51 protein-coding genes and 1 pseudogene (1 of these 52 cut by a window edge) are annotated in these 55,729 nt (G+C 68.4%); 32 read left to right on the top strand and 20 right to left on the bottom strand.

From position 1 onward, the window contains the following. A protein-coding gene (locus tag AC52GN_RS14900) for a carotenoid oxygenase family protein (protein ID WP_496527589.1) crosses the window boundary here: on the top strand, positions 1-1,259 show its 3' portion. The gene continues 217 nt to the left of window position 1, outside the view; only the last 1,259 of its 1,476 coding nucleotides appear in the window; its start codon lies beyond the left edge, outside the window; its stop codon occupies positions 1,257-1,259. 221 nt (positions 1,260-1,480) lie between these two features. Next, positions 1,481-2,461 (top strand): magnesium transporter CorA family protein, encoded by a 981-nt coding sequence (locus AC52GN_RS14895; protein WP_312219917.1) that lies wholly within the window; start codon positions 1,481-1,483, stop codon positions 2,459-2,461. Positions 2,462-2,465: 4 nt separating this feature from the next. Here the strand turns inward: AC52GN_RS14895 and AC52GN_RS14890 are convergent, their stop codons facing one another. Continuing rightward, positions 2,466-3,236: a LytTR family DNA-binding domain-containing protein gene (locus AC52GN_RS14890; RefSeq protein ID WP_496527588.1), complete on the bottom strand. Its 771-nt coding sequence runs from the start codon at positions 3,234-3,236 to the stop codon at positions 2,466-2,468. Beyond that, entirely contained in the window at positions 3,233-3,961 is a 729-nt protein-coding gene (locus tag AC52GN_RS14885) for a TetR/AcrR family transcriptional regulator (RefSeq protein ID WP_453988091.1), read from the bottom strand. The genes AC52GN_RS14890 and AC52GN_RS14885 overlap by 4 nt, the downstream gene beginning before the upstream one ends. Before the next feature lie 177 nt (positions 3,962-4,138). Here AC52GN_RS14885 and AC52GN_RS14880 point away from each other — a divergent pair, with 177 nt between their 5' ends. From AC52GN_RS14880 to AC52GN_RS14850, 7 genes are all read left to right on the top strand, one after another. After that, positions 4,139-6,355: a TonB-dependent receptor gene (locus AC52GN_RS14880; protein ID WP_496527587.1), complete on the top strand. Its 2,217-nt coding sequence runs from the start codon at positions 4,139-4,141 to the stop codon at positions 6,353-6,355. A gap of 133 nt (positions 6,356-6,488) precedes the next feature. After that, a complete protein-coding gene (locus AC52GN_RS14875; RefSeq protein ID WP_496527586.1) occupies positions 6,489-7,862 on the top strand; it encodes a spinster family MFS transporter in 1,374 nt (457 codons plus the stop codon). Between the two features lie 166 nt (positions 7,863-8,028). Continuing rightward, on the top strand, positions 8,029-9,219 hold the full coding sequence (gene sucC, locus AC52GN_RS14870) for an ADP-forming succinate--CoA ligase subunit beta (protein WP_338577352.1): 1,191 nt from the start codon (positions 8,029-8,031) through the stop codon (positions 9,217-9,219). Between the two features lie 46 nt (positions 9,220-9,265). Continuing rightward, entirely contained in the window at positions 9,266-10,168 is a 903-nt protein-coding gene (gene sucD / locus AC52GN_RS14865; RefSeq protein ID WP_291780771.1) for a succinate--CoA ligase subunit alpha, read from the top strand. 395 nt (positions 10,169-10,563) lie between these two features. Further along, the gene (locus AC52GN_RS14860; protein WP_496527585.1) at positions 10,564-13,584 is read left to right on the top strand and encodes a 2-oxoglutarate dehydrogenase E1 component; all 3,021 of its coding nucleotides are present in this window, start codon (positions 10,564-10,566) and stop codon (positions 13,582-13,584) included. A gap of 55 nt (positions 13,585-13,639) precedes the next feature. Then, positions 13,640-15,136 carry a 2-oxoglutarate dehydrogenase complex dihydrolipoyllysine-residue succinyltransferase gene (odhB, locus tag AC52GN_RS14855; protein ID WP_496527584.1) on the top strand — a complete coding sequence of 499 codons (1,497 nt, stop codon included), beginning with the start codon at positions 13,640-13,642 and terminating at the stop codon, positions 15,134-15,136. A gap of 90 nt (positions 15,137-15,226) precedes the next feature. Further along, positions 15,227-15,661: a putative signal transducing protein gene (locus AC52GN_RS14850; RefSeq protein WP_496527583.1), complete on the top strand. Its 435-nt coding sequence runs from the start codon at positions 15,227-15,229 to the stop codon at positions 15,659-15,661. Here AC52GN_RS14850 and AC52GN_RS14845 read toward each other — a convergent pair. Continuing rightward, on the bottom strand, positions 15,658-15,924 hold the full coding sequence (locus AC52GN_RS14845) for a DUF6356 family protein (RefSeq protein ID WP_496527582.1): 267 nt from the start codon (positions 15,922-15,924) through the stop codon (positions 15,658-15,660). The genes AC52GN_RS14850 and AC52GN_RS14845 overlap by 4 nt on opposite strands. Before the next feature lie 141 nt (positions 15,925-16,065). Between AC52GN_RS14845 and AC52GN_RS14840 the strand changes: the two genes are divergently transcribed. Together AC52GN_RS14840 and AC52GN_RS14835 are read left to right on the top strand one after the other, a co-directional pair. Further along, the gene (locus AC52GN_RS14840; protein WP_496527581.1) at positions 16,066-17,256 is read left to right on the top strand and encodes an acyl-CoA dehydrogenase; all 1,191 of its coding nucleotides are present in this window, start codon (positions 16,066-16,068) and stop codon (positions 17,254-17,256) included. A 128-nt stretch (positions 17,257-17,384) separates the two neighbouring features. Further along, entirely contained in the window at positions 17,385-18,716 is a 1,332-nt protein-coding gene (locus AC52GN_RS14835; protein WP_496527580.1) for a S1C family serine protease, read from the top strand. 329 nt (positions 18,717-19,045) lie between these two features. On the opposite strand, the gene fabB is transcribed toward AC52GN_RS14835, so the two are convergent. From fabB to AC52GN_RS14820, 3 genes are all read right to left on the bottom strand, one after another. Beyond that, the gene (fabB, locus tag AC52GN_RS14830; RefSeq protein ID WP_338577338.1) at positions 19,046-20,275 is read right to left on the bottom strand and encodes a beta-ketoacyl-ACP synthase I; all 1,230 of its coding nucleotides are present in this window, start codon (positions 20,273-20,275) and stop codon (positions 19,046-19,048) included. A gap of 64 nt (positions 20,276-20,339) precedes the next feature. Further along, complete coding sequence (fabA, locus tag AC52GN_RS14825; protein ID WP_291780798.1) at positions 20,340-20,879, bottom strand: 3-hydroxyacyl-[acyl-carrier-protein] dehydratase FabA; 540 nt, start codon at positions 20,877-20,879, stop codon at positions 20,340-20,342. 80 nt (positions 20,880-20,959) lie between these two features. Beyond that, positions 20,960-21,532 (bottom strand): SH3 domain-containing protein, encoded by a 573-nt coding sequence (locus AC52GN_RS14820; protein ID WP_338577336.1) that lies wholly within the window; start codon positions 21,530-21,532, stop codon positions 20,960-20,962. Positions 21,533-21,585: 53 nt separating this feature from the next. Between AC52GN_RS14820 and AC52GN_RS14815 the strand changes: the two genes are divergently transcribed. Then, a complete protein-coding gene (locus AC52GN_RS14815) occupies positions 21,586-22,572 on the top strand; it encodes a 2-hydroxyacid dehydrogenase (RefSeq protein WP_453988083.1) in 987 nt (328 codons plus the stop codon). Here AC52GN_RS14815 and AC52GN_RS14810 read toward each other — a convergent pair. Further along, positions 22,569-23,345 carry a HesA/MoeB/ThiF family protein gene (locus AC52GN_RS14810; RefSeq protein WP_496527579.1) on the bottom strand — a complete coding sequence of 259 codons (777 nt, stop codon included), beginning with the start codon at positions 23,343-23,345 and terminating at the stop codon, positions 22,569-22,571. The two genes, AC52GN_RS14815 and AC52GN_RS14810, sit on opposite strands and share 4 nt — an antisense overlap. Before the next feature lie 31 nt (positions 23,346-23,376). Beyond that, positions 23,377-23,787, bottom strand: a complete 411-nt coding sequence (locus tag AC52GN_RS14805; RefSeq protein ID WP_496527578.1) for a BLUF domain-containing protein — start codon at positions 23,785-23,787, stop codon at positions 23,377-23,379. 170 nt (positions 23,788-23,957) lie between these two features. On the opposite strand from AC52GN_RS14805, the gene hslV reads away from it, so the two are divergent. Further along, entirely contained in the window at positions 23,958-24,527 is a 570-nt protein-coding gene (gene hslV, locus AC52GN_RS14800; protein ID WP_496527577.1) for an ATP-dependent protease subunit HslV, read from the top strand. A gap of 69 nt (positions 24,528-24,596) precedes the next feature. Continuing rightward, entirely contained in the window at positions 24,597-25,901 is a 1,305-nt protein-coding gene (gene hslU, locus AC52GN_RS14795) for an ATP-dependent protease ATPase subunit HslU (protein ID WP_496527576.1), read from the top strand. 169 nt (positions 25,902-26,070) lie between these two features. Here hslU and AC52GN_RS14790 read toward each other — a convergent pair whose 3' ends face one another. Then, entirely contained in the window at positions 26,071-26,811 is a 741-nt protein-coding gene (locus AC52GN_RS14790; protein ID WP_496527575.1) for an alpha/beta fold hydrolase, read from the bottom strand. An 82-nt stretch (positions 26,812-26,893) separates the two neighbouring features. Between AC52GN_RS14790 and AC52GN_RS14785 the strand changes: the two genes are divergently transcribed. The 10 genes from AC52GN_RS14785 to AC52GN_RS14740 all read left to right on the top strand — a co-directional run bounded on the left by AC52GN_RS14785 (position 26,894) and on the right by AC52GN_RS14740 (position 35,947). Further along, positions 26,894-27,856 (top strand): glycosyltransferase family 9 protein, encoded by a 963-nt coding sequence (locus AC52GN_RS14785; protein ID WP_346485228.1) that lies wholly within the window; start codon positions 26,894-26,896, stop codon positions 27,854-27,856. A 145-nt stretch (positions 27,857-28,001) separates the two neighbouring features. Next, on the top strand, positions 28,002-28,523 hold the full coding sequence (infC, locus tag AC52GN_RS14780; protein ID WP_343830097.1) for a translation initiation factor IF-3: 522 nt from the start codon (positions 28,002-28,004) through the stop codon (positions 28,521-28,523). A gap of 81 nt (positions 28,524-28,604) precedes the next feature. Then, a complete protein-coding gene (locus AC52GN_RS14775; RefSeq protein ID WP_496527574.1) occupies positions 28,605-29,882 on the top strand; it encodes an MFS transporter in 1,278 nt (425 codons plus the stop codon). Between the two features lie 174 nt (positions 29,883-30,056). After that, complete coding sequence (rpmI, locus tag AC52GN_RS14770; RefSeq protein ID WP_003166435.1) at positions 30,057-30,254, top strand: 50S ribosomal protein L35; 198 nt, start codon at positions 30,057-30,059, stop codon at positions 30,252-30,254. Positions 30,255-30,363: 109 nt separating this feature from the next. Continuing rightward, entirely contained in the window at positions 30,364-30,717 is a 354-nt protein-coding gene (rplT, locus tag AC52GN_RS14765) for a 50S ribosomal protein L20 (RefSeq protein WP_003166434.1), read from the top strand. An 88-nt stretch (positions 30,718-30,805) separates the two neighbouring features. Then, positions 30,806-31,882, top strand: coding sequence for a phenylalanine--tRNA ligase subunit alpha (gene pheS, locus AC52GN_RS14760; protein ID WP_253111644.1), 1,077 nt, complete (start codon positions 30,806-30,808; stop codon positions 31,880-31,882). 14 nt (positions 31,883-31,896) lie between these two features. Then, a complete protein-coding gene (locus tag AC52GN_RS14755) occupies positions 31,897-32,325 on the top strand; it encodes a hypothetical protein (RefSeq protein ID WP_496527573.1) in 429 nt (142 codons plus the stop codon). A 61-nt stretch (positions 32,326-32,386) separates the two neighbouring features. Continuing rightward, the gene (locus AC52GN_RS14750; RefSeq protein WP_496527572.1) at positions 32,387-32,779 is read left to right on the top strand and encodes a hypothetical protein; all 393 of its coding nucleotides are present in this window, start codon (positions 32,387-32,389) and stop codon (positions 32,777-32,779) included. Further along, positions 32,776-35,169 (top strand): phenylalanine--tRNA ligase subunit beta, encoded by a 2,394-nt coding sequence (pheT, locus tag AC52GN_RS14745; RefSeq protein WP_496527571.1) that lies wholly within the window; start codon positions 32,776-32,778, stop codon positions 35,167-35,169. The genes AC52GN_RS14750 and pheT overlap by 4 nt, the downstream gene beginning before the upstream one ends. Positions 35,170-35,326: 157 nt before the next feature. Further along, on the top strand, positions 35,327-35,947 hold the full coding sequence (locus AC52GN_RS14740; protein WP_496527570.1) for a DUF1134 domain-containing protein: 621 nt from the start codon (positions 35,327-35,329) through the stop codon (positions 35,945-35,947). Between the two features lie 83 nt (positions 35,948-36,030). Here AC52GN_RS14740 and AC52GN_RS14735 read toward each other — a convergent pair whose 3' ends face one another. The 5 genes from AC52GN_RS14735 to glmS all read right to left on the bottom strand — a co-directional run bounded on the left by AC52GN_RS14735 (position 36,031) and on the right by glmS (position 41,644). Beyond that, positions 36,031-36,909: an NAD(P)-binding domain-containing protein gene (locus AC52GN_RS14735; protein ID WP_496527569.1), complete on the bottom strand. Its 879-nt coding sequence runs from the start codon at positions 36,907-36,909 to the stop codon at positions 36,031-36,033. A 14-nt stretch (positions 36,910-36,923) separates the two neighbouring features. Then, on the bottom strand, positions 36,924-38,153 hold the full coding sequence (locus tag AC52GN_RS14730) for an NAD-dependent epimerase/dehydratase family protein (protein WP_496527568.1): 1,230 nt from the start codon (positions 38,151-38,153) through the stop codon (positions 36,924-36,926). 277 nt (positions 38,154-38,430) lie between these two features. Next, on the bottom strand, positions 38,431-38,871 hold the full coding sequence (locus tag AC52GN_RS14725; RefSeq protein ID WP_346485216.1) for a GNAT family N-acetyltransferase: 441 nt from the start codon (positions 38,869-38,871) through the stop codon (positions 38,431-38,433). After that, entirely contained in the window at positions 38,868-39,746 is an 879-nt protein-coding gene (galU, locus tag AC52GN_RS14720; RefSeq protein ID WP_496527567.1) for a UTP--glucose-1-phosphate uridylyltransferase GalU, read from the bottom strand. Before galU ends, AC52GN_RS14725 begins: the two co-directional genes overlap by 4 nt. An 83-nt stretch (positions 39,747-39,829) precedes the next feature. Continuing rightward, a complete protein-coding gene (gene glmS / locus AC52GN_RS14715; protein ID WP_496527566.1) occupies positions 39,830-41,644 on the bottom strand; it encodes a glutamine--fructose-6-phosphate transaminase (isomerizing) in 1,815 nt (604 codons plus the stop codon). Positions 41,645-41,829: 185 nt separating this feature from the next. Between glmS and glmM the strand changes: the two genes are divergently transcribed. Further along, on the top strand, positions 41,830-43,179 hold the full coding sequence (gene glmM, locus AC52GN_RS14710) for a phosphoglucosamine mutase (RefSeq protein ID WP_496527565.1): 1,350 nt from the start codon (positions 41,830-41,832) through the stop codon (positions 43,177-43,179). 19 nt (positions 43,180-43,198) lie between these two features. On the opposite strand, the gene AC52GN_RS14705 is transcribed toward glmM, so the two are convergent. The 3 genes from AC52GN_RS14705 to AC52GN_RS14695 form a co-directional block, all read right to left on the bottom strand. Continuing rightward, positions 43,199-44,485: a cystathionine gamma-synthase family protein gene (locus AC52GN_RS14705; RefSeq protein ID WP_496527564.1), complete on the bottom strand. Its 1,287-nt coding sequence runs from the start codon at positions 44,483-44,485 to the stop codon at positions 43,199-43,201. 117 nt (positions 44,486-44,602) lie between these two features. Next, a complete protein-coding gene (locus AC52GN_RS14700) occupies positions 44,603-45,913 on the bottom strand; it encodes an FAD/NAD(P)-binding protein (protein ID WP_496527563.1) in 1,311 nt (436 codons plus the stop codon). A 43-nt stretch (positions 45,914-45,956) separates the two neighbouring features. Continuing rightward, complete coding sequence (locus AC52GN_RS14695; protein WP_496527562.1) at positions 45,957-47,456, bottom strand: phosphomannomutase/phosphoglucomutase; 1,500 nt, start codon at positions 47,454-47,456, stop codon at positions 45,957-45,959. Between the two features lie 198 nt (positions 47,457-47,654). On the opposite strand from AC52GN_RS14695, the gene gpmA reads away from it, so the two are divergent. The 3 genes from gpmA (at position 47,655) to AC52GN_RS14680 (ending at position 50,352) form a co-directional block, all read left to right on the top strand. Next, on the top strand, positions 47,655-48,368 hold the full coding sequence (gene gpmA, locus AC52GN_RS14690; protein ID WP_496527561.1) for a 2,3-diphosphoglycerate-dependent phosphoglycerate mutase: 714 nt from the start codon (positions 47,655-47,657) through the stop codon (positions 48,366-48,368). Beyond that, positions 48,365-48,994 (top strand): bifunctional diaminohydroxyphosphoribosylaminopyrimidine deaminase/5-amino-6-(5-phosphoribosylamino)uracil reductase RibD, encoded by a 630-nt coding sequence (locus AC52GN_RS14685; RefSeq protein ID WP_496527560.1) that lies wholly within the window; start codon positions 48,365-48,367, stop codon positions 48,992-48,994. The genes gpmA and AC52GN_RS14685 overlap by 4 nt, the downstream gene beginning before the upstream one ends. Positions 48,995-49,080: 86 nt before the next feature. Beyond that, positions 49,081-50,352: a pentapeptide repeat-containing protein gene (locus AC52GN_RS14680; RefSeq protein WP_496527559.1), complete on the top strand. Its 1,272-nt coding sequence runs from the start codon at positions 49,081-49,083 to the stop codon at positions 50,350-50,352. Between the two features lie 188 nt (positions 50,353-50,540). On the opposite strand, the gene AC52GN_RS14675 is transcribed toward AC52GN_RS14680, so the two are convergent. Beyond that, positions 50,541-51,020: an Hsp20 family protein gene (locus tag AC52GN_RS14675; RefSeq protein ID WP_338577309.1), complete on the bottom strand. Its 480-nt coding sequence runs from the start codon at positions 51,018-51,020 to the stop codon at positions 50,541-50,543. Between the two features lie 264 nt (positions 51,021-51,284). Here AC52GN_RS14675 and AC52GN_RS14670 point away from each other — a divergent pair, with 264 nt between their 5' ends. The 3 genes from AC52GN_RS14670 to AC52GN_RS14660 all read left to right on the top strand — a co-directional run bounded on the left by AC52GN_RS14670 (position 51,285) and on the right by AC52GN_RS14660 (position 54,123). Next, on the top strand, positions 51,285-52,085 hold the full coding sequence (locus tag AC52GN_RS14670; RefSeq protein WP_496527558.1) for a class I SAM-dependent methyltransferase: 801 nt from the start codon (positions 51,285-51,287) through the stop codon (positions 52,083-52,085). A 95-nt stretch (positions 52,086-52,180) separates the two neighbouring features. Beyond that, positions 52,181-53,092, top strand: coding sequence for a class I SAM-dependent methyltransferase (locus AC52GN_RS14665; protein ID WP_346485199.1), 912 nt, complete (start codon positions 52,181-52,183; stop codon positions 53,090-53,092). After that, a complete protein-coding gene (locus AC52GN_RS14660) occupies positions 53,089-54,123 on the top strand; it encodes an alpha/beta fold hydrolase (protein ID WP_496527557.1) in 1,035 nt (344 codons plus the stop codon). The genes AC52GN_RS14665 and AC52GN_RS14660 overlap by 4 nt, the downstream gene beginning before the upstream one ends. Before the next feature lie 4 nt (positions 54,124-54,127). On the opposite strand, the gene hisN is transcribed toward AC52GN_RS14660, so the two are convergent. Together hisN and AC52GN_RS14650 are read right to left on the bottom strand one after the other, a co-directional pair. Next, entirely contained in the window at positions 54,128-54,910 is a 783-nt protein-coding gene (gene hisN, locus AC52GN_RS14655) for a histidinol-phosphatase (RefSeq protein WP_496527556.1), read from the bottom strand. A gap of 111 nt (positions 54,911-55,021) precedes the next feature. Beyond that, positions 55,022-55,243 (bottom strand): annotated as a pseudogene (locus AC52GN_RS14650) (helix-turn-helix domain-containing protein); the annotation flags it as partial. 161 nt (positions 55,244-55,404) lie between these two features. Between AC52GN_RS14650 and AC52GN_RS14645 the strand changes: the two are divergent. Continuing rightward, on the top strand, positions 55,405-55,662 hold the full coding sequence (locus AC52GN_RS14645; protein ID WP_003168780.1) for a GlsB/YeaQ/YmgE family stress response membrane protein: 258 nt from the start codon (positions 55,405-55,407) through the stop codon (positions 55,660-55,662). Positions 55,663-55,729: the final 67 nt, after the last annotated feature.

Here is a 55,729-nt window from a genome sequence, read left to right as displayed (position 1 = left end):
TCTACCGCAACGGTCCGGCCAAGTTCCGGCGCCCAGGCGGCTCGTCCCAGCACTGGTTCGACGGCGACGGCCTGATCCGCCGCTGGCGTATTCAGGACGGTCAGGCGACCTTGGCCGCCCGCTTCGCCGACACCAGCAAGCGGCGCCAGGAGGCTGAGGTCGGGGCCATGCTGATGCCCGGCTTCGGCACTGTCGGCGATCCGCGCGCCCGCATCGGCTCGGCCGACGACGCCAGCCCGGCCAACACCTCGGTGCACAAGGTCGGCGGCAGGCTTTGGGCCCTGTGGGAGGCCGGCTCGCCGCTGGCCATGGATCCCGAGACTCTGGCGACAGAAGACTTCGTCACCCTGCGTCCCGACCTGAAGAACATGCCCTTCCTGGCCCATCCGCGCATCGAACCGGACGGCCGCATCTGGAATCTGGGCGTGAACGGCGAACAGGCCATGGTGTGGCGCCTGGCGGCGGACGGGTCGCTGGAGGACGCCGAGGTGATCGCCCTGCCGCGCGCCAGCTACATCCACGACTTCAGCGCCACGGCCCGTAATCTGGTCATCGTGCTGCAGCCCTGGGTCCATGTCCGCAACGTGGCGCCGATGTCGGCGGGCTTCGACTGGACGCCCGAGGCGGGAACCCAGGTGCTGGTGGTGGACAAGGCCGACCTGTCGCAGCGACGCCTGTACGACCTGCCGCCCTTCGGCTTCTTCCACGTCGGCGACGCCTGGGACGAGCCGGACGGCACGATCCGCTTCGACCTGTGCGCGCACAAGGACATGGATTTCGCCGCGCGCGGCGCCCAGGAGGTGCTGAACGGCGTGCCCCTGGGCGGAGAACCGGCTGAACTGGCCATGGTCGTGCTGTCGCCGAACGGGCGCGGGCGGCTGGAGCGGACCGGCGTCGTCGGCGAGTTCCCGCGCAGCGACCCGCGCCGGGCCGGTCTGGCGCGTCGCTTCAGCCTGCACACCACGGGCGAGCGCGCCGACCGGCCCCTGGCCTCGGCGGTCGCCGTCACCGACTGGTCGTCGGGGCGCACCCGGTCCTTCGACTTCGGCCCCGATCATGTGACGGACGAGATGGTCTATGTCCCCAAGCCCGGCGGGACGCACGAGGCCGACGCCTGGCTGGTCGGTCCGACCATCAATCTGAAGGCGGGGGTCAGCGAACTGCACGTCCTGAACCTGATGCACGTCGAGGACGGCCCGGTCGCCACCTGGCGCGCCGATGTGGCCCTGCCGGCGGCCTTCCACGGAAACTGGGCGTGAAAGCCACATCCCGCCTTGTCCTCATCGCCGTCCGTCGACGGGCGGTTGACCCCCGCCGTCGAACGGGCCAAGACCCCTGCGCCGCCCAGATGCCTATCGTGGGGCGGCGTCTTTTGGAAACCCTCAGATGAACCCCGAAGACCGAAGTCCGTCTTCAACTTCTTCGACGCTCTGAGGACGCTCCGCTTCCGCGCGAGGGTCCTCGCGAAAGGAAGCGACTTATGCTGAACGCCTATGACTGGCGCGCCGATCGGCTCGTGCGCCTGGATACGGCCGTGGAACACGGCCCCGCCTGCTGGATCGACCTCGTCTCCCCGACCGCCGAGGAGGCGGCCGCGCTGGAGACCCTGACCGGCATCGATCTTCCCAGCCGGGACGAGATGGACGACGTTGAACCGTCCGCCCGCCTTTACGCCGAGGACGGCGGCGTCTTCATGATCGCCGCCGTGGCCACGGATCTGGAGACCCATGATCCGGTCAAGACGCCGGTGAGCTTCATTCTCAAGGGCGGGCGACTGGTGACGGTGCGCTATGGCCAGCCGCGCGCCTTTCCCGTCTTCATCGCCCACGCCACCAACAAGCCGGGCGAGAGGCTGGCGACCGGCGAGAGCATCATGCTGGGGCTGATCGAAGCCATCATCGATCGCTATGCCGACGCCCTGGAGGCCAAGGGGGTCGAGCTGGAGGGCATTTCGCGGCTGATCTTCCGCAAGCGCGACCCCCGCGCCATGGAAAGCCACAACCTGCAGTCGGTGATCCAGGACATTGGTCGGGCCGGGGACTTCCTGGCCCTGATCCGCGAGAGCCTGTCCAGCCTGCAACGGCTGCTGGCCTATCACGCGGCGCTGTCGGCCTCCCGCGCCCCCGGCAAGGCCGACCGCGAAGCGCGCCAGACCCTGCGTCTTATGCAGCGCGATGCGGCGGCGCTGAGCGAGCTCAGCATCTCGATGTCGTCCAAGGTGACCTTCCTGATGGACGCCACCCTGGGGCTGATCAACCTGGAGCAGAACCAGATCATCAAGATCTTCTCGGTCGCCGCCGTGGCCCTGCTGCCGCCGACGCTGATCGCCTCCATCTACGGCATGAACTTCGATGTCATGCCGGAGCTGCACTGGCGTTACGGCTATCCGGCGGCGGTCGGCGCCATGGTGCTGTCGGCGGCTCTGCCGTATTTCTACTTCCGCAAGAAGCGCTGGCTGTAGGGGCTCACCACCAGCCCGCGTCGCGCAGGGCCTTGGCGTAGCGACGGCTGACGGGGACGACCAGTCCCCCGTCCAGCGTCAGGGCTGCGCGGCCGTCGCCGCGCGCGACCGAGGCCACGGCGTCACGGGCCGCCCACCAGCTGCGATGGGTCTGGGCGCCCTCCAGCCCTTCCAGTTCCGCCAGGGCGTCCGACAGGCGCATCAGGATCAGGTCCGAGCCCCTGTCCGTGTGCAGGCGCAGATAGTGATCCTCGGCCTGGACGGCGATCAGGCGCCCGCCGCGCAGTTTCGAGGGCAGGCGGTCCAGGAAGCGGGCGGGCGCGTCGCCCGGCGCGGCGGCGTGGGTCTCGACGGGCTGCTTGCGGCCCAGAAAGACGTTGAGGGCGCTCAGTACGGCGGTGATCAGGGCCACGGGCGGGAAGAAGTGGGCCAGGTCGTCGGCGTGGCGCAGTCGCCCCTCGAACATCAGGCCGGTCAGGGCCCAGACCATGAGGGTCAACGGCCCGGTGATGACCAGGGTCAGGGCGGCGACGCCCAGCCACGGGCGCGCGTCCACGTCGATGAACCGTTCGACCAGCAGGCTGCACAGGTGCCCCCACAGGCCGCCTACGACGAGCACGGGCATCCAATAGGCCAGACGCTGCGCCAGCGGCGCGCCGTTGGAGCCGAAGGCGCCGCCGAGCGCCAGGAAGACGCCCGCCCCTACAGCGACCGCCAGGCCGCGCAGGAAGTCGCGCGCCTTGGAGCCTGGCGAGAAGTCCAGTCGAGGAGTCACGCGCGGGTCGGACCGCAGACGGCGCGGAAGCCGGCGGCGGCGAACCGCACCATGTAGTCGCAGGCGCTGTCCAGATCGCCCGAGCGGCACAGCCCGCCCGACAGGCGGTCCAGACGCCCCGTCTCGCCCAGCGTCAGGGTCAGAGCGCCCGACAGGTTGTGATAGGCCCAGTAGAGGTCGGCCTCATCCGCCTCGGGCATGATGCGCTTGACCAACTCCAGCAGGCGACGGATCGCCGGGTCGAAATAGCGGGCCATGGTTTCGCCGCCGAAGGCCGGGTTGGCGTTGGTCTGGGCCACCAGGGCGGCATAGTGCTTCCACCCCGGCCCGCCCTTCAGCGACCACTGGAACGGCGGGCGCAGGAAGGCCTCGAACAACCCCTCCAGCGTCATGGTCTCGCCCGCCGCCTCCGCGTAGCGGTCGACCGCGGCCACGCGCTCGGCGTTCCACACCTCGGCGCGGCGGTTGAAGACGGCGTCGAACAGCTCCTTCTTGGCCCCGAAATAATAGTGGACCAGGGCCGTATCCACGCCCGCCTCGCGCGCCACCTCGCGGATGGTGACGCCATAGAAGCCATGCTTGGAGAACAGGTCCTCGGCCGCGTTCAGGATGGCCTCGCGCGTCTCCCCGGCGACGGCCGCCTTGGACTTCTTGGGCCGCCCGCGTCGCGCCGGGGCGGCGGGCGGGGCTGGAATCTGGGGCGGCGGCAGGTCGCTCTTCGTCATGGCCGGAAGCTAGTCGCGCTTCGGGGGTTAGTGCAACGGCGCCACAGGGCGGGCTCTTCCGTGACGGAAATCAGGCTTGGCCGTTTGACAGGCGGCCGAAACCCGGTCACCTATGCTGAAAATCATTGAACGCTGAATAAAAAGCGTCATCGGGCCGGAAACAAGATTGGGATGCACATGAACAGACTCGTGAAGACCGCCCTGCTGGCGGGCGCCGCATTCGGCGTGATGGCTGCGGCCGCTCAGGCGCAGGAGGCTCCATCGGTCGGTGAGCAGGTCTCCTCCGTGGATGACATCATCGTCAGCGCACGCCGTCGTGACGAAGCGCTCAAGGACGTGCCGGTGGCGGTTTCCGCCTTCTCGTCCGAACAGTTGGAACAGTCGGGTTCGGCCGACATCACCGAACTGACGCGTTCGGCGCCCAGCCTGACGCTTCAGGCCGCCCGCGGCTCCAACTCGACCCTGATCTCCTTCATCCGGGGCGTGGGCCAGCAGGATCCGCTGTGGGGCTTCGAGCCGGGGGTCGGCCTCTACATGGACGATGTCTATATCGCACGCCCGCAGGCGGCTGTTCTGGACATCTTCGACATTCAGCGCATCGAAATCCTGCGGGGCCCGCAAGGCACCCTGTATGGCCGCAACACCATCGGCGGCGCGATCAAATACGTCACCAAACGCATCGACGCCGATGAGCCGGAAGGCCAGGTTCGCGCCTCTTACGGCAGTTACAATCAGCGCGACCTGATCGCCTCGGCGGAACTGCCGTTTAATGAGAAGTTCGCAGTCTCGGCCGCCGTCGCCCGGTACCTTCGCGACGGTTACGGCACGAACCTGAACACGGGCAATGAGCACTACAATAAGGACGTGACTGCGGCCCGCTTCAGCGCTGAATGGACGCCGACGGACAGCCTGTTCTTCCGTCTAGCCGGCGACATCGTGAAAGACGACTCCAACGCTCGTCACGGTCACCGCGAACTGGCGCCCAGCCCGGCTGACGTCTATGACACCAATGCTGGCGCGGGCGATGCGAACCGGGTCGAAGCCAAGGGCGTCTCGCTGACCGGCGAGTGGAACGTCAATGAATGGCTGACGCTGAAGTCGGTCACCGCCTATCGCGACGGCTTGACGCGCGGCAACATCGACTTCGACAACCTGCCGCAGCCGATCCTCGACATTCCGGCCCGTTACGACGACGACCAGTTCAGTCAGGAATTCCAGGCCGTCTTCAACGGCGACCGCTGGTCGGGCGTGGCCGGGGTCTACTACCTCGACGCCACGGCGTCGGGCGCTTTCGACACCGTCCTGGGCCTGGCCGACCTGACCATTCTTACCGCCGGTTCGGTGGACACCAAGAGCTACGCCGTCTTTGGCGACTTCAGCTATGATCTGACCGACGCCCTGTCGCTGTCGGTCGGCGCGCGCTGGACCCATGACGAAAAGACCGGGACCGTCTTCCGTCAGCAGTATCTCGGCATTCGCAGCCCCGACTTCGGCAATGGATCGGCCCTTCCGCTGGGCAATCCGCTGACCGACTACACGGCGACGCGCGAGTTCGAGAAATTCACGCCGCGGGTCAGCGTCTCCTACAAGCTGAACGGCGATCTGACGACCTATGCCTCCTGGGGGCAGGGCTTCAAGTCGGGCGGTTTCGACATGCGCGGCGACGCCGCCGCCTATCCCGACACGGTCAAAGGCTATAACCCCGAAACCGTCGAAACCTGGGAGATCGGCCTCAAGGGGTCGCTGTTCGACAACCGTCTGAACTTCGCCACGGCCATCTACGACTCCTCGTACAAGGATCAGCAGATCACCACCCAGTACCCGACGGCGACAGGGATCGCCTCGGTGGTGGACAACGTCGGCTCCTCCAGCATTCGTGGTTGGGAGTTTGAGGGGCGTCTGCGGGTGACCGACAACCTGATGCTGAACGGCATGCTCAGCTATACCGACGCCGAGTTCGACGAATTCCTCGCCTATATTCCCGGCAGCCCGACCTGCCCGGCTCAGCCGGGCTGCATTGTCGATGTCTCGGATGAGCGCGACTTCCAGAACACGCCGGAATGGACCGGCTCGATCGGCGCGGTCTACACTCACTGGATGGCCAATGGGTCGAGCGTCGCCTTCCTGCCCTCGGCCTCCTATCGTGGCGCTTACCAACTGTTCGAAACGGCCACCCCGATTCTGGACCAGGACGCCTTCTGGATGTTCGACGCCAGCCTGGTGTGGACGTCTTCGGATGATCGTCTGACTGTGGGCGTCCACGGCAAGAACCTGTCGGATGAGCAGTACCGGGTTGGCGGCTACGTCTTCCCCGGCGCCCTCTTCGGCGACTCCATGATCGGCTACTACGGCGCTCCGCGCACCGTGACGGCCACGGTCGGACTGAAGTTCTGAGTCGGAGCTCTCCTCCTGAGCGCCTGATCACATGATCGCGGGCGGCGGTTCGTTGGAGCCGCCGCCCTTCTTTTTCGTGGCGCGCGGCCGTCGGGCCGCTACCGTCGCCGCAGCAGCCAGTCGGGGAAGGCCCATGAATCAGATTGAGGCCGCAAAGGCCCAGGCGGGAACGGTCGAGGCGCAAACCGCCTCGCCGGGCTATCGCTACTATGTGCTGGGGATCCTGATCCTCATCTACATGCTGAACTTCCTGGATCGGCAGATCATCGGCATTCTGGCCGCGCCGCTGAAGGCCGAGTTCAACCTCAGCGACAGCCAGTTCGGCCTGCTGGGCGGGCTGGCCTTCGCCCTGCTCTATTCCACCCTGGCCATCCCGATCGCCTGGCTGGCCGACCGGTTCAGCCGGGTGTGGATCATGACCGGCGCCCTGACGCTGTGGTCGGGCTTCACCGCCCTGTGCGGCCTGGCGGGCGGCTTCGGCTCCCTATTCCTGTGCCGGATGGGCGTGGGCATCGGCGAGGCGGGCGGCGTGGCCCCGGCCTATTCCCTGATCGCCGACTACTTCCCCAAGTCCCAGCGGGCGCGGGCCCTGGCGGCCTACGCCTTCGGCATTCCGCTGGGCATGGCGGCGGGTACCCTGGTCGGCGGCTTGCTGGCGGCGACCTACGGCTGGCGCACGGCCTTCATCGTGGTCGGCGTCCTGGGCGTGCTGGTCGCGCCTGTCCTGCGCCTGACGGTCAAGGATCCCAAGCGCGGAGGGTTGGACATCGAGCCGGCCGCTGCCGCAGTCGCCCCCGTCGAAACGCCGAAAGCCCCGCCCTTCAAGGCGGTGGTGCGCACCCTGGCCCCCAAGCCCAGTTTCTGGCTGCTGGCGTTCGGCGCGGCCTCGTCCTCTGTGTGCGGCTACGGCGTGGCCGCCTGGCTGCCCAGCTTCTTCATGCGCAGCTTCGGTCTGACCCTGTCGCAGACGGCCTGGTACTACTCCGCCATCGTCCTGGTCGGCGGGGTGGCGGGCATCTGGCTGGGCGGCGCCATGGCCGACCGGCTGGGCAGGAAATCCAAGGGGGCCTATCCGCTGACGCCGGCGATCGCCTTCCTGATTTCGGTGCCGTGCTTCATCCTAGCGATGAATTCAGGCGCGGTGGTGGGCGCGGTCATGCCGGGCTCGGACCCCAACGGCTTCGCCGCCCTGGCCCTGGCCTTCCTGATCTTCCTGATCCCGACGGGTCTGAACCTGACCTGGCTGGGGCCGATCACGGCGGCGGTGCAGCATCTGGCCAGCCCGACCATGCGGACCACGGCCTCGGCCCTGTTCCTGCTGATCAACAACCTGCTGGGGATCGCCGTCGGCATCTACTACTTCGGCTGGATGAGCGACATGCTGCGGCCGGCCTTCGGCGAGGAGAGCCTGCGTTGGGCCATCTATACGGGCATGGGCTTCTACCTGCTGTCCTCGGCCCTGCTGTTCGGCGCCTCGCGCACGCTCCAGAAGGACTGGGTCGACTAACGGCTCCTAGAACAGCCCTGGGCGGCGGGTCCGGCGAGGCCCGCCGCCCGGCATAAGAAAATCCTCATGAGGCCATAAGACGACAGGCGGTTGCGCTGGCGAAGGCGCGACGCCTATAAGCGCGGCCAAAGTTTCCACAAACCTCCCTAAACGGCGCGGATCAGACATGAACATTCACGAGTATCAGGCCAAGCAGGTCCTCAAGGGCTACGGCGCCCCGGTCGCGGACGGCGTCGCCATCACCTCGGCCGACCAGGCCGAAGCCGCCGCCAAGCAACTGCCTGGCCCGCTCTATGTCGTGAAGTCGCAGATCCACGCCGGCGGCCGCGGCAAGGGCAAGTTCAAGGAACTGGGCGCCGAGGCCAAGGGCGGCGTGCGTCTGGCCTTCTCGATCGAGGAAGCCGTCGCCCACGCCAAGGAAATGCTGGGCAACACCCTGGTCACCGCCCAGACGGGCGAGGCCGGCAAGCAGGTCAACCGCCTGTACATCGAAGACGGCGCCGACATCGCCCGTGAGCTGTACTGCTCGCTGCTGGTCGACCGTTCGGTCGGTCAGACGGCCTTCGTCGTCTCGACCGAAGGCGGCATGGACATCGAGGAAGTGGCCCACGCCACCCCGGAAAAGATCCACACCATCGCCATCAACCCGGAAGCCGGCGTCACCGCCGAGAACGTCGCCGCCATCAATGCGGCGCTGGAGCTGACCGGTTCGGCCGCCGAAGACGGCAAGTCGCTGTTCCCGATCCTGTACAAGGCCTTCGTCGAGAAGGACATGGACATGCTCGAGATCAACCCGCTGATCGTCATGGAGAACGGCCACCTGCGCGTTCTGGACGCCAAGGTTTCGTTCGACGGCAACGCCCTGTATCGCCACGAAGACATCCGCGCCCTGCGTGACGAGACCGAAGAAGACGCCAAGGAGATCGAGGCCTCGAAGTGGGACCTCGCCTATGTGGCGCTGGACGGCAACATCGGCTGCATGGTCAACGGCGCCGGCCTGGCCATGGCGACGATGGACATCATCAAGCTGTACGGCAAAGAGCCCGCCAACTTCTGCGACGTCGGCGGCGGCGCCGGCAAGGACAAGGTCGCGGCGGCCTTCAAGATCATCACCGCCGACCCGAAGGTCGAGGGCATCCTGGTCAACATCTTCGGCGGCATCATGAAGTGCGACGTCATCGCCGAGGGCGTCGTGGCCGCGGTGAAGGAAGTGGGCCTGAAGGTGCCGCTGGTCGTGCGTCTGGAAGGCACGAACGCCGAGCTGGGCAAGAAAATCCTGAACGAGTCGGGCCTGACCATCCAGGCCGCCGACGACCTGGACGACGCCGCCCAGAAGATCGTCGCGGCGGTCGCCTAAGCGCCGCTACCGCCCAGCAGACACACAGAATTCAGAGCACAGACACATGTCCATCCTTGTCAACAAAGACACCAAGATCCTGGTTCAGGGCCTGACCGGCAAGACCGGCGGCTTCCACACCGAACAGGCGCTGGCCTATTACAACACCAAGATGGTCGGCGGCGTGCACCCGACCAAGGGCGGCCAGACCTGGACCGGCTCGCACGGTGAAACCCTGCCGATCTTCGCCTCGGTCGCCGAAGGCAAGGAGCGCACCGGCGCCGACGCCACGGTGATCTACGTTCCGCCGGCAGGCGCGGCCGACGCCATCATCGAAGCCATCGACGCCGAGATCCCCTTCATCACCTGCATCACCGAAGGCATTCCGGTGCAGGACATGGTGCGCGTCAAGGCGCGTCTGGACCGTTCGAACTCGCGCCTGCTGGGCCCGAACTGCCCCGGCGTCCTGACCCCGGAAGAGTGCAAGATCGGCATCATGCCGGGCAACATCTTCAAGAAGGGCAACGTGGGCATCGTCTCGCGTTCGGGCACCCTCACCTATGAAGCCGTGTTCCAGACCACCAACGAAGGCCTGGGCCAGACCACGGCCGTCGGCATCGGCGGCGACCCGGTCAAGGGCACCGAGTTCATCGACGTGCTGGAAATGTTCCTGGCCGACGACGCCACCGAGTCCATCATCATGATCGGCGAAATCGGCGGCGCGGCTGAAGAAGACGCCGCCCAGTTCCTGATCGACGAAGCCAAGAAGGGCCGCAAGAAGCCGATGGCCGGCTTCATCGCGGGCCGTACGGCGCCGAAGGGCCGCACCATGGGCCACGCCGGCGCCGTCGTCTCGGGCGGCAAGGGCGATGCGGAATCCAAGATCGCCGCCATGGAGGCCGCGGGCATCCGCGTGTCGCCGTCGCCGGCGCGCCTGGGCACGACTCTGGTGGAAGTGCTGAAGGGCTAAATCCTTCAGCGCACGCTGCGCGTGCGGGCGCTATCGCTCGCCGCGCGGCGGCTCGCTGCTTCAGCGCCTTTTTGAGAGGCGCGGCGCTATGCTCGCGACGCGGTCGCTCGCGGCTTGAGCGCCGGATTCACCTAAGGGCGGGTGCGACGTCGGCGGGGCGGCGGATTAGACCAAAGTCTAACCTATCCGCGTTCCGGGGACGTTTTTCGCGCCGTGTGACCTTTTGTAACGCCTCCGGAATCGTCCGGGGGCGTTTTTTCTTGCTGATTCTGACCAAATCCCACCCGCTCCGCCTCCCTTCGGTCATGACCAGTAAGGAAACAGGGCCTATATGAACGGCGCTGCTCTCCGCGCGGCTGTGCGCGGGCGGTTGTAAAGGGACGATTGAAAGAAAAATGGCGGACGATGCGGGTCGGCTGAACCAGGTCTTTGCCGAGACCTCCTTCCTCTATGGCGCGAACGCCGCCTTCATTGAGGACCTGCACGAAAAATGGGCTTCGGACCCCGGCTCGGTGTCGGGGGAGTGGCGCGCCTTCTTCGATCAGCTGAAGGACAACGCCGACCTGGTGAAGCAGTCGGCCGCCGCCGGCTCCTGGGGCCGTTCGGGCGCGACCGAGCCGACCGAGGAAACCGCCGTGTTCGACGGCCGCTGGCCGGCCCCCAAGGTCGACCCCAAGGCCGCCGGCAAGCCCGGCCCGCGTCCGGCCGCTCCGGTTGCCGACGCCGCCGGCGCCGTTTCAGCCGCCGACGTGCGCGCCGCCGCCCACGATTCTATCCGCGCCCTGATGCTGATCCGCGCCTATCGCGTGCGCGGCCATCTCCAGGCCAACCTCGACCCGCTGGGCATCGAGCCGCCGATCCAGAACCCGGAGCTGACGCCCGAGTTCTACGGCTTCACCGCCGCCGACATGGATCGCCCGATCTTCCTGGACGGCGTGCTGGGTCTGGAGACCGGCTCGGTCCGCCAGGTGCTGGAGATCCTCAAGCGCACCTACTGCGGCAACATCGGCGTGCAGTTCATGCACATCGCCGAGCCGGAAGAGAAGGCCTGGCTGCAGCAGCGTTTCGAAGGCCCGGACAAGTTCGAGCAGAACGCCTTCACCAAGGAAGGCAAGCTGGCCATCTTCAAGAAGCTGGCCGAAGCGGAAGGCTTCGAGCGCTTCCTGCACAAGCGCTTCCCCGGCACCAAGCGCTTCGGCCTGGACGGCGGCGAGGCCATGGTTCCTGCGCTGGAGCAGGTCATCAAGCGCGGCGGCGCCCTGGGCGTCGACGAAATCGTTCTGGGCATGGCGCACCGCGGCCGCCTGAACGTCCTCGCGGCCGTCATGGGCAAGCCCTACAAGGCCATCTTCCACGAGTTCCAGGGCGGATCTTCCGTCCCTTCGGACATCGAGGGCTCGGGCGACGTCAAATACCACATGGGCGCCTCGTCGGACCGTGAGTTCGACGGCCACAGCGTCCACCTGTCGCTGACCGCCAACCCGTCGCACCTCGAGATCGTCAACCCGGTCGTCCTCGGCAAGTCGCGCGCCAAACAGGCCTTCGACATCCGCGAGGCCGAGGTCAATGTCGGCAAGCCGGACGTCGAATGGGTGCTGGACCGCTCCAAGGTCGCCCCCCTGCTGATCCACGGCGACGCGGCCTTCGCCGGCCAGGGCGTCGTGGCCGAGTGCTTCGCCCTGATGGGACTGAAGGGCTACCGCACGGGCGGCACCCTGCACTTCGTCATCAACAACCAGATCGGCTTCACCACCAGCCCGCGCAACTCGCGCTCGTCGCCCTATCCGTCGGATGTGGCCCTGATGGTCCAGGCGCCGATCTTCCACGTCAACGGCGACGATCCCGAAGCGGTCGTCTTCGCCGCCAAGGTGGCCACCGAATACCGCCAGAAGTTCCACAAGGACGTGGTGGTGGACATGTTCTGCTACCGCCGCTTCGGCCACAACGAAGGCGACGACCCGACCTTCACCCAGCCGCTGATGTACGCGAAGATCAAGAGCCAGCCTTCGACGCTGGAGATCTACGCCAAGCGCCTGATCGGCGAGGGCGTCATCACCCAGGCCGAGGTCGACGCCGAGATCGCCCGCTTCGAGGCCTATCTCGACGCCGAGTTCGAGGCCGGAAAGACCTTTGAAGCCAAGAAGGCCGACTGGCTGGACGGCGAGTGGAAGGGCCTGGGCGCCGAAAACACCGATGACGCCGCGCAGCGCGGCGACACCGCCGTCCCGGCCGACAAGCTCAAGGACTTCGGCCACCGCCTGACGACCATCCCGAACAGCGTCGACGTGCACAAGACGCTGAAGCGCGTCATCGACGGCCGTCGCGAGGCGGTGTCGAGCGGCCAGAACATCGATTGGGCCACGGCTGAGAGCCTGGCCTTCGCCAGCCTGCTGGACGAAGGCTACAACGTCCGTCTGTCGGGTCAGGACTCGGTGCGCGGCACCTTCTCGCAGCGTCACTCGGGCGTCACCGATCAGACGACCGAGCAGCGCTACTTCCCGTTGAACAACCTTCGCGACGGTCAGGCCCATTTCGAGGTCATCGATTCGGCCCTGTCGGAAGAGGCGGTGCTGGGCTTCGAGTACGGCTATTCGCTGGCCGACCCGAACACCCTGACCATGTGGGAAGGCCAGTTCGGCGACTTCGTGAACGGCGCCCAGGTGGTGATCGACCAGTTCATCTCGTCGGGCGAGCGCAAGTGGCTGCGGATGAGCGGCCTGGTGATGCTTCTGCCGCACGGTTATGAAGGCCAGGGCCCCGAGCACTCCTCGGCGCGCCTTGAGCGCTTCCTGCAGCAGTGCGCCGAGAACAACATGCAGGTCGCCAACTGCACGACGCCGGCCAACTACTTCCACATCCTGCGTCGCCAGCTGCATCGCTCGTTCCGCAAGCCGCTGATCCTAATGACGCCCAAGTCGCTGCTGCGTCACAAGAAGGCCGTCTCGACCCTGGCCGACATGGCCGAGGGTTCGTCCTTCCACCGCGTGCTGCGCGACGACGCCCAGCTGCGTCCGGACGTGGCGGGCGTCACGCTCAAGGCCGACAAGGACATCCGCAAGGTCATCGTCTGCTCGGGCAAGGTCTATTACGACCTGCTGGACGCGCGCGAGAAGGCGGGCGTCAACGACATCTACATCCTGCGTCTGGAACAGTTCTATCCGTGGCCGATCAAGTCGATCTCGGCGGAACTGGCGCGCTTCCCCAACGCTGACCTGGTGTGGTGCCAGGAAGAGCCGAAGAACATGGGCGGCTGGACCTTCGTCGATCCGTGGATCGAGCTGACGCTCGAGAAGATGGACGTGAAGGCCAAGCGCGCGCGCTACGTCGGTCGTCCGGCTTCGGCCTCGACCGCCGCGGGCCTGATGAGCCGCCACCTGAAGGAACTCGAGACCTTCCTCGCCGAGGCCATGGCCTGACCGCCGCGCCTGACCTAAAAGACAAGCAAAGTTCAGACACGAAAAGACACTGAAGATGGCCGATATCCTGACCCCCGCCCTCGGTGAATCCGTCGCCGAAGCCTCCATCGCCAAGTGGACCAAGAAGGTCGGCGACGCCGTGAAGAAGGACGAAGTCCTGGTCGAGCTGGAAACCGACAAGGTCTCGCTGGAAGTCGTCGCCCCCGCCGACGGCGTGCTGTCGGCGATCAACGCCGGTGAAGGCGACACGGTCGTTCCCGGCACGGTGCTGGGCGCCGTGACCGAAGGCGGCGCGGCCGCTGCTTCGGCCCCGGCTCCGGCTCCGGCTGCTGCTGCGCCCGCCGCTGCTCCGGCGGCTTCGGGCGGCGCCGCGGTCGACATCGCCGTGCCGACCATGGGCGAGAGCGTCGCCGAAGGCTCGATCGGAACCTGGCTGAAGAAGTCGGGCGACACCGTCGCCAAGGACGAACTGCTGGTCGAGATCGAGACCGACAAGGTGGCCGTGGAAGTCTCGGCCCCGGCCGCCGGCGTCCTGACCATCATCGCCGCTGACGGCGACACCGTGACCCCCGGTCAGGTGATCGGTTCGGTCGCCGCCTCGGGCGCCGCCGCTGCGGCTGCTCCGGCCCCGGCCGCCGCTCCGGCCAACACGGGTTCGGCGCAGGCTCCCGCTTCGGCTCACCTGTCGCCCGCCGTTCAGCGCGTCGTTTCGGAAAACAACCTGAACCCGGCTTCGTTGTCGGCCTCGGGTCCGAAGGGCAACATCACCAAGGCCGACGCCATCGCCGCCATCGGCGCCGCCGCCCGGGCTGCGCCCGCCGCTGCTGCTCCGGCCGCCCCGCGCGCCGACCAGCCGCGCGAAGAGCGGGTGAAGATGACGCGCCTGCGTCAGACCATCGCCCGCCGCCTGAAGGAATCCCAGAACACGGCCGCCCAGCTGACCACCTTCAACGAGGTGGACATGACCAACGTCATGGCCCTGCGCGCCCAGTACAAGGAAGTCTTCGAGAAGCGCCACGGCGTGAAGCTGGGCTTCATGTCCTTCTTCACCAAGGCCGTGGTTCAAGCCCTGCATGAAATCCCGGCCGTCAACGCCGAGATCGACGGCACGGACATCATCTACAAGAACCACTACGACATCGGCATCGCCGTCGGCACCGACAAGGGCTTGGTGGTTCCGGTGCTGCGCGACGCCGACGTCCTGTCGCTGGCCGGCATCGAAAAGGGCATCGGCGCCCTGGGCAAGGCCGCCCGTGACGGCGCCCTGACCATGGACCAGATGCAGGGCGGCACCTTCACCATCACCAACGGCGGCACCTACGGCTCGCTGATGTCGACGCCGATCCTGAACGCGCCGCAGTCGGGCATCCTGGGCATGCACAACATCGTGCAGCGTCCGATGGCCATCAACGGCGAGGTCAAGATCCGTCCGATGATGTACCTGGCCCTCAGCTACGATCACCGCATCGTCGACGGCAAGGAAGCCGTGACCTTCCTGGTCCGCATCAAGGAACTGCTGGAAGACCCCGCGCGCGCCCTGCTGGACCTGTAAGTCCGCGCACCGCGAACGATTGACGACGGCGGGATCTTCGGATCTCGCCGTTTTCAATTGCGCGTCCCGCAGGCGTGCTAGGCTGGCGGCATGAGCCTGGTCGAGATCGCCCGCTATCAAGACGTCTATGAGGCCGATCTGGCGGCCGCCTTCCTGGCGTCGCACGACATCGAGGTGTCTGTGACCGAGCGGTTCCAGACCACGGTCGATCCCCTGATGCAGCGCGCTCTCGGCATCCGTCTGATGGGGCGGGCGGATCAGGCGGCGCAGGCGCGCGACCTGCTGGCGCGCGCCGGGACCGGCGAGTTCGCGACCGGCGAAGGCGATGATCTGGACGGACCGGATTCGACGGTTCGCGCGGCGTCGCGAGGGCTGGCCCTGTTCGCCGTCGCGACCGGCGCGGGCTTTGTCGGCACAAGCATGCCGCGTCGCTTCGGCGCCTTTCAGTGGGCGGGCCTGGCGATCCTGGGCGTGGTGGTACTGCTGTCGCTGGTCCTGTGGTTGGTCGGGGTGTTCAGCGCCTAGAGGCCGACGTCCCAGACGCCCGCGTCGCGCATCCGGCACTCGCGGGCCTCGGCGGCGCGGCCGCCCATGTCCTGGGCCATGCCGCGAATGGCGTCGGACACCGTGGTCTTGTGCAGGCCCGGCGTGACGGCGTGGATGAAGGCGCAACCCGCCAGGCGCAGCAGCTTGAAGCCGAAGCGCGACGAGGCGGCCATATGCTCGACATAGGTCTCGTTGACCTCGCGCGGGTGGTCGCGGAACAGGCGGTTGAAAGCGTTCGACATGACGACAGCCTAGCGTGCTCGCGCCGGTCCCTCTACCCGGCGGCCGCATTCTGGCTTAAACCCGCCGCAGCAACAGGGGACGCTTCGTCACGCCGCTTCAATCCCGCGTGAGCCCCTTACTCAGACGCACAAGGACGACCGATGGCCGACGGCAAGACCCCTTCCGCCCAAACCTTCCGCTGGGATGATCCGTTCGACCTGACGGGGCGCCTGACGGACGAGGAGCGGATGGTTCAGGATGCGGCGCGGTCCTATGCGCGCGAGGCCCTGCTGCCGCGCGTGGTCGCCGCCTTCCGCGACGAGGTCTTCGATCGCGCCATCATGACCGAGATGGGCGAGATGGGCTTCCTCGGCGCCATGCTGCCCGAGCAGTACGGCGGCTCCGAAGCATCGCACGTCGCCTACGGCCTGATCGCCCGCGAGGTCGAGGCGATCGACAGCGGCTATCGTTCGGCCATGTCGGTGCAGTCGTCGCTGGCCATGTATCCGATCTACGCCTTCGGCTCGGATGAGCAGAAGGCGAAGTTCCTGCCCAAGATGGCGGCGGGCGAACTGGTCGGCTGCTTCGGCCTGACCGAGGCCGACGGCGGGTCGGACCCGGCCTCGATGAAGACCACGGCGGTCGCGGTCGACGGCGGCTATCGTCTGAACGGCGGCAAATACTGGATCACCAACTCGCCCATCGCCGACCTGGCCATCGTCTGGGCCAAGCTGGACGGCAAGATCCGCGGCTTCATCGTCGAGCGCGACTTCGACGGCTTCACCACCGGCAAGATCGGCGACAAGCTGTCGCTTCGCGCCTCGGTGACGGGCGACATCGGCCTGAACGACGTCTTCGTGCCGGAAGCCAATCTCCTGCCGGGGGTGCAGGGGCTGCGGGGGCCGTTCTCCTGCCTGAACAAGGCGCGCTTCGGCATCGCCTGGGGCGCGATGGGCGCGGCGGAGTTCTGCCTCCACGCCAGCCGCGACTATGTGGCCGAGCGCACCCTGTTCGGCCGTCCGCTGTCGTCGCGCCAGCTGGTGCAGAAGAAGCTGGCCGACATGCAGACCGAGATCTTCCTGGGCTTCGAGGGCGCCTACGCCCTGGGCCGTCTGCTGGACACCGGCGCTTGGGTTCCCGAGGCCATCAGCCTGATGAAGCGCAACAACTGCGGCAAGGCCCTGGCCGTCGCGCGCGAGGCCCGCGACATGCACGGCGGGGCCGGGATCACCGGCGAACTGCACGTCATGCGCCACGCCATGAACCTCGAAACCGTCAACACCTATGAGGGCGCGCACGACGTTCACGCCCTCATCCTCGGCCGCGCCATCACCGGCGAAGCCGCCTTCTGATCGCAAGCGTTGCAGAAAACGCGCGACGCGACGATCCTTTGCCGTTGTCGCGCGTTTGTCTCGCCTGCGGGGCGGCGATGCTCGCCAGTCTGTCGGCCGAGAACGGTCGACGCGTGAAGGAAACGGGAATGACCAAACACAGCCTGCTGGCCGGCGCCGCCCTGGCGATCTTCAGCTTCAGCGGCATGGCCCAGGCTGCGGCCGCAGCCGTCCAGTCGCCGGTCGCGGCCATGCCCTATGACGCCCGGCGCGGCGTCTTCACCTTCGCCGCCGGCCTGGAGGAAAGCCTGCCCGCCGTGGTCCAGGTGACGACCCTGGGCCAGTCGCGCGGTCCCAGCTCGGAAAACAATCCCAAGCCCTCGCAGGGCGGGTCGGGCGTCATCATCGACGCGCGCGAAGGCATCATCGTCACCAACCACCACGTCATCGAGAACGGCCAGAAGTTCACGGTCGACCTGATCGACGGGCGGCTGTTCGACGCCACCCTGATCGGCGCGGACAAGGCGACCGACATCGCCGTGCTGAAGATCGACGCCACGGGCCTGTCGCAGGTGGCGACGGTGGATTCCGACACCCTGCGCAGCGGCGACCTGGCCTTCGCCGTCGGCTATCCCCTGGGCCTGGACCAGACCCTGACCATGGGCGTCATCTCGGGTCTGAACCGCTCGGGCATGGGCGACGCCATCGAGGACTACATCCAGACCGACGCGGCGGTGAACTCGGGCAACTCGGGCGGGCCGCTGCTGGACAGCCGGGGGCGGTTGATCGGCATCAACACCGCCATCCTGTCGGGCGGTTTCGGCGGCGGCAACGACGGCATCGCCTTCGCCGTGCCGACGCGCATCATGATGTTCGTGGTCGACCAGCTGCGCGCCACCGGCGAGGTCAAGCGCGGCCGCGTCGGCCTGGGCCTCGGCTCCCTGACGGCCGAGCGCGCGCGCGAGGTCGGGCTGAACATCGTGCGCGGCGCCGTGGTCTATGACGTCGAGCCGGGCTCGGCGGGCGAGAAGGCGGGGCTGAAGCCCGGCGACGTGCTGACGCGCATCCAGGACCGCCCGGTGGCCAACGCCGGTTCGGTTCAGGCCACGGTCGGCATCGCCCGCGCCGGGACCCAGATGCCGGTCGTCTATCTGCGCGACGGCCGCGAGGCCTCGACCCGGCTGACGGTCGAGCCGTCCGATCCGGCGCCGGTGCGCCTGGGCGCCCAGGCGGCCATGGCGCGGGGTCTGACGATGCGCAATCCGGCCTCGGGCGGGGGCGTCCAGATCGCCGTGGTCGAGGCGGGATCGTCCGCCGCCGCGGCGGGTTTCCAGGCCGGCGACGTGGTGGTCCAGGCGAACGGCGCCGAGATCGCCGACATGAAGGATCTGGCCCAGCGTCTGCAGGCCGCAGGCGAGACGGTCGTGCCGATCATCGTGCTGCGCGACAACGAGCGGGTCGAGATCGACCTGCCGGCCTGATCCCACTCATCTGAAGGCTTGTTGGAATCGCCCGCGTGACCCGGCGTCGCGCGGGCGAAGTCTTGTGCGTCTGGCGGGAAGCGGACAGCAAAACGCCCGCGCTGCCGGGGAGGGGAGGAGGGACAGGCGCGGGCGTCGCTTGGAGGAAGCATCGGCCCGCCAGAGCCCTTTACGCGGAAAAATCCAGGGGGCTGGGGGGGCTGTTCAGGATCCGGGACTTTTCCGAACTCCGACAGGCCGATGGTGCATGTGTGCGCGCCCTTCCGGGCGGGCGAAGGACCGAATGGGGGCGTTTTCGTGTCGCTTCGGATTTTCCCGATCGGTGAAGCTTAGACCTTCGACAGGATCAAGGTGGCGTTGGTCCCGCCGAAGCCGAAGCTGTTGGACATGACGTGCTTCAGCTCGCCGTCGTGGCGCTGACGCAGGATCGGCATGCCCTCGAACTCGGGGTCCAGGGTCTCGATGTGGGCGCTCTCGGCGGCGAAGCCGTGCTTCATCATCAACAGGCAGTAGATGGCCTCCTGCGCGCCCGCCGCGCCCAGCGAGTGGCCCGTCAGCGACTTGGTCGAGGAGATCATCGGCATGGCGTCGCCGAAGACGTTGCGCACCGCGCCCATCTCCTTGCTGTCGCCGACCGGCGTCGAGGTGCCGTGCGGGTTCAGGTAGTCGATCTTGGGATTGCCGGCCATCTCCAGCGCGATCTTCATGCAGCGCTCGGCGCCCTCGCCCGAGGGGGCCACCATGTCGTAGCCGTCAGAGTTGGCGCCGTAGCCGGTGACTTCGGCGTAGATGGTCGCGCCGCGCGCCACCGCGCGTTCGTATTCTTCCAGCACCACGATGCCCGCGCCGCCGGCGATGACGAAGCCGTCGCGCGTCGTGTCATAGGCGCGGCTGGCCTTGTCGGGCGTGTCGTTGAAGTTGGAGGACATGGCGCCCATGGCGTCGAACATGTTCGACATGGACCAGTCGATGTCCTCGCAGCCGCCGGCGAAGACCACGTCCTGCTTGCCCCAGGCGATCTGCTCGGCGGCCGCGCCGATGCAGTGGGCGCTGGTCGCGCAGGCCGAGCTGATCGAATAGTTGACGCCCTTAAGCTCGAACCAGGTGGCCAGGACGGCCGAGGGGCCGGACGCCATGGCCTTGGGCACGGCGAAGGGGCCGACGCGCTTGGGCGAGCCCTTTTCAACCGTGGTGGCGGCGGCCTGCAGGATCACCTGGGTCGAGGGCCCGCCCTCGCCGACGATCAGGCCGATGCGCGGGTCCTTGATCTCTTCGGCGGACAGGCCGCTGTCCTTCAGCGCCTCTTCAAAGGCGATGTGCGCCCAGGCCGTGCCGTTGGCCAGGAAGCGAGCGGCGCGGCGATCGACCAGAGGCGCCCAGTCCTCGGCCGTGTGACCCAGGGCCGGCGGCGCCCAGACCTGGGAGCGGAAGCCGTACTTGGCGTGGTCGGCGGCGTGCTGGACGCCTGATTTGGCGTCGCGCAGGGAGGCCGCGACCTGATCCTGGCCGGTGCCGATGGAAGAGACGATGCCCAGGCCGGTGACGACGACACGCCGCATGGTGTTTCCAATCCTACAAAGTCTTCGGGCGCCGCGTTGGCCGCAGCTATCCCATCAAGTGGGGTCAGGCGGCGCTCGGTTCCACCGTGGCCGCGCCGCCGAACAGGCCGACGCGCATATCCTGACAGGTGTAGATGACCTCGCCGTCGGCCTCGAGCACGCCGTCGGCGATGCCCATGACCAGCTTGCGATTGATGACGCGCTTCAGGTGAACCTTATAGACCACCTTCTTGACGTCCGGCGTCACCTGGCCGGTGAATTTGACCTCGCCGACGCCCAGGGCGCGGCCCTTGCCCGGTCCGCCGATCCAGCCGAGGTAGAAGCCGACCAGCTGCCACATGGCGTCCAGGCCCAGGCAGCCCGGCATGACCGGATCGCCGATGAAGTGGCACTGGAAGAACCAGAGGTCGGGGTTGATGTCGAGTTCGGCCTCGACATAGCCCTTGCCGTAGTCGCCGCCGTCGGCGGAGATGGTCTTGATCCGGTCGAACATCAGCATGGGCGGCGCCGGCAGCTGGGCGTTGCCCGGACCGAACAGCTCGCCCCGGCCCGAGGCCAGCAGGCCTTCGTGATCGAACGACGACGGATATTGCGACTGGCTCAAGGGAAATCGGCTCCGAAAGGTGTTGCTGGCGGGTTACACGACCCGGAGGCCGCGCTCAACCATGCCGTCACTATATGAGATCAGGAGGCGCGGCCGGTTCCGGCCGGGCGGGCGGCGTTGCACAGGGCGCGCTCCTGGGCGCCGAAGACCGCCCTCTGCTGCACCCAGCCGCGCAGCTTGCGCGCCCGCACCCGGCACCAGCCGTCCTCGCATTCGTCCAGGGGGATCAGGGCGTGCGGCGACAGGAGGGCGCGGATGGAAGCGGTCTCGGACCGACCGGACCGGATCGGCACGGCCTCGTCCGAGCGGTTGAAGACGCTGCGGCGGCCCGAGGCGACGGTGCGGTGGATCCAGGCCACGGAGCCGTCGGGATCGCAGATCTTTCGCCACTCGCGGGTTTCGGCGATCACCTGAACGGGCAGGCCGGCGGCGCGATATTCCCACAGGATGCGATAGTCCAGGCCTGGCCCCTGACGCGCGCGCACCTGCGACGATTTGAGAGTCACCCAGCGCGGCACCTCCAGCCCCGTGGGGGTCGGGCGGCCGTCCGGCATGGTGGCGCCCGCCGACAGCAGAACCCCGGTCGTCAGGACAGCGGCGAGGGCCGCGACGCGAGGCGCCCTTTTGAACCTGACCGCAGCTTTGCTAGACACCGAATATCGACCCGTTCCGAACGGGCGCCGCCCGTGGAAAACCCAGGTCCCCTATGTCCGCTCGCAAGCTTAAGGTCGTATTAACCAGACGCCTGCCTGACGCGGTCGAAACGCGGATGCGGGAACTTTTCGACGCCGAGCTGAACCTGACCGACCGGCCGATGTCGCGCGACGAACTGGCCGCCGCCCTGCAGCGGGCCGAGGTGCTGGCGCCCACCATCACCGATCATCTGGACGCCGAACTGATCGCGGGGGCGGGCGAGCAGCTGAAGATGATCGCCAACTTCGGCGCGGGCGTGGATCACATCGACATCGACGCCGCCGTGGGGCGAGGAATCATCGTCACCAATACGCCGGGCGTCCTGACCGAGGACACGGCTGACCTGACCATGAGCCTGATCCTGGCCGTCAGCCGCCGCGTCGTCGAGGGCGCGGCCGTCGTGGCTGCGGGCCAGTTCGAGGGCTGGAGTCCGACCTGGATGTGCGGGCGCAAGCTGTGGGGCAAGCGTCTGGGCATCGTCGGCATGGGCCGCATCGGCCAGGCGCTGGCCCGCCGCGCCAGGGCCTTTGGCATGCAGGTCCACTATCACAACCGCAAGCCCGTCCCGGACATGATCGCCGAGGAGCTGGGCGCCACCTGGTGGGACGACCTGGACCAGATGCTGGCGCGGATGGACGTCATCTCGCTCAACTGCCCGGCGACGAAGGAGACGCATCACCTGCTGTCGGCCGAACGTCTGGCCCGGCTTCAGCCGCACGCCATCGTGGTCAACACGGCGCGCGGCGAACTGATCGACGAGGCGGCTCTGGTCGAGGCGCTGGATCGCCGCGCCCTGTTCGGCGTCGGCCTGGACGTGTTCGAGAACGAGCCGAAGGTCCACCCCGGTCTGATCGGCCGCCCGAATGTGGTGCTGCTGCCCCACCTCGGTTCCGCCACCATCGAGGCGCGTCAGGACATGGGCGACCGGGTGATCGCCAACATCATGACCTGGCAGAACGGCCATCGTCCGCCGGATCGCGTCATCCCGGCGATGCTCTAGGCGTGAGCTGACCCGCAGACGGGACAGGCGGGGTCGGCGGCGATCTTCGCCACCCGGCTGGTTCCGGCCAGACCGTCATAGAGCATCAGGCGGCCGGTCAGCGGCTCGCCCGCGCCGGTGATCAGCTTGATCGCTTCCAGCGCCGCCATGGCGCCGATGACGCCGGCCAGGGCGCCGACCACGCCGACGCGGGCGCAGGTCTCGGCGTCGGGCGGAATCTCGGGCACCAGGCACTGATAGCAGGGGCGCCCGGCGAACACCGACACCTGCCCCGACCAGCGGCCAAGCGCGCCGGACACCAGCGGCTTGCCCGCCGCCACGCAGGCGGCGTTGACGGCCAGCCGCGTCTCGAAGTCATCGGTGCCGTCCAGGGCCAGGTCGAAGCCCTGCATCAGGGCCGCAGCGCTGTCCGGCGTGACGCGCTGGTTAAAGGTCTGGACCGTGACGTGCGGATTGAGGGCGTTCAGCCGTTCGGCGCCCGCCTCGACCTTGGATCGTCCGGCGTCCTCGGTGGTGAAGGCGATCTGGCGTTGCAGGTTCGACAGGGCGACCGTGTCGTCGTCGACCAGACCCAGCGTCCCCACCCCGGCGGCGGCCAGATAGAGGGCGGCCGGATTGCCGACCCCGCCCATGCCGACGATCAGGACGCGGGCGCGCTTCAGCGCCTGCTGGCCGGGGCCGCCGACCTCGGACAGCACCAGCTGGCGGGCGTAGCGTTCGACCTCTTCATCGGAGAAGCGAACCGGAGCGGAAGGGGCGGAAGACTGGGTCACGCCGACTGTCTAGCGCAGTCGGGCGGGTGCGTCAGGCCGGAACGGGCGCGGCCTCCACGCCCAGGGCCAGCAGGGCCTCCGCGCGGGCGGGACTGAGCCGGTCCAGGGAGCCGCCGTCCAACAGTCGAGCCCCCTCCGACGTCAGCTCGGCCAGGATCATGGGCCAGTCGCCGAACCGACGGCCCGGTACGGCGACATCAGACAGCAGGCGCAGGTTCTCATGGCGCGGATCGACGCGCAGCCGGTCCATCAGCCGATCGACATCGGCCCGGCGGCCCTCGATGAGCTGCAGGAATCGGCCGTCGTGGCGCATCAGGACGCTGCTCAGACCGTCGCGGCGGTTGTTGCGCTCGGACGCGCCGAGAATCTCGGCCAGGATCAGAAGGCTGGTCGCCGCGCCGCCGACGGCGTCGCTGACATAGATGGCGCGGTGCAGAGGCAAGGCAACTCGAAACAGAAAACGCAGGGCCCTCCTCGCGGGCGAGCGAGGCGGCGGATCGGCAAGGGCGGTCCACCTTTCATGGCGCGATTAAGAATTATTTATGGTTAAGCTTTCCGTGGGGCGGCGCATTGCGACACCGCCTGATCTTGCGGCGGACGGCTGGCTTCGCCATGTCAGCGGCCATGAACACGAGCGCCTCCAACTTTCCCGACTGGCACGGCACCACCATCCTGGCGGTGCGCAAGAACGGCCGCACCGTCATCGCCGGCGACGGCCAGGTCTCCATGGGGCCGACCATCGTCAAGGGCGCCGCGCGCAAGGTGCGCACCCTGGCGAACGGCAAGGTGCTGGCGGGCTTCGCCGGGGCCACGGCTGACGCCCTGACCCTGATCGAGCGGCTGGAAGCCAAGCTGGAGCAGTATCCGGACCAGTTGGCGCGCGCCTGCGTCGAACTGGCCAAGGACTGGCGGACCGACCGCTATCTGCGCCGTCTTGAGGCCATGCTGCTGGTCGCCGACAAGGAGACCATTCTGACCGTCACTGGCGTCGGCGACGTGCTGGAGCCGGAATATGGCGTCGCCGCCGTCGGCTCGGGCGGCAACTACGCCCTGGCCGCCGCCCGCGCCCTGATCGACGAGAACACCGAACTGGACGCCGAGCAGATCGCCCGCAAGGCCATGAAGATCGCCGCCGACATCTGCGTCTACACCAACGGCAATTTAACCATCGAAAGCCTGTGAAGGCGCTCAAGTAGCGAGCCGCCGCGCGGCGAACGATAGCGCCGCACACAGGCGCTTCTGGAAAAAAGAATGACCGACCTGTCTCCCCGTGAAATCGTCTCCGAACTGGACCGCTTCATCGTCGGCCAGGACGACGCCAAGCGCGCCGTGGCCGTGGCCCTGCGCAATCGCTGGCGTCGCAAGCGCGTGCCCGAGGATCTGCGCGATGAGGTCACGCCCAAGAACATCCTGATGATCGGCCCGACGGGCGTCGGCAAGACCGAGATCGCCCGGCGTCTGGCCAAGCTGGCCGGCTCGCCCTTCCTCAAGGTCGAGGCGACCAAGTTCACCGAGGTCGGCTACGTCGGCCGCGACGTCGATCAGATCATGCGCGATCTGGTCGAGAGCGCCCTGGTCATGGTGCGCGACCGGCGTCGGGCGGGCGTCAAGGCCCGCGCCGAGGGCCAGGCCGAGGACCGCATCCTCGACGCCCTGGTCGGACCCGGTTCGCAGCCCGCCACGCGCGAGGCCTTCCGCAAGAAGCTGCGCGCCGGGGAGCTGGACGACAAGGAGATCGAGATCGCCCTGGCCGATACGACCTCGCCTCTGCAGGGGCTGGACATGCCGGGCGGCGGCAACGTCGGTCTGCTGAACCTGTCGGAGATGCTGGGCAAGATGGGCGGCGGCCGCACCAAGACGGTCAAGCTGACCGTGCGCGACGCCGTGGCGCCCCTCGTCACCGAGGAGAGCGACAAGCTGCTGGATCAGGAAAGCCTGACGAAGGAGGCCCTGCTGCTGGCCGAGAACGAGGGCATCGTCTTCCTGGACGAGATCGACAAGGTGGCCGCGCGTCAGGATCGCGGCGGCGGCGCCGACGTGTCGCGCGAAGGGGTGCAGCGCGACCTGCTGCCCCTGATCGAGGGCACGACCGTCTCGACCAAGTATGGGCCGGTGAAGACCGACCATGTGCTGTTCATCGCCTCGGGCGCCTTCCACGTCGCCAAGCCGTCGGACCTGTTGCCGGAACTGCAGGGCCGCCTGCCGATCCGGGTTGAGCTGAAGGCTCTGACCCGCGACGACTTCAAGCGCATCCTGACCGAGCCGGAGGCCAATCTGATCCGCCAGAACCAGGCCCTGCTGGCGACCGAAGGGGTCGAGCTGGTCTTCACCGACGACGCGGTCGAGGCTATGGCCGACGCCGCCGTGGCCGCCAACTCCACCGTCGAGAACATCGGCGCCCGCCGTCTTCAGACGGTGATGGAGCGGGTGCTGGAAGAGACCAGCTTCAAGGCCTCGGACCTGTCCGGCCAGACCCTGACCTTCGACGGCGACAAGGTGCGCGAGAAGGTTGGTGATCTGGCGAAGAACGTCGACCTGAGCCGGTTCATCCTGTGAGGCCCCTCTCCCGCGAGCTTTCGTCTTTCCGTCATCCTCGGGCTTGACCCGAGGATCGGATTGTCCGCCAGCGTAACGGCGGCCAGGAAGAGCGTGCCCCGACGCTCGATCCTCGGGTCAAGCCCGTGGATGACGGCGTGTACGACGTGTGCGGAGGTGGTGCGTGCAGTCAGCCCCGCATCGCCTCCACCGCCTCGACCAGTCGCTCCAGTTCCGCCGGGCTCGACAGCCGGTGATCGCCGCCTTCGATCAGGTCGAGCCGCAGGTCGCCGCCGCTCAGGCGTTCGGCCAGTTCGACCTGATGGCGCCACGGCACCACGTCGTCGGCGCGGCCCTGCAGCACATGAACCGGCGCCGTGATGTCGATCCGGCCGTCCAGCAACAGCCAGTCGCGCGCCTCCTCGAACATCCGCCGAGTCAGGACGTAGGAGCCCAGCCCTTCCTCGGTGATGACCGTCTCGCCTTCGCGCAGGATCGCCTGACGTTCGTGGTCGGCCAGACCCGGCCACATCAGCTTTTCGGTGAAGTCCTGCGCCGGATTGACCAGCACCACGCCCTTGACCCGTTCCGGCCGCGCCAGCGTCGCCAGCAGGGCCACCCAGCCGCCCATCGATGATCCGACCGGAACCACCGGGCCCTCAAGACTGTCGATCAGGGCGACGGCGTCCTCGCGCCAGCGGCCGATGGTGGCCTGCTTCCAGTCGCCGCTCGACACGCCGTGGGCGAAGTGGTCGTAGCGCACATAGTTCCAGCCGCGCTCGCGGGCGGCGGCGCCCAGGGCCAGGGCCTTGGTCCCCTCCATGTCCGAGCGAAAGCCGCCGATCCAGATGACCGTCGGGCTGTCGCCCTTGACCGCCTTGAAGGCCAGCGTCTCGCCGTCGGGGCGGATCAGGGTCTGGACGTCGGACATGGGAAACTCCTCGGACTGTCATTCCTCGCGGAATGGCTTTAGCAGAGACGACGATTGTTCACAGAGGCCGCGAGGCGCCCGCTTGTCTGCACCCAAAGCCCTGTTCGTCAGCTCCAACCGGATCGGCGACTGCGTCATCTCCTCCGGCGTGATCCGCGAGATCGCGCGCCAACTGCCGGGCGTTCAGATCACCGTCGCCTGCGGCCGCCCGCCCGCCCCCTTCTTTCGCTCCGCGCCGAACGTCGAGCGCGTCATCATCCTCGACAAGAAGAAGGCCGCCGGACACTGGATCGACCTGTGGAAGCAGGTGCGGGGGACGCAGTGGGACATGGTCGTGGACATCCGCGGCTCGGCCCTGGCGTATCTGATCCCGGCGAAGCGACGCATCGTCTACAACCGTCGCTGGGAGACGGGCCTGCGCAAGGTCGAGATGGTGTCGCGCCTGATGGGCTCGCCTTCGCCTCTGGACCCGGAAATCTTTCTTGACGATCAGGCCCGCGCCGAGGCGGCCTCCGTCATCGACCCGCAGCTGGGGTCCGGTCCGGGCGCAGGGCCGATCATCGCGCTCGCCCCCATCGCGCACCAGCCGGGCAAGTCGTGGCCCGCCGACCGCTGGGGCGCGCTGGTCGAGAAGCTGAAGGCCGAGCCGCGCTTCGACGGCTGGCGCTTCATGCCGGTCGGCGGTCCCGGCGACCGGCCGCCCGCGACCCCGGCGCTGGAGGCGGCGGGACCGCGCGCCATCGACTGCGTAGGCAAGGGCGACATCCTGTGCTCGGCCGCCGCCATCGACCGTGCGACCCTGTTCGTCGGCAACGACTCCGGCCTGATGCACGTCTCGGCGGCGTTGGGGCGGCCGACGCTGGGCCTGTTCGGCCCGACCGAGTGGTGGCTGTACGGCCCGTGGGGGCCGAGGACGCGCACGGCGGCGTCCAATGAGATGCGCGGTCAGTTCGCTCCGATCGAGGATTTGAGCGTCGATCACGTGTTCGAGGCGGTGCTGAGCCTGCACGACGCCTATGTCGCTGAAGGGGCCGTAAAGGCCTGAAGGCCCGAAATCCCTTGAAACATCGGCCTTGCGTCGCCATATTCCGGCCGCTTGGAACACAGCGGCGGCATCGCGCGCTGAGCCATGCAGACAATTTTCGCCTATCTTCTGATCACATAAGGAAACGACGCCCATTCGCCGTCCAATGCAAGCGCCGCCCGTAAAGGACGGGCCGCCCATCAACCAGGATATCCGCGCCGCCCGCGTTCTGCTCATCGACCAGAATGGGGAAAAACAGGGCGTCATGCCCTTGTCCGCCGCGCTGGAGGCCGCCGAGGAGGCGGGCCTGGACCTGGTTCAGATCGTCGCCAACGCCGAAACGCCGGTGTGCAAGATTCTGGACTACGGCAAGCATCGTTTCCAGGAACAGAAGAAGAAGGCTGAGGCGCGCAAGCGTCAGAAGGTCGTCGAGCTGAAGGAAATCAAGCTTCGGCCGAACATCGACAGCCACGACTACGATGTGAAGGCCAAGGCCATGCATCGCTTCTTCGACGACGGCGACAAGGTCAAGGTGACCATCCGCTTCCGCGGCCGTGAAATGGCTCACCCGGAACTGGGCATGAAGCTGATGAACAAGGTCCAGGCCGACTTCGAGGAAGAAGCCAAGGTCGAGTTCGCGCCCAAGATGGAAGGCCGCCAGATGATCATGATCCTGGCCCCCCGCTGATCGCGGGCTGAACGACAAGACTTTCAGGGACGCCCCGGCCATTCGGTCGGGGCGTCTTACTATCCGGCGGGAAGACCTCGAATGACGGCGCAGACGACAAAGGCTTCCGGCGCGGGGACGCCGACCCTGGCGGTTCTGTTCGCCGTGGTCTTCATCAACCTGGTCGGTTTCGGCCTGGTGGTGCCGCTGCTGCCGTTCTTCGCTCAGAGCCTTCAGGCCGAGCCGTGGCAGATCACCCTGATGTTCTCGGCCTATTCCCTGGGCCAGTTCTTCGCCGAACCCTTCTGGGGGCGGCTGTCGGATCGGATCGGGCGCAAGCCGGTGCTGCTGGCCACGCTGGCGGCCAACGCCCTGGGCTATCTGCTGCTGGCCTTCGCGCCCAACATCTGGGCGGCGGTGCTGGTGCGATTGTTCACCGGTCTGGGCGCGGGCAATATCTCGACGGTCCAGGGCTATATCGCCGACGTCACCCCGCCCGAGCGCCGGGCCGGACGGATGGGGATGATCGGCGCCGCCTTCGGCCTGGGCTTCATTGTCGGGCCGGGCCTCGGCGGCCTGCTCGCCCAGCCGCAGATGGGCCATGTCGGCTATCAGTTGCCGATCTTCGCCGCCTCGGGCGCGGCTGTGCTGGCGGCGCTGGGGGTGATGCTCTTCCTGCGCGAGAGCCGAGCCAAGGCTGATCCCGCCGCGCCCCGCCCCGCCTTCCTGTCCGGCCTGCAGTTCGCCCGCGCCGACGAAGTGGTGTCGCGCGTCCTGGTGGTCAGCCTGATCTATCTGGCCGGGTTCTCGGCGATGGAGGCGTCCTTCGGTCTGTGGGCCGAAAACCGCTACGCTTGGACCGCGCGCGAGGTGGGCCTCAGCTTCATGATCGTGGGGCTGGTCTCGGCCTTGAATCAGGGGCTGGTGGCCGGGCGGCTGGCGAGACGCTTCGGCGAGGCGCGGGTGCTGGCGGCGGGGATGCTGTTGTTCGGCGCGTCGCTGATCCTGCAGGTGGCGGCCCCGCCGGCGTGGTTTCCGGCGGCGCAGATCGACCTGGGTCTGTTCGTAATCCCTGTGTCGGCCGGTTGGATCATTCCCATCGTCATGGGGATCGGCGCCTGCGGCATGTCTCTGGCCATGCCCAACATCTCGGCCCTGATCAGCCGGGCGTCGCCGCCGGACCGGCAGGGCGCCATGCTGGGGTTGAACATGGCGACGGGATCGATGGCCCGCATCGTCGGCCCCATGGTCGCGGGCGTCCTCTATTCCGCCATTGGATCGGACTGGCCCTTCCTGGTGGGGGCGGCGTTGACGGTTCCGGCGGCGATGATGGCGATCAACGCCGGACGCGCCGCACGCCGCCGCGAGGCCCAGGCCTGAGACGCCGCGCGGCGACTCTTCTTGCCTCCGGCTCCCGTTTGGCGTAGAAGCCGCGCCTTCGCGTACCGGACCGCCGGGCGAACAGGCATGCCTGGGCGGTCTTAAATCAGGCTGGCGCTGATCGGGCTCAAGTAGCTCGAAGAGCGGTAGCCCTCTAAAAGACAGAGAGTGAAAATGCCGAAGCTGAAGACGAAGTCGGGCGCCAAGAAGCGCTTCAAATTCACCGCGACGGGCAAGGTCAAGGCTGGCGTGGCCGGCAAGCGCCACCGCCTGATCAGCCACAACTCGAAGTACATCCGCCAGAACCGCGGCACTTCGGTCATGGCCGACGCCGACGCCAAGAAGATCAAGTCCTACATGCCGTACGCCTGATCGGCGCACGCAGACACGATCTCTCAACCGCATAGAATTTGAACTAAGTCCCTCAAGCAGCGCGGCCCCGCGGGCCGAGCGGTAGGGACTTCCCGAAGGGAAAATTACAATGGCTCGCGTCACCCGGGGCGTTACGTCCCACGCCAAGCACAAGAAAGTCCTGAAGCAGGCCAAGGGCTTCTACGGCCGCCGCAAGAACACCATCCGCGCCGCCAAGGCTGCGGTGGATCGCGCCGGTCAGTACGCCTACCGCGACCGTCGCAACAAGAAGCGCTCGTTCCGCGCCCTGTGGATCCAGCGCATCAACGCCGCGGCCCGCACCGAAGGCTTCACCTACTCGCAGTTCATGCACGGCCTGAACAAGGCGGGCATCGAGCTGGACCGCAAGGTTCTGGCCGCCATCGCCGCCGATGAAGCCGGCTTCAAGGGCATCGCCGACAAGGTTCGCGCGGCCCTGGCCTAAGCCTTTCTCCCACACGGGACGAAGCAAAAGCCCTCCGGTTCGCGCCGGGGGCTTTTTGCTTTCGATCCTAACGGCTAGACGAACCCCCATGACCGATCTCGCTCAACTGGAACTGGACCTCATCAACGCCATCGGCTCGGCCGAGAGCGTGGCGGGTCTGGAGGACATCCGCGTCGCCGCCCTCGGCAAGTCCGGCTCGATCTCGGGCCTGCTGAAAGGCATGGGGGCGCTGAGCCCGGATGAGCGCCGCGAGCGCGGCCCCGTCATCAACGGCCTGCGCGACCGGGTGTCGTCGGCCTTGGCCGCCCGCAAGGCCGAGCTGGAGGCCGCCGAACTGGACGCCCGCCTGCTGGCCGAGCGCGTCGACCTGACCCTGCCCAGCCGCCCGCGCCGCAAGGGCGGGGTGCATCCGACCATGCAGGTCATGGACGAGATGGTCGCCGTCTTCGCCGACATGGGCTTCTCGGTCGCCGAGGGGCCGGACATCGAGGACGACTTCCACAACTTCACCGCTCTGAACTTCCCGCCCAAGCATCCGGCGCGGGAGATGCACGACACCTTCTTCCTGAAGCCCGACCCGGAAACGGGCGAGCGCAAGGTGCTGCGCACCCACACCAGCCCGGTGCAGGTCCGCACCATGATGTCGCAGAAGCCGCCGATCCGCATCATCGCGCCCGGCCGCACCTTCCGTAAGGATTCCGACGCGACCCACACGCCGATGTTCCACCAGATCGAGGGTCTGGTGATCGATCGCGACATCCACATGGGCCACCTGAAGACGACGTTGGAGACCTTCATCGCCCGCTTCTTCGAGCTGGACGACGTGCATGCCCGTTTCCGTCCGCACCACTTCCCCTTCACCGAGCCCTCGGCCGAGATGGACATCCGCTGCGACCGTTCCGGCGGCAAGCTGACCCTGAACGAAGGCGAGGACTGGCTGGAGATCCTAGGCTGCGGCATGGTGCACCCGAACGTGCTGCGCAACTGCGGCATCGACCCGGATGAGTATCAGGGCTTCGCCTTCGGCATGGGCGTCGACCGCCTGGCCATGCTGAAATACGGCGTGCCGGACCTGCGCCCCATGTTCGAGGCCGACACGCGCTGGCTGGCGCACTACGGCTTCTCCGCCTTCGCCGCGCCGAACCCGGCGTCGGGCCTCAGCTGAACTGGAATACGCCCATGACCGACCAGACCACGATGTCGCCCGAAGAAAAGCTGGGTCGCGAGATCGTCGCCCGCACCACGTTCGAGAAGGAAGCCGTCTGGCTGCCGTCTCTGGCCGTGCATCACATGAACGCCGGACAGGTCTTCATCGACGGCAAGACGTTCACCGAATGTCTGATCGAAGGCCCGGCGGTCATGGCGATCATGAACGGCACGACCTTCGACGGCTGTAACATGGGCGTGGCCGAGGACCCGCGCACCCTGTTGCTGGACCCGCGCGGCTCCATGATCGCCGGGGCGATCGGCATGTCCAACTGCCGTTTCGTGCGCTGCCGCTTCGTGCAGGTGGCCTTCACCGGAGCCAAGGAGGCGCTGGACGACATGGAGCAGGGCCTGTTGAGCGCGCGCGCCGAGGCGAGAACTCAGGCGCAAACGAAGGGATGAGGTCTGCAGGCGCCGGGAGCGGCGCCGCCGGCCCCCTTCTGGTTTTTGAAAGATCACCCCAATGACTGACACCACCATCACCCTCGAAGCGCTCGGCCCCGGCCCCACCTATGTCGGCAAGAACGTGTGGCTGCCGCAGCTGTTCATGGAGGCGGCGCGCGCCGGCCTGCCCGCCATTGAGAACCGTCGTTTCGAGAACTGCCTGATAGAGGGGCCCGCCGTCCTGCTGCCGCTGGAAGGCTGTAATTTCGACGGCTGCAACATGGGCGACGCCAAGGGCGATCCGCGCAACCTGATGCTCACCCCCCTGGGGCCGCAGCGCGTCACCGGGCCGATCCCGTTCCGGGATTGCCAGTTCATCAACTGCAACTTCCTGGGCGTCGGCTTCACCGGTCCGTCCGACTTCATCGACAACATGGTGGCGGTCCTGTCCCAGTCGGGAACGGCCCAATGAAGTTCACGCTTTCCTGGCTGAAGGCCCACCTCGACACCGAGGCTGAGGTCGATCAGGTCGCCGAGGCCATGACCATGGCCGGGCTTGAGGTCGAGGAGGTCCACGACCCGATCGCCGCACTGGCCCCCTTCACCGTGGCGAAGATCGTCTCGGCCGAGCGTCACCCGAACGCCGACCGGCTGCAGGTCTGTCAGGTCGAGACGGTGGACGGAATGAAGGAGATCGTCTGCGGCGCCCCGAACGCGCGCGCGGGCCTGACCACCATCTATGCTCCCATCGGCGCCTATGTGCCCGGCCTGGGCGTGACCCTGGTCGAGAAACCGGTGCGTGGGGTGGTGTCCAACGGCATGCTGTGCTCGGCCTCCGAGCTCGAGTTGTCGGATGAGAGCGACGGCATCCTGGAGCTGGCCGACGACCTGCAGGTGGGCGAGCCCGCCGCCGGCGTCTTCGGCGCCGAGCCGGTCATCGATTTCGAGGTGACGCCGAACCGCCCCGACTGGCTGGGCGTGGCGGGCATCGCCCGCGACCTGGCGGCTGCGGGGCTGGGCCAGCTGACGACGCCGGAGATCGTTCCCGTCGCGGGGTCTTTCGACTCTCCCGTGTCGGTGGCGCTGGAGGCGCCCGAACTGTGCCCGGTCTTCGCCGGTCGCGTGATCCGGGGCGTCAGAAACGGCCCGTCGCCTGAGTGGCTGCAACAGCGGCTGACGGCGATCGGCCTGCGTCCGATCAACCGTCTCGTCGACATCACCAACCTGATTTCCTACGACCGCGCGCGGCCGCTGCACGTCTATGACCTGGCGACCCTGTCGGGCGAAGGGATCGTGGTTCGGGCTGGTCGCGGCGAAGCCGACAGCCTGGTCGCCCTGGACGGCAAGACCTATGCGCCGGGCGCCGCCGACTGCGTCATCACAGACGCCGGGGGCCAGCGCGCCATCGGCCTGGGCGGCGTCATGGGCGGCGTCTCGACCGGCTGTTCGGACGAGACGGTCGACGTCTTCGTCGAGAGCGCCTGGTTCGACCCTATCGCCACGGCCCAGACGGGCCGCTCGCTGGGGATCAATTCGGACGCCCAGTACCGCTTCGCGCGCGGCGTCGACACGGCCTCGGTCGTGCCGGGGCTGGAGCTGGCGACCCAACTGATCCTTGACCTGTGCGGCGGCGAGCCGTCGACGGTCACGGTGGCGGGCCAGGCCCCGGCCGCTCCGGCCGCCTTCGCCTTCGACCCGGCCTATGTGAAGCGGCTGTCGGGCATGGACCTGAGCGACGACCGGATCTTCGAGATCCTGTTCGCCCTGGGCTTCACCGTCATGCGCGGCTCGCCCTGGTCGGTGACGCCGCCGTCCTGGCGCCGCGACATCGAGGGGCGGGCGGATCTGGTCGAGGAAGTCGCCCGCATCGAGGGCTACGCCGCCCTGCCCGACGCGCCCCTGCCGCCGGTCGCCCCGGCGCCGGGCGGGGTTCTGAGCCCGCGTCAGGCGCGCGTGCGCACGGCCCGTCGCGCCCTGGCGGCCCTGGGTTATGCCGAGGCCGTCACCTGGTCCTTCACCAAGCAGTCGATCGCGACCCTGTTCGGCGGCGGCGACGAGCGTCTGGTGCTGGAGAACCCCATCGCAGCCGATCTGGACTGCATGCGGCCCTCGGTCCTGCCGAACCTGATCCAGGCGGCGGCGCGCAACGCCGCGCGCGGCCACGCCGACGTCGCCCTGTTCGAGATCGGTCCCATCTATCTGGACGACCAGCCGACCGGCCAGCGCACCGTCATCGCCGGCCTGATCGCGCCGCACGCCGACCGTCACTGGGGCGGGGCGGGGGAAGACCCCCTGTTCGCGCTGAAGGGCGACCTTCTGGCCGTGCTGGAAGAGATCGGCGCCCCGGTCGCCTCCCTGCAGCTGGCGCAGGGCTCGAACCGTGACTGGTGGCACCCCGGCCGTTCGGCCCGGCTGCAGCTGGGACCCAAGAACGTCATCGTCGAGTTCGGCGCCCTGCACCCGCGCGTGCTGAAGGCGCTGGACGCGGACGGCCCCATGCTGGCGTTCGAGATCGTGCTCGACTCGGTGCCTGAGCCTCGGGGTAAATCCGGCAAGGCCCGTGGCGCGGCGGACCTGCCGAACCTCATGCCCCTGACCCGCGACTTCGCCTTCCTGATGGACGAGGCCAAGGCCGTGGGCGATTTGACCCGCGCCGTGGCGGGCGCCGACAAGGCGCTGATCGCCGACGTTCGCGTCTTCGACGTCTATCGCGGCCAGGGCGTGCCCGAAGGCCAGAAGTCGGTGGCGATCGAGGTCGAGATCCAGCCCCGCGCCGCCACCTTGGCCGAGGCGGAGATCGAGGCCTTGATGGCCAAGGTCAAGGCCGCCGCCGCCAAGGCGGGCGGAACCTTGCGAGCCTGACAGCAGAAATCCGGCGGCCTGAAGCCCAGGCCGCCGGAACTTCTGCGGCCAAGCAATCTTCGGTTAACCTTAAAGCCCCAAGGCTGCCGTAAAAGGCACGGACGGTAGGCCAAGCCCGCGACGACGGGCGGACCGTCCTTAGCCGGGAGCCTCGACCATGCACCGCCGCCAACTGATCCGCACCAGCCTCGGCCTCGCCGCCGCCGGCGCCCTGCCCGCCGGCCTCGGCGCCTGCGCCAGCCGCCCGCCGGCCGACCCCAACTATCCGATCGCTTCGGACAACACGGCCCAGGCCTATACCTTCGATGAGCTGGTCGCCGCCGGGTCGCGCGAACTGGGCATTGCGGCCGAGGCCGTGGGCGGCGCCATCGAGCGCATCTTCGCCGAACAGGGCGACCGCCCGACCGCCTATATTGCCGGTGAAGAAGGCGCGGGCGCTGTCGTCGCCGGCCTGCGTTACGGCCGCGGCGCCCTGCACATGAAGGACCTGTCGGCCTCGCAGGAGGTGTACTGGCAGGGCGCTTCCATCGGTTGGGACTGGGGCGGCAACGCCAGCCGGGTCTTCACCCTGGTCTACGGCCTCTACCACCCTGACATGCTCTATCGCCGCTACCCGGGCGTCGAGGGCTCGGCCTATCTGGTCGCCGGTCTGGGCGTGAATTATCAGCGCGCGGACGGCATCGTCCTGGCTCCGATCCGCACCGGGGTCGGCGTGCGTCTGGGCGCCAATGTCGGCACCATGAGCTACAGCCGCCAGCGCAACATCCTGCCTTTCTGAGTTCGCTATGCTCGGGTCGCGGACCCTCGCGGCTTGAGCGAAAGAGGAGGCGCGTCGATTTCGGTCGGCGCGCCTTTTTTGTGTCAGGACTGTTCCCCGGCGAGGATCGCCTCCAGGCCCTCGCGGTAGGATGGGTAGCTTGGACGCCAGCCCAGTTCGGCCTTGGCGCGGGCGTTGGAGACGCGCTTGGAATCCAGATAGAAGCGGCGCATGGCCTCGCTGACCTCGGGGTCGGTCCAGTCGACCTCGGGTGGGCGCGGTAGACCCAGGCGCTCGGTGGCCCAGGCGGTGACGACGTCGGCAGGCGTAGGCTCGTCGTCGGTCAGGTTGTAGACGCCGCCGGGACGCGGCCGAGCCATCGAGGCGAACAGGCCCGAGACGATATCGTCCACATGGATGCGGTTGAACACCTGGCCGGGCTTTTTCACCAGGCGGGCGGTTCCGGCGCGCAGGCGATCGAGGACGCTGCGGCCGGGGCCGTAGAAGCCGGGCAGGCGGAAGACCTGCAGCGTCAGCCCCATGCCCTGGGCGCCGTCCAGCCAGGCGCGTTCGACCCTGGCGCGTCGGGCGCCCTCAAGCGTGGCGGCGTTCAGCGGATCGCCCTCGAAAGCCCAGCCGCCTGCGCGATCGCCGTAGACGGCGGTGGAGGAGACATAGCCGATCCAGTCGGGCCATGCGTCGCCCGCCAGAGGCGTCAGGGCGCGCAGAGCCGGGCAGCCGTGGGCGTCGGGCGGCGTGGTGATCAGCACGGCCTGAGCGGCGGCCAGGGCCTCGCTCAGGGCCTTGGCGTCGGCCGGGTCGACCGGTTTGATCCCCTGGGCCGCCAGCGACTGACGGGTCTGCGGATCGCGCGAGGTGGCGAAGACTCGGCCGCCGCGCCGCAGGGCTTCGCGGGCCGCCGCCTGTCCCAGATAGCCGCCGCCGAACACCAGCAGGGACGGGGCGGCGGCGGGTTCGGTCATCGGGTTTCAGTCTCTCAGGCGGACAGGACGCGGGCGGGCGAGGCGGCGGAGCCCTCGGTCTCGGCGCGCAGGGCGTCGGCGCGGCCGGCGTTCCAGGCGGTGACGCAGGGAATCTTGGTCCGGTCGGCGCGGTCGGCGTAGCGGCGGGCGATGTCGGTCACATCGGCCATGAGGCCCTCGGCCAGGGTGATCGGCTTCAGCCCCAGTTCGCGGAACTGATCGTTGGCGACGACCAGTTCGTTCTCGTCGGCCTCCTGACGCGGGTTGGCGACGTTGTGGACCTGCGCGCCCGTCATCTCGGCCACCATCTGCGCCAGGTCGCGAACGCGGCGGCTCTCGGTCATCTGGTTGAGGATCTTGACCCGGTCGCCGCGCTTGGGCGGGTTGTTCAGCGCCAGTTCGACGCAGCGCACCGTGTCCTGAATGTGGATGAAGGCCCGCGTCTGGCCGCCCGAGCCGTGCACGGTCAGCGGATAGCCGACCGCCGCCTGCATCAGGAAGCGGTTCAGCACCGTGCCGTAGTCGCCGTCATAGTCGAAGCGGTTGATCAGGCGTTCGTCCTGCTTGGTCTCCTCGGTCTGGGCGCCCCAGACGATGCCCTGGTGCAGGTCGGTGATCCGCAGGGCGTCGTTCTTGGCGTAGAACTGGAACAGCAGGGCGTCCTGCGTCTTGGTCATGTGATAGATGCTGCCGGGGTTCGGCGGGAACAGGATTTCCTGCTCGGTCGGGCCGTGGTCGGTCTCCACTGTGACCTTCAGGTAGCCCTCGGGGATGCGCAGGCCCGCCGTGGTGTAACCGTAGACCCCCATGGTTCCCAGGTGGGCCAGGTGGACGTCGCGGCCGCTCTCGACGATGGCGGCCAGCAGGTGGTTGGTGGCGTTCAGATTGTTGTCGACGGTGTAGAGCTTGTGCCGCGCCGACTTCATCGAATAGGGGGCGGCGCGCTGTTCGGCGAAGTGGACGACGCTGTCGGGCGCCCAGTCCTTGATCAGCGCGACCAGGCGGTCGAACTCCTTGCCGACCGTCAGGTTGACGAAGTCGATGGTGCGGCCCGAGACCTCCTTCCACGCGGCGATGCGCTCGCCCATGGTGCGGATCGGGGTCAGGGAGCGAACCTCCAGCTCATTGTCGATGTTGCGGCGGCTGAGGTTGTCGACGATCAGCACGTCCCAGCCGCGCGCCGAGAGGTGCAGGGCCGTGGGCCAGCCGCAGAAGCCGTCGCCGCCCAGAATCATCACGCGCATCAGTCGAACCTCGTTTTCAACGTCTTCTTCTGCCTAGCCGAACGCGCGAGGGGGCGAAAGCGTGGCGCTTGGCTGCGACGAAAGCGACACAGGGCGGAAAAAGAGAGTCCAATTCGTCTGAATCGTCTGAAATCGGAGGGCGTCCTTCCTGAAAACGGACAGGATGGGCCGGAGGCGAGATCAGGCGGGCCTGGCGCGTCGTCACGGCGCATCAAGCTTGAAATCATGACCTTTTCCGCGACGGGCGATCACAACAGGCGAGGCCGGCCCGCCGGGATCAGGCCTGATCGGCGCTGAGCGCCATGAGGATCAGCGGATAGGGGCGTCCGGCGTCGTCGGTCTCGGCGCGGCCCACGGCCTGAAAGCCCAGGCGCTCGTAGAAGGCGCGGGCGCCGGGGTTGTCCTCATTGACGCTGAGACGCCGGGCGCCCAGCGACAGGGCGTGATCGACCAGCCGACGCCCTATGCCGGAGCGGTGCAGGCGAGGGTCCACGAACAGGGCCGCCAGTTCATCGTCGGACAGGCCGAGAAAGGCGACGGGCGCCCCGTCCTGTTCCCAGGCCCAGAGGTTCGGATCGCCGCTGCCCAGCCAGGCGGAGACGTCGGCTTCGATGGCGTCGATCGCTTCGGGCGTCAGAAAGTGGTGCGTCGCTTCGACCGCGCGGCGCCAGACGGCGGTCAGGGCAGGCGCGTCGGCGGGGGCGGCGGGGCGGATCAAAGCAGGCTTTCGATCGCGGCGCGGGCGGCGTCGCCCAGGTCGGGGCGTTTCAGGGCCAGGGCGACGTTGGCGCGCAGCAGGCCGATCTTGTCGCCGCAGTCGTGGGTCACGCCTTCATATTCATAGGCGGTGAAGGTCTGCGACTGCATCAGGCGGGCCATGGCGTCGGTCAGCTGGATCTCGCCGCCGGCGCCGCGCTCCTGCGTCTCCAGCAGGTCGAAGATCTCCGGCTGCAGGATGTAGCGGCCCGAGATCGACATGGTCGAGGGGGCCGTGCCCTGGGCGGGCTTTTCGATCATGCCCTTCATGCCGTAGCGGCGGCCGTCGTGGGAGGCGGGGTCGATGATGCCGTATTTGTGCGTGTCGGCCTCGGGCACGGCCTCGACTCCGATGACGTTGCCGCCGACCTCGGCGTAGACCTCGGCCAGCTGTTTCAGAGCGCCCGGCTGCGAATCCACGATCACGTCCGGCAGGATGACGGCGAAGGGCTCGTGGCCGATGATGTCGCGCGCGCACCAGACGGCGTGACCCAGGCCCTTGGGCTGCATCTGGCGCGTGAAGCTCATCTCGCCGGCCTGGGCCAGCTCGGCGTTCATGGTCGCCAGGATCTCGGTCTTGCCCTTGGCCAGGAGCTGGGCCTCGAGCTCGATCTGATGGTCGAAATAGTCCTCGATCGCCTGTTTGGCGCGACCGGTGACGAAGACGATGTGCTCGATGCCCGCCTCGCGCGCCTCTTCCACGATGTAGGAGAGGATCGGCCGGTCGACGACGTTCAGCAGCTCCTTCGGCGTGGTCTTGGTGCCGGGCAGAACCCGCGTGCCGAGACCGGCCACGGGCAGGACCGCCTTGCGCAGGCGGGCGGGAGAGGTCGTCATGGATCGTCCTGAACAGCCTTGGGCGCCTGTCATAGGCGTAATTCGTGAAGCTTCCAAACGCCCCCGGACGGTTCGGGTTCGCCCTATTCCACTGTCACCGACTTGGCCAGGTTGCGCGGCTGGTCGACGTCGGTCCCTTTCTGGACGGCGGTGTAGTAGGCCAGAAGCTGCATCGGCACGGCGTAGACCAGGGGCGAGATCAGGGCCGGGCAGTCCGGGGCGTGGACGCGGCGGATGCCAGCGCCGTGCGGGTCGGGCGCCTTTTCCGGGGCGATCATGATGACCGGGCCGCCGCGCGCGGCCACTTCCTGCAGGTTGGAGGCGGTCTTCTCGAAGAGGTCGTCCAGCGGGGCCAGCGCCACCGTCGGGGTCGCTTCGTCGATCAGGGCGATGGGGCCGTGCTTCAGTTCGCCCGCGGCGTAACCCTCGGCGTGGATATAGCTGATCTCCTTCAGCTTCAGCGCGCCTTCCATGGCCAGCGGGAACATCGGTCCGCGGCCCAGGAAGAGGACGTCCCGCGCCTTGGCCAGGTCGACGGTCAGGGCGTGGATACCCGCATCCATCTGCAGGGCCTCGGCGATCAGGCGCGGGGCCTCGAACAGGGCCTTGACCAACTCCGCCTCCTGGGCGGCGTCGATCTCGCCGCGCGCCACGCCCGCCGCCACGGCCAGCGACAGCAGGGCGGCGACCTGGGCGGTGAAGGCCTTGGTCGAGGCGACGCCGATTTCCGGCCCCGCATGGGTCGGCCACAGGACTTCGGCCTCGCGCGCCATGGAGGAGGTGTGGACGTTGACCACGGCGGCGGTCTTCAGCCCCTGCGCCTTGCACCAGGTCAGGCTGGCCAGGGTGTCGGCGGTCTCGCCCGACTGGCTGACGGCGACGGCCAGCGTCCCCTGGGTCACGGCCGGATGGCGATAGCGGAACTCGGACGCGATCTCGACGTCGCAGGGCAGGCCCGCATAGCGTTCGAAGGCGTATTTGCCGATCTGGCCGGCGTAGAAGGCGGTGCCGCAGGCGACGATCTGGATGCGCTCGACGGCGGCGAAGTCCACGGACGGAACCTTGGCCTTGCCGGAGACCAGGTCGAGGTATTCCGACAGGGTGTGCTGGACGCTGTCGGGCTGCTCGTGGATCTCCTTCTCCATGAAGTGGCGATACTCGCCCTTCTCGACCAGGGCCGAGGAGGCGGAGACCTGGACCACGGCGCGATCGGCCGGACGGCCCGAGGCGTCGAACATGCGCGCGCCGGTGCGGGTCACGGCGACGTAGTCGCCTTCCTCCAGATAGGAGATCTTCTGGGTGAAGGGCCCGACGGCCAGGGCGTCAGAGCCCAGATACATCTCGCCCTCGCCCCAGCCGACGACCAGGGGGCTGCCGCGGCGGGCGCCCAGGATCAGCTCATCGTCGCCCTCGATCAGCACGGCCAGCGCATAGGCGCCGGTCAGGCGATCCAGCGTGGCCTTGAAGGCGTCCAGCGGCGTCATCCCGGCCGCCAGCTTGTGGTCCAGCAGGTGGGCGACGACCTCGGTGTCGGTCTGGCTTTCAAAGATGCGGCCTTCGGCCTCCATCTCGGCCTTCAGTTCGGCGAAATTCTCGATGATGCCGTTGTGGACCAGGCAGACGCGCCCCGCCTTGTGCGGGTGGGCGTTGGTCGTCGTCGGCGCGCCGTGGGTGGCCCAGCGGGTGTGGCCGATGCCGACGGTCCCCGCGACGGGATCGGCGGCCAGCACGGCCTCCAGCTCGCGGATCTTGCCCTTGGCGCGGCGGCGCTGAACGCCTTCGCCGTTCTGGACGGCGATGCCCGCCGAGTCGTAGCCGCGGTACTCCAGCCGCTTCAGGCTGTCGATCAGGCGGGGGACGACGGGGCCGGTTCCGGTGACGCCGATGATGCCGCACATGAGGTCTGCTCCGATCGGGACGCGACAGCCGCTTTTTGCGCACGGTCGCGGAATTGAGGTAAGCGAGAGGGTTCAGCCTCCGCCCTTGATCTCCGCTCTAGGAAATCGCGGGGACGGCGACATCAAAAAATGGGTTTCGGAAGGTTTCTTTGCAATCCCGGGGCCGCCAGCGAAGGACCGCGCCCTTGGGCGAGAGAAAATACTTCGGCACCGACGGCATCCGCGGCCGGGCCAACACCCATCCGATGACGGCCGAGGTGGCGCTGCGCGTCGGCCTGGCCGCCGGACGTCTGTTCCGCACCGACGACGACCGGCGCCACCTGGTGGTGATCGGCAAGGACACCCGCCTGTCCGGCTACATGATCGAGCCGGCCCTGGTCGCCGGCCTGGCCTCGGTCGGCATGGACGTGCGGACGTTCGGGCCGCTGCCGACGCCCGGCGTGGCCATGATGACGCGCTCGATGCGCGCCGATCTGGGCATCATGATTTCGGCCTCGCACAACGACTACGCCGACAACGGCATCAAGCTGTTCGGGCCGGACGGCTACAAGCTGTCGGACGAGATCGAGCTGAAGATCGAGGCCATGATGGACGAGGCCCTGGATCAGGACCTGGCGCCGTCGAACAAGCTGGGCCGGGTCAAGCGCATCGACGACGCCCCGCCGCGCTATATCGAGATCGCCAAACAGGCCTTTCCCAAGCGGCTGAGCCTCAAGGGCCTGCGCATCGCCATCGACTGCGCCAACGGCGCGGGCTACCGCGTGGCGCCGACGACCCTCTATGAACTGGGGGCCGAGGTCTTTCCCGTCGGGGTGGAGCCGAACGGCCTGAACATCAACGCCGAGTGCGGCTCGACCCATCCGGCCACGGTGTCCGAGGCGGTGAAACGCTATCGCTGCGACATCGGCATCGCGCTGGACGGCGACGCCGACCGGGTCATCATCTGCGACGAGAAGGGCCATGTGGTCGACGGCGACCAGATCATGGCCCTGATCGCCCTGGACTGGGCCAAGCGCGGGCGGCTGAACGGCAACGGGGTGGTCGCCACCGTCATGTCCAACCTGGGTCTGGAGCGCCGCCTGAAGGCCGAGGGCCTGACGCTGGAGCGCACCAAGGTCGGCGACCGCTACGTCATGGAGCGGATGCGCGAGGGCGGCTTCAACATCGGCGGCGAACAGTCGGGCCACATCATCCTGAAGGACCACGCCACGACCGGCGACGGCCTGATGGCGGCGCTGCAGGTGCTGGCCGTCCTGGTCGAGGTCGGCGTGCCGATGAGCGAGCTGGCGCGCCAGTTCGAGCCGGTGCCGCAACTGCTTCAGAACGTCCGCTACACCGCCGGCAAGCCGCTGGAGGACGAGAAGGTCAAGGCCGCCATGGCCGAGGCCGAGGTGGCCCTGAACGGCGCGGGCCGCCTTCTGGTCCGCCCCTCGGGCACGGAGAAGCTGATCCGCGTCATGGCGGAGGGCGACGACGAGGCCCTGGTCAAGCGCGTCGTCAACGACGTCGCCGAGGCGGTGAAGGCGGCGGGCTGATCGCCCGCCGCTCGCGCCGTCAGACGGCGGACAGGGCCTGATCCAGGTCGGCCCACAGGTCCTCGACGTTCTCGATGCCGACCGACAGGCGCACCAGATTGTCGCCGATGCCGCTGCGCGCCTTGGCCTCGGGAGTGTAGTCCGAATGGGTCATGCTGGACGGGTGGGACGCCAGGCTCTCGGCGCCGCCCAGGCTGACGGCCAGTTTGAACAGGCGAAGCGCGTTCAGCATGCGGAAGGCTTCCGCCTCGCCGCCCGGCAGCTCCAGCGAGAAGGTCGAGCCTGATCCCTTGCACTGGGCCTTGAAGATCGCCTGCTGGGCGGGCGAGGCGCCCGGCCCGCCTGCGGTCAGGACGGCGCTGACGCGCGGATCGGCGCGCAGGCGCTCGGCCAGGATCAGGGCGTTGTCCTGCGCCCGCTCCATGCGGATGTGCAGGGTCTCCAGGCTGCGCAGCAGCAGCCATGCCGTGTGCGGATCGGCGGTGGTGCCGCAGATGGTCCGCATCTCGCCGACGCGGGCCATGATGTCGGCCCCGCCCATACAGCCGCCCGCGATCAGGTCCGAGTGGCCGCCGACGTATTTGGTCAGGGAATAGAGGACAAGGTCGGCGCCCAGCTCCAGCGGGCTCTGCCACAGAGGGCCCAGGAAGGTGTTGTCGACGGCGACGGCGGGCGGCTCGGCCTGGTCCAGGGCCCTGGCGCCCGACACCGCGCGGGCGATGTCGACCAGCTGGTTGGTCGGATTGGCGGGCGTCTCCAGATAGACGGCGGCCAGGCGTCCGCCGGTCGCCCTGGCCTCGGCGGCGGCGGCGGTCATGGCGGCGTCCAGGGCGTCGGCGCCCTCGGCGGCGGGGACGCTGATGGCCTTGACGCCGTAGCGGGGCAGGATGCGGTCGAACAGGTATTCGGTGCCGCCATAGGCCGGGGCGGTATAGAGGATGACGTCGCCGGGCCGCACCAGCGCCAGCATGGCGGTCGAGATGGCGGCCATGCCGCTGGAGAAGACCAGGGCCTTGTCCGCCTTGTCCCAGACGGCGAGGCGGTCTTCGAGAATTTCGAGGTTCGGGTTGTTGATGCGCGAATAGATCAGGCCCAGGGCCTCGTCCGGGTCGCGCTGGCGCAGGCCATAGGCGACTTCGAAGAAGCGTTTACCGTCTTCGGCCGACTTGAAGACGAAGGTCGAGGCCTGGAACAGCGGCGCCTTGATCGCGCCCTCCGACAGGGCCGGATCATAGCCGTAGCCCATCATCAGGGTTTCAGGCGCGAGGGTGCGGTCGCCCAGGACACGTGTGCGGTGGCGGTTCATTTTTTGTTTCCTCTCCTGGCGCGGTGATAGCTGACCACGGAAAGGCCCGCCAGCAGCTAGACTGTGGAGGTCGGGGCCTGAAGGATGGAAGTTTCGACTAAAGACCGCCGGCCACGATCAGGCGGTCAGGATGCGGGCCAGCGCTTCGATGCGCTGGCGGATGTCCGGGACGGCGATGGTCTCCCAGAAGGCGGCGCGGGCGGGCGGGCCGAGGACGAACAGGGCGAGGTCGGCGGCGCCGTCGGCGTGGAGGACGCGGCCCTCGGCGTCGAGGTCGAGGCCCAGGTCGGCCGCGTCGATCCGAGCGCGGCCTGCGGCGATCAGGGCGGCGGTCAGAGGCGCGCGGGCGGCGTCGTGGCCGGGGCCGGTGCAGTCGATCAACCAGCTTGCAGAGAGAGTTTGGGCTGCTTCATTCCGTGTACGGATGGTCAGGCGTGCGCCCTGGTCGTCCGTCGTGATCGTCTGGGCGCGACCTGAGAGAACGGTCAGTCGGCTTTCCGCCTTCAGCGCCTCCAGAGCTTCGGCGATTTCGGGCGCGATGCGATGGCGCCGCACGTCCCACCAGGGCCGCAGATGGCGCAGGAAGCGGGCGCGTTCGACGCTCGACGCGGCGCGCCACAGCGTGGCGGTGATGGGGCGATAGCCTTCCATGACGCGGCGCCAGCCGTGGTCGCGCGCCAGTCGACGCGCCGAAGCCAGGCGACGCGACAGGGCGCCTGTCAGAGCCTCCGGCGGCAGGTCGACGGGCGCGTCGTGATGGGCGCCGTGGGCCAGGGGCAGCAGGCCGCGCCGCGACACGACCGTCGCCCGGCCGCGCCAGCCTTTGGCCTGAAGCGCCAGGACGACGTCCACCATGGTCAGGCCCGAGCCGAGGATCAGGACGTCCTCGTCAGGCCCGATCGCGGCCAGGGCGTCGGGCCGCCACGGATCGGCGATGCGGCGGGGACCGTCGTTTTCGACGGCGCGGCGCGGCGGGGGATTGCCGGTCGCCAGCACCAGGGCGCGGCCGGAGATGCGGGCGCCGTCGGCCAGGACGACGGTCTGGCCCTCGACGCGGACGGCTTCGCCCCTAATGCGACGGATCAGACCGGGATGGGCGGCCTCGGTCCGGGTCAGGCGGTTCTGCACATAGAGGCCGTAGAGGCGGCGCGGGGCGAAGCCGTTCGGATCGGCGTAGGCCGCGGCGTGGACCGCCAGCCAGTCGGTGAAGTCGGCGGGCCGGTCAGGACGGGCGCTCATCCGTTCGGCGCGAACATTGAGGCGGTGGTCGTCCAGGGGCGTGGAATAGGCGACGCCGAGACCGACCTGTTCGCCGCGCTCGATCAGGACCGAGGCCTGCCCCATCTCGGCCAGGCGCGCGGCCAGCATGGCGCCGGAGAATCCGCCGCCGACGATGATCACGGGTAGGGAGGCGGCGGCGTCGTTCATTGAACGAGCATCGTCCACGACGCCGCCGCCGGTCAAACCGGAATCAGATTTCCTGGTTGAAGGCGCCGATTTCCGGGTAGGCGGCCAGGCGGGGCTTCACTTCCTTGCGGAACAGGTCGCGCATGTCGTCGGCGGATCTCATGCTTTCGACCACCACCACCAGCTCGGGCTTGTTGCTCGAGGCGCGGACCAGCACCCAGGAGCCGTCCTCCAGATGGACGCGCACGCCGTTGACGGTGATGGCCTCGACGATCCTGCGGCCCAGGATCGAGCCGCCGGAGGCCGCCAGATCTTCGTATTCCTTCACGATCCTGGCCAGGACGTCGTACTTCAGCTCGTCGTCGCAGTGCGGCGACATGGTCAGGCTGGTCCAGGCGTCGGGCAGGGCGGTCTTCAGTTCCGACAGCGACTTGCCGGGGTTGCGGTCCAGCATGGCCAGGACGGCGCCCGCCGCCACCAGGCCGTCGTCATAGCCGTGGCCCAGATCGCCCGAGAGGAAGAAGTGGCCCGACTTCTCGAACCCGGCCAGGGCGCCCAGTTCGGCGGTCTTGCGTTTGATGTAGGAGTGGCCGGTCTTCCAGTAGACGGTGGTCGCGCCGTTGGCCTTGAGCACTTCGTCGGTCTTGTAGAGGCCGGTCGACTTCACATCGACGACGAAGGTCGTGTTCGGATGGAGGGCCGACAGGTCGCGGGCCAGCATCAGGCCGATCTTGTCGGCGAAGATCTCCTCGCCCGTGTCGTCGACCACGCCGCAGCGGTCGCCGTCGCCGTCGAAGCCCAGGGCCAGGTCGGCGCCCGTCTCCTTCACCTTGGCCGCCATCTGCACCAGCATCGCGTGATCTTCCGGGTTCGGATTGTATTTGGGGAAGGTGTAGTCGAGGTCCGTGTCCATCTCGATCACCTCGGCGCCCATCAGACGCAGCACCTCGGGGGCGAAGGCCCCGGCCGTGCCGTTGCCGCAGGCGGCCACCACCTTCAGCGGGCGGGACAGCTTCACCTTGGACGCCACGTCCTTGATGTAGGTCTCGCGGAAGCCCTCGACGCGCTCCAGGCGGCCGCCGGGACGGGCGACGCCCTGACCGTTCAGGACGATCTCCTTCAGGCGGCCCATCTCGTCGGGGCCGAAGGTCAGCGGCGCCTGTGCGCCCATCTTCACGCCGGTCCAGCCGTTTTCATTGTGGCTGGCCGTGACCATGGCGACGCAGGGGCAGTCCAGCGCGAACTGGGCGTAATAGGCCATGGGCGACAGGGCGAGGCCGATGTCCAGCACCTCCATGCCGCCTTCCAGCAGGCCCAGGATCAGCGCCTGTTTCACCGACAGGGAATAGCCGCGGAAGTCGTGGCCGACGGCGATCTTGGGCGTCTGGCCGATTTCGTGGACATAGGTGGCCAGACCCAGGCCCAGGGCCTGGATGCCCAGCAGGTTGATCTCTTTTTCCAGAATCCAGCGGGCGTCGTATTCGCGAAAGCCGGTCGGCTTGACCAGGGGCAGGGTTTCATATTCCGCAGTGTTGGGGCGGATGTCCTGACGGGGCTTTTGCATGGGTGTTCCTGAAGAGGCCGCTGAGAGACGCGGGGTTCGCAAATCTGTCTGGCCCTATAGCCTTCCCCCGCTCGAGAGGCCACAACGCGCGACCCTTGTTATGGCTGCCGTGTTTATCCTGATGCGGCGAAACCTTGACCGCCCCCGCGTCGGGGGCCTAGCGAGTGGCCGAAGACACGGATGCTCCCGGAGACTCTCATGACCCGCCTGATCCTGCTGCGCCACGGCCAGAGCCAATGGAACCTGGAGAACCGGTTCACCGGCTGGGTCGACGTCGACCTGACGGCCGAAGGCGAGGCCCAGGCGCGGCGCGGCGGCGAGCTGATCGCCGAGGCGGGCTTCAAGCCGGCGGTCATGTTCACCTCGGTGCTGAAGCGGGCCAAGCGCACCGGCGCCCTGGCGCTGGATTCCGCCGGGCTGAAGAATGTGCCGGTCATCGAGGATTGGCGCCTGAACGAGCGCCACTACGGGGGCCTGACCGGACTGGACAAGGCCGAGACGGCGGCCAAGCACGGCGAGGATCAGGTCAAGGTCTGGCGCCGCAGCTATGACGTGCCGCCGCCGCCGCTGGCGCCGGGCGGCGAGTTCGATTTCGCTTCGGACCCCCGCTACGCCGGCAAGGAGATCCCGGACACCGAAAGCCTGAAGACCACGCTGGATCGGGTGCAGCCCTATTGGGGCGCGGAGATCGCTCCCCGCCTGAAGGCGGGCGAGGACGTGCTGATCGCCGCCCACGGCAACTCCCTGCGCGCCATCGTCAAACTGCTGTTCGCCGTGCCGGACGACAGGATCGTCGATGTCGAGATTCCGACCGGCAATCCGCTGGAGATCGATCTGGACGCAGACCTGAAGCCGGTCGCCGCCCGCTATCTGGACGAGGGGCGGGCGCAGGCCCTGCCGCAAATCGCGTGAGCGGGGAAGCGCAGGACGCCGTCTTCATGCGGCGGGCCATCGACCTGGCCCTAAACCGCATGGGCGAGACCTGGCCCAATCCGGCGGTCGGCTGCGTCCTGGCCAAGGACGGCGCCGTGCTGGCCGAGGCCGCGACGGCGCCGGGCGGACGCCCCCACGCCGAGGAACAGGCCGTGCCCGAGGCGGGCGAGGCCGTGAAGGGCGCGACCGCCTATGTGACGCTGGAGCCCTGCGGCGCCCGCTCGTCGGGCCGCAAGTCCTGCGCCCACTTCCTGGCCGAGGCCGGGGTCGAGCGGGTGGTGATCGCCGCCCTGGACCCGTCGCCCTTCGCCTCGGGCCGGGGCACGGAGCGGCTGCGCCAGTCGGGCCTGACGGTCGAGACGGGTCTGCTGGGCGATGAAGCCGCCGTGTTGTGCGAGGGCTTCCTGCACCGGCTGGAGACGGGCCGACCGATGGTGCGCGTCAGCGTCGACGGGGCGGGCTTCGACGGGCGCTTCGCCGCCTCGCCGCGCGCCGATCTGACGACCGAACTGAACCGGCTGGGCGAGGCGGGCTACACCCGTCTGTGGACCCAGGAGGGCGAGCTGGCGGAGGCCCTGCGCGAACAGGGCCTGCTGACGGAATAGGGCGGCCTGCGGAGGGGCGGAGGCGGCGAGAGAAACCGCTGTTTCCGCAAAGCTTCCTTAATCCGCCGTAAGCCATGATCGGCCCCATGAGCGAGGCCGCAGAACCCGTCCGCAGAAGGTTGACCCAGGAAGAGGTCGACGCCGTCTGCCTGAAGCACGACCGGCTGTGGCAGGCGCGGCCGGGCGGGGCGCGGGCGGTCTTCGCCTGGATGGACCTGTCAGGCGTGAACCTGCGCGGCCGCAACCTGGCCGACGCCGACTTCACCGCCGCCTGCCTGATCGGCTGCGACTTGACGGGCGCCAAGCTGGACAACGCCAACTTCTTCGGCGCGGACATGCAGGACGTGACCCTGATCGACGCCAGCCTGCGCCGGGCCGACCTGCGCGGAGCCTGCCTGCGCGGCGCGGACCTGTCGGGCGCCGACCTGTTCGAGGCTGACTTGCGCGAAGGGACCATCGCCGCCAAGGACGCCAAGCTGGGCTTCCGCGTCGTCGAGGCGAGGAAGCGCGCCGACACCCAGGCGCAGGGCGCCGTGCTGGCGGGCGCCAATCTGCAGCGCTCGCGCATGACGGGCGTCATCGCGGTGGCCGCCGACTTCACCGACGCCGTCATGAAGGACTGCAAGCTGGTCCGGGCCAATCTGAAACAGGCCAGCTTCCGCGGCGCCGACCTGGCCGGGGCCGACCTGTCGGGCGCCGATCTGTCGGGGGCGGACCTCAGCGACGCCATCCTGGTCGGGGTCAAGGCGTCCATGTGGCGGACCGACGGGGCCAATATGGACGGCGCCCTGGTCGACGACCGTCCGGCGGGCGAGCCGGTCAGCCAGATGCCCGCCGCCGAGATGCTGCGCGAACACGCCCAGTGGTGCGAGACGGGCGGGGTCGAGGGCCGACCCTCGGTGTTCGACGGGGTCGATCTGCGGCCGCTGGAGTCCATTCGCGGACTGAATCTGACGGCCCTCTCGGCCAAGGGAGCGGTCTTCTACGGCTTGGACATGGAGGGGGTGCAGCTTCAGGGCGCGCAGCTTGAAGGCGCGGACCTGCGGTCAGCCAATCTGCGCCGGGCCGACCTGCGCGGGGCGCGGCTGACGCGGGCGCGGCTGAACGGGGCGGACCTGCGCGAGGCCCAGCTGGGGCCGCTGATGCTGGCGGCCGACCGGCTGCTGCCCGCCGACCTGACCGGAGCGATCCTGCGGGGCGCGGACTTGACCGGCGCCGATCTGCGCCGGGCCGTGCTGGTCGAGGCGGACCTCAGCCGGTCCATCCTGCACGGCGCCCAGACCAAACAGGCGGACTTCACCGGCGCCCAGACCGGCGGCGCGCGCGGGCTGGACCCGGCGGACCTGCACGCGGCCTAGAGCGCGACGCACGACAACGCCGTCTCCGCATCAAGCATAGGCAAGAAGTTTTCTGAATCCGCTCGTCCCGGCGGACGCCGGGATGAGCGGCAGCAAAGGTCATCGCCGAAATTTGGTGGGTGTTTCCAAACAAAAAAAGAGGCGACGCGAACGCCGCCCCTTCGACTGTTCAGTCAGGCGAGACGTCTTCAGGCCGCCTTCTTGGCCTTGGGTTCGGTCTTGCCCTCGATCAGGGTCGAGCCGGTGGCGATCTCGATGCTGCGGGGCTTGAGGGCCTCGGGCAGTTCACGCTTCAGCTCGACCGTCAGCAGGCCGTTGGCCAGGGCCGCGCCCTTGACCACCACATAGTCGGCCAGCTGGAAGCGGCGCTCGAAGTCGCGCTCGGCCAGGCCGCGATGCAGATAGGTCTTCTGGGGGGCGCCGTCGTCGTTGGCCGCCTTCTTGCCGGTGACGGTCAGCAGGTTTTCCTTCGCCTCGATGTTCAGCTCGTCGGCCGAGAAGCCGGCGACGGCGATCTCGATGCGATAGGCGTCCTCGCCGGTCGTCTCGATGTTGTAGGGGGGCCAGCCGTTCTCCTGGCTGGAGCGCGCGGCGCTTTCCAGCTGACGGGCCAGGCGGTCGAAACCGACGGCGGAACGGTACAGCGGCGAGAAATCATAGGTACGCATGGGTCATCCTTCTGACATTCAGCAAGGTTGAGCCGTCCGGCGATTTGGCCCCGGACAGCGGAGGGTTTCAGCCCCGGCGGTCCGAAATCGGCCCCGTCAGGTCTGGAGAGCCCGGGATCGGCGCTCTCGAATGAAGAGGTAGGAGGCCGTTTTTCCGGCGCAAGGGGCGCGCGAATTCGTCGCTCGCCGCATCGGCGCCTTGTGGTCGCCGCGAAGCGCCGTATGGGTTTTACATTCGTCGTCCAGGATCGACCGGAGCCCTTCATGCGACCTCTCGCCCTCAGCGCCGTCGCGGCGTGTCTGCTCGCCTCGCCCGTCTTCGCCCAATCGGGGGTCCCGGACGCCCCTCGCCTGCCCCATCGGCAAGGACTGTCGATGGAGATGCCGAGTTTCTCCGAGGACGCGGCGCTTGAGACGGCCGTGGCCGCAGCGACCCGGCCCGAGGCGGACCGCGCCCGCGACGGCGACCGTCATCCGTTCGAGACCCTGACCTTCTGGGGGCTTCAGCCCGGCCTGACCGTGGTCGAGATCGAGCCGGGCCGCGCCGGCTGGTGGCGCAACATCCTTGAGCCCTATGCGGCGGCGACCGGCGGGCGCTACGTTCCGGTCAACCGCCCGACCGAGGGCATGGGCGTTGCCGACGGGACGGCGGACATGGTCGTGGTGGCCCGCGCCTTCCACAACTGGTCGCGCGACGGCCGGGCCGAACCCTATCTGGAGGCCTTCTTCACGGCGCTGAAGCCCGGCGGTGTGCTGGCGGTCGAGCAGCACCGCGCGGCCGAGGGGCTGAACGTCACCGAGACGGCGCCGAACGGCTATGTGCCCGAGAGCTGGGTCATCCACGCCGCCCGCCGCGCGGGCTTCGAACTGGAGGCCCGCAGCGAGCTGAACGCCAACCCCAGGGACGACCGCGCTCACCCCTTCGGCGTGTGGACGCTCAAGCCCACGCGCACCTCCGAACGCGACGGCCGCGCCCTGACGCCGGACGAGCGTGCGGCCCTGGACGCCATCGGCGAAAGCGATCGCATGACCCTGCGTTTCCGCAAGCCCTACGCCGCCGACTGAAGCGCCTAGATGACAATGCAGTGCGTGGTTTTGACCCTGGCGCAGAAGCGCCTTAAGCCCGAAACGCAAACACCCGGCGGCGAGAGGAAGCGCGCATGACAGAACGATCGACGCGGCGATCCGTCCTGGCCGGCGCCAGCGCCCTGGCTCTGGTCGCGCCCCTGTTCGGCCTGGCCGCCTGCGGCCGCAAGGATGAGGCGCCGACGCCCAGCGCCCCCGAAGCGCCCAAGGGGCCGCCGGAAGGTTCGCTGGAATGGGCGGTCGCGGGTTCATGGCGCTCGGCGGACGACAAGACGCGGGACGCCTGGCGCCATCCGGTCGAGACTCTGCGTTTCTTCGGCCTGCAGCCGAAGATGACGGTGATCGACTTCTGGCCCGGCAGCGGCTGGTATGCGGAAATCCTGGCGCCCTATCTGAATCGGGGCGGCGGCGCGCTCTATCTGGCGGGCTTCTTCGAGGGGCCGAATGCCGACCCGGCCCAGGTCGCCATCAACAACGCCCTGAAGGCCCGCATCCTGGCGGACAAGAAGCTGTACGGCCCGGTCCAGTTCACCGCCTTCGGCGCCGGTTCGCCGCCGGTGGCGCCGGCGGGAACGGCCGACATGGTGCTGTTCATGCGCTACATCCACGCCTGGATGGCGGCGGGGATCGCGGAAAAGGCCTTCGCCGACGCCTTCGCCGCTCTGCGTCCCGGCGGGGTGCTGGGGATCGAACAGCACCGCCTGCAGCCGGACGAGGATCAGGACCCGGCGGCGGCCAACGGCTATGTGCAGGAGGCCTTCGTCCGCCAGCTGGCCGAAGAGGCCGGCTTCGTCTTCGTCGAGGCGTCCGAGATCAACGCCAATCCGGCCGACACCAAGGACCACCCCTTCGGCGTCGAGACCCTGCCGCCGCGTCGCCTGACGGCGCCGATGGGCCAGCCCGCCGATCCCGAATTCGACCGGACCAAGTATGACGCCATCGGCGAAAGCGACCGCATGACGCTGAAGTTCAGGAAGCCCGAGTGAGCCGTCCCGCCGCCTTCGCCGCCCATGCGCCCCTGATGGGAGTGCCCGGCGCCGCCTGCCCGCCGGGCGGAGAGGGCGACTGGTTCCGGGGCGCCGGAGGCCTGCGCCTGCGCGCCGCCTTCTGGACGCCCTCGACCCTGCAGGCGAAGACGCCGCGCGGGACGGTGGTGCTGAGCCCCGGCCGCACCGAGCCGATCGAGAAGTATTTCGAGCTGATCGGCAACTTCCTGGCGCGGGGTTTCTGCGTTCTGGCCCACGACTGGCGCGGCCAGGGACTGTCGGCGCGGCTGCTGCCGGACCGGCTGCGCGGCCACGCCCGGGCGGTCGAGGAATTCCTGGACGACTACGCCCGCCTGCTGGACGCCTATGAGGCGCGGGCGCCCAAGCCCTGGATCATGGTCGGCCACTCCATGGGCGGCTGTCTGAACCTGTTGACGCTGGAGGGCGGGGAGACGCGGTTCGCCGGCGCGGTCCTGTCCAGCCCCATGCTGCGCATCAAGACCGGCAAGCGGTCGATGTGGACCGCCAAGCTGGCGGTGCGCTGGGCCCTGCGTCACGGCAAGGCCGGCGACTATGTGCTGGACGACGCGGATGACCCCTTCGACCACACCTTCGAGGAAGACGGCCTGACGTCGGATCAGGCGCGCTACGACCTGTGGCGGCAGCAGCTCTACGCCTGTCCGCACCTGGCCATCGGCGGCCCGACCTGGGGGTGGCTGGCCTTCGCCCTGGACGCGGGCGAGCGGGCGCTGAAACCGCGCGCGCTGAAGAGCGTGAAGATTCCAGTCTGCGTGGTCCAGGCGGCCGAGGACGACAAGGTCTGGAAACAGACCAACCGCTGGGCGGCGCGCCGCATGGGCCGGGGCCGCTATGTCGAGGTTCCGACCGCCAAACATGAGGTCGTCATGGAGGTCGACGACCTACGCGGGATCTTCCTGCATGAGTTCGACGCCCTGGCCGACTATGTGGCGCCCGGCGTCGAGGCGAAGCCCGGCGCTTCGCCCGCAGCGCGGACCGTCGAACCCGCCTGAGCCGTCAGGCGTCGCCGAGCAGGGGCCGGGCCTGGGCCGTCAGCCGCGCGTCGCCGACCGCCAGGACGCGGCCGTCGACTTCGTTCGGCGCGTCGCCGCGCCAGTCGGTGAACCGTCCGCCCGCCGCCTCGACCAGGGGCTTGAGCGCCGACCAGTCCCAGACCTTCAGCTCGCTTTCGGCCACCAGATCGATGCGCCCGGCCGCGACCATGGCGTAGGCGTAGGCGTCGCAGCCCAGCCGGGCCAGCCGCGCCGCAGCGCGCAGACGGTCCCAGGCCGCGCGGTCGGCGCCGAGGAAGATCTCGGGATCGGTGGTGGCGATCAGGGCCTGGCTCAGATCGGGGCAGGCGCGGGTCTTCAGCGGGGTTTCGCCGCCGCCCTTCAGCAGGCGCGCGCCGGACGGACCGCCCAGGAAGACTTCGCCCAGATAGGGTTGGCCGACGGCCCCGATCATGGGCGCGGCCTCGTGGCGCAGGGCGATCAGGGTGGTCCACAGAGGCAGGCCGGCGATAAAGGCGCGGGTGCCGTCGATGGGGTCCAGAACCCAGACGTGATCGGCGTCGGGACGGTCCTCGCCATACTCCTCGCCGATGACGCCGTGCTCGGGATAGCGGGCGGCGATCATCCGGCGGATGGCGGCCTCGGCGGCGCGGTCCGCCTCCGTGACGGGGTCGAAGGCGCCGGGGGAGCCCTTGTCCTCCTGGGCGAACTCGCCCCGGAAGAAGGGCAGGGCCACGCGGGCCGCCTCATGCGACAGTTCGACGGCGAAGGTTTCCAGTTCGGTCATGCCCCGGCCATACACCGCCAGGGGCGCGGCGGCCCAGAGGTCATTGAACCGAACAGGCGATCAGGCGGCGGCGGCCAGGGGTTCTCCGGGACGGGGCTGGCCGTTGTCGGGGCTTTCCCCGGCGCCGTCGTAGAAATAGCTGACCGGCGTCTGCAGCGCCTCGGCCAGCTCCCACAGGCGGGCGGCCGAGATGCGGTTGGCGCCGCACTCGTACTTCTGAATCTGCTGGAACCTTATGCCGACGCGATCGCCCAGCTGCTGCTGGGTCAGGCCCAGCAGGCGGCGACGGCGGCGCAGGCGACGACCCAGGTGCAGGTCGATCTCGGCGGGCATGACGACACTCCTGTCTTCCTCGGCCTGTGCCGGATCGGCACGGACAGGGCGGCTCGCCGCAAGCCGCGTGCCGTTTTCGCCCCCAAGGCGAGGGACGCAACCCGACGCCCGCCCGCGCATTAACGGCCAAGGCAGTCAGCCTTCAGGAAGGGAAGAGAAGCATGGGTGGATTTGGATTTATCGCCTGGATCATCATCGGCATCGTCGCCGGATGGCTGGCGGAGAAGATCATGAAGCGGGATCACGGCCTGCTCACCAATCTGATCGTCGGCGTGGTCGGCGCCCTGATCGGCGGGTTCCTAGCCAACAACCTGCTGGGCGTGGACGCCGCGGGCAATTGGATCGTCGGCATCATTGTCGCCACCATCGGCGCCGTGGTCCTGCTGTTCCTGCTCGGTCTGGTGAAGCGGCGGACCTGATCGACCGTTTCATCGCACAAGAAAAAGGGGCGGCCCGTCGGGCCGCCCTTTTGCCGTCGAACCAGAC

The sequence above is a fragment of the Brevundimonas sp. SS2672 genome (genome assembly GCF_059579685.1).
Note: the sequence above shows the minus strand (reverse complement) of the source record. Positions and strands in the feature narration are given on the sequence as shown.

Coding starts and splice junctions, on each gene's coding strand:
- AC52GN_RS14895 (WP_312219917.1), top strand. CDS start 1,481: ATGCTGAACGCCTATGACTGGCGCGCCGATCGGCTCGTGCGCCTGGAT.
- AC52GN_RS14885 (WP_453988091.1), bottom strand. CDS start 3,961: ATGACGAAGAGCGACCTGCCGCCGCCCCAGATTCCAGCCCCGCCCGCC.
- AC52GN_RS14880 (WP_496527587.1), top strand. CDS start 4,139: ATGAACAGACTCGTGAAGACCGCCCTGCTGGCGGGCGCCGCATTCGGC.
- AC52GN_RS14875 (WP_496527586.1), top strand. CDS start 6,489: ATGAATCAGATTGAGGCCGCAAAGGCCCAGGCGGGAACGGTCGAGGCG.
- sucC (WP_338577352.1), top strand. CDS start 8,029: ATGAACATTCACGAGTATCAGGCCAAGCAGGTCCTCAAGGGCTACGGC.
- sucD (WP_291780771.1), top strand. CDS start 9,266: ATGTCCATCCTTGTCAACAAAGACACCAAGATCCTGGTTCAGGGCCTG.
- AC52GN_RS14860 (WP_496527585.1), top strand. CDS start 10,564: ATGGCGGACGATGCGGGTCGGCTGAACCAGGTCTTTGCCGAGACCTCC.
- odhB (WP_496527584.1), top strand. CDS start 13,640: ATGGCCGATATCCTGACCCCCGCCCTCGGTGAATCCGTCGCCGAAGCC.
- AC52GN_RS14850 (WP_496527583.1), top strand. CDS start 15,227: ATGAGCCTGGTCGAGATCGCCCGCTATCAAGACGTCTATGAGGCCGAT.
- AC52GN_RS14845 (WP_496527582.1), bottom strand. CDS start 15,924: ATGTCGAACGCTTTCAACCGCCTGTTCCGCGACCACCCGCGCGAGGTC.
- AC52GN_RS14840 (WP_496527581.1), top strand. CDS start 16,066: ATGGCCGACGGCAAGACCCCTTCCGCCCAAACCTTCCGCTGGGATGAT.
- AC52GN_RS14835 (WP_496527580.1), top strand. CDS start 17,385: ATGACCAAACACAGCCTGCTGGCCGGCGCCGCCCTGGCGATCTTCAGC.
- fabB (WP_338577338.1), bottom strand. CDS start 20,275: ATGCGGCGTGTCGTCGTCACCGGCCTGGGCATCGTCTCTTCCATCGGC.
- AC52GN_RS14815 (WP_453988083.1), top strand. CDS start 21,586: ATGTCCGCTCGCAAGCTTAAGGTCGTATTAACCAGACGCCTGCCTGAC.
- hslV (WP_496527577.1), top strand. CDS start 23,958: ATGTCAGCGGCCATGAACACGAGCGCCTCCAACTTTCCCGACTGGCAC.
- hslU (WP_496527576.1), top strand. CDS start 24,597: ATGACCGACCTGTCTCCCCGTGAAATCGTCTCCGAACTGGACCGCTTC.
- AC52GN_RS14790 (WP_496527575.1), bottom strand. CDS start 26,811: ATGTCCGACGTCCAGACCCTGATCCGCCCCGACGGCGAGACGCTGGCC.
- infC (WP_343830097.1), top strand. CDS start 28,002: ATGCAAGCGCCGCCCGTAAAGGACGGGCCGCCCATCAACCAGGATATC.
- AC52GN_RS14775 (WP_496527574.1), top strand. CDS start 28,605: ATGACGGCGCAGACGACAAAGGCTTCCGGCGCGGGGACGCCGACCCTG.
- rpmI (WP_003166435.1), top strand. CDS start 30,057: ATGCCGAAGCTGAAGACGAAGTCGGGCGCCAAGAAGCGCTTCAAATTC.
- rplT (WP_003166434.1), top strand. CDS start 30,364: ATGGCTCGCGTCACCCGGGGCGTTACGTCCCACGCCAAGCACAAGAAA.
- pheS (WP_253111644.1), top strand. CDS start 30,806: ATGACCGATCTCGCTCAACTGGAACTGGACCTCATCAACGCCATCGGC.
- AC52GN_RS14755 (WP_496527573.1), top strand. CDS start 31,897: ATGACCGACCAGACCACGATGTCGCCCGAAGAAAAGCTGGGTCGCGAG.
- AC52GN_RS14750 (WP_496527572.1), top strand. CDS start 32,387: ATGACTGACACCACCATCACCCTCGAAGCGCTCGGCCCCGGCCCCACC.
- pheT (WP_496527571.1), top strand. CDS start 32,776: ATGAAGTTCACGCTTTCCTGGCTGAAGGCCCACCTCGACACCGAGGCT.
- AC52GN_RS14740 (WP_496527570.1), top strand. CDS start 35,327: ATGCACCGCCGCCAACTGATCCGCACCAGCCTCGGCCTCGCCGCCGCC.
- AC52GN_RS14735 (WP_496527569.1), bottom strand. CDS start 36,909: ATGACCGAACCCGCCGCCGCCCCGTCCCTGCTGGTGTTCGGCGGCGGC.
- AC52GN_RS14730 (WP_496527568.1), bottom strand. CDS start 38,153: ATGCGCGTGATGATTCTGGGCGGCGACGGCTTCTGCGGCTGGCCCACG.
- galU (WP_496527567.1), bottom strand. CDS start 39,746: ATGACGACCTCTCCCGCCCGCCTGCGCAAGGCGGTCCTGCCCGTGGCC.
- glmS (WP_496527566.1), bottom strand. CDS start 41,644: ATGTGCGGCATCATCGGCGTCACCGGAACCGGCCCCGTCGTCCCCCGC.
- AC52GN_RS14705 (WP_496527564.1), bottom strand. CDS start 44,485: ATGAACCGCCACCGCACACGTGTCCTGGGCGACCGCACCCTCGCGCCT.
- AC52GN_RS14700 (WP_496527563.1), bottom strand. CDS start 45,913: ATGAACGACGCCGCCGCCTCCCTACCCGTGATCATCGTCGGCGGCGGA.
- AC52GN_RS14695 (WP_496527562.1), bottom strand. CDS start 47,456: ATGCAAAAGCCCCGTCAGGACATCCGCCCCAACACTGCGGAATATGAA.
- gpmA (WP_496527561.1), top strand. CDS start 47,655: ATGACCCGCCTGATCCTGCTGCGCCACGGCCAGAGCCAATGGAACCTG.
- AC52GN_RS14680 (WP_496527559.1), top strand. CDS start 49,081: ATGAGCGAGGCCGCAGAACCCGTCCGCAGAAGGTTGACCCAGGAAGAG.
- AC52GN_RS14675 (WP_338577309.1), bottom strand. CDS start 51,020: ATGCGTACCTATGATTTCTCGCCGCTGTACCGTTCCGCCGTCGGTTTC.
- AC52GN_RS14670 (WP_496527558.1), top strand. CDS start 51,285: ATGCGACCTCTCGCCCTCAGCGCCGTCGCGGCGTGTCTGCTCGCCTCG.
- AC52GN_RS14665 (WP_346485199.1), top strand. CDS start 52,181: ATGACAGAACGATCGACGCGGCGATCCGTCCTGGCCGGCGCCAGCGCC.
- hisN (WP_496527556.1), bottom strand. CDS start 54,910: ATGACCGAACTGGAAACCTTCGCCGTCGAACTGTCGCATGAGGCGGCC.
- AC52GN_RS14645 (WP_003168780.1), top strand. CDS start 55,405: ATGGGTGGATTTGGATTTATCGCCTGGATCATCATCGGCATCGTCGCC.